This is a genomic window from Paraburkholderia silviterrae, from assembly GCF_004353915.1.
Classification (GTDB): Bacteria; Pseudomonadota; Gammaproteobacteria; order Burkholderiales; family Burkholderiaceae; genus Paraburkholderia; species Paraburkholderia silviterrae.
In genome coordinates, this window is record NZ_SMRP01000006.1 from 58,270 (window position 1) to 115,100 (window position 56,831).

57 protein-coding genes and 2 pseudogenes (2 of these 59 only partly in view) are annotated in these 56,831 nt (G+C 61.2%); 19 read left to right on the forward strand and 40 right to left on the reverse strand.

What is annotated here, in order from left to right:
- The 5 genes and pseudogenes from EYW47_RS14345 to EYW47_RS14365 all read right to left on the reverse strand — a co-directional run.
- A protein-coding gene (locus tag EYW47_RS14345) for an LPS-assembly protein LptD (RefSeq protein WP_240763687.1) crosses the window boundary here: on the reverse strand, positions 1–1,502 show its 5' portion. It extends 841 nt beyond the left edge of the window; 1,502 of the gene's 2,343 nt are visible here — the first part of the coding sequence; its start codon is at positions 1,500–1,502; its stop codon lies beyond the left edge, outside the window.
- A 76-nt stretch (positions 1,503–1,578) separates the two neighbouring features.
- Positions 1,579–3,792 (reverse strand): annotated as a pseudogene (bamA, locus tag EYW47_RS14350) (outer membrane protein assembly factor BamA); the annotation flags it as partial.
- 624 nt (positions 3,793–4,416) lie between these two features.
- On the reverse strand, positions 4,417–4,791 hold the full coding sequence (locus tag EYW47_RS14355; protein WP_240763688.1) for a hypothetical protein: 375 nt from the start codon (positions 4,789–4,791) through the stop codon (positions 4,417–4,419).
- Positions 4,792–4,996: 205 nt separating this feature from the next.
- A complete protein-coding gene (locus EYW47_RS14360; RefSeq protein WP_133195495.1) occupies positions 4,997–6,166 on the reverse strand; it encodes a porin in 1,170 nt (389 codons plus the stop codon).
- Positions 6,167–6,194: 28 nt separating this feature from the next.
- A complete protein-coding gene (locus EYW47_RS14365) occupies positions 6,195–6,554 on the reverse strand; it encodes a hypothetical protein (RefSeq protein WP_133195496.1) in 360 nt (119 codons plus the stop codon).
- A gap of 74 nt (positions 6,555–6,628) precedes the next feature.
- Between EYW47_RS14365 and EYW47_RS14370 the strand changes: the two genes are divergently transcribed.
- The 14 genes and pseudogenes from EYW47_RS14370 to EYW47_RS14435 all read left to right on the forward strand — a co-directional run bounded on the left by EYW47_RS14370 (position 6,629) and on the right by EYW47_RS14435 (position 17,847).
- Complete coding sequence (locus EYW47_RS14370) at positions 6,629–7,255, forward strand: GNAT family N-acetyltransferase (protein WP_133195497.1); 627 nt, start codon at positions 6,629–6,631, stop codon at positions 7,253–7,255.
- Positions 7,256–7,278: 23 nt separating this feature from the next.
- The gene (locus tag EYW47_RS40875; RefSeq protein ID WP_165976562.1) at positions 7,279–7,515 is read left to right on the forward strand and encodes a hypothetical protein; all 237 of its coding nucleotides are present in this window, start codon (positions 7,279–7,281) and stop codon (positions 7,513–7,515) included.
- 188 nt (positions 7,516–7,703) lie between these two features.
- Complete coding sequence (locus tag EYW47_RS14375) at positions 7,704–9,872, forward strand: FUSC family protein (protein WP_240763689.1); 2,169 nt, start codon at positions 7,704–7,706, stop codon at positions 9,870–9,872.
- 47 nt (positions 9,873–9,919) lie between these two features.
- Complete coding sequence (locus EYW47_RS14380; protein ID WP_133195499.1) at positions 9,920–11,383, forward strand: efflux transporter outer membrane subunit; 1,464 nt, start codon at positions 9,920–9,922, stop codon at positions 11,381–11,383.
- Complete coding sequence (locus EYW47_RS14385) at positions 11,373–11,573, forward strand: DUF1656 domain-containing protein (RefSeq protein ID WP_133195500.1); 201 nt, start codon at positions 11,373–11,375, stop codon at positions 11,571–11,573. Before EYW47_RS14380 ends, EYW47_RS14385 begins: the two co-directional genes overlap by 11 nt.
- Before the next feature lie 32 nt (positions 11,574–11,605).
- Positions 11,606–12,511: an efflux RND transporter periplasmic adaptor subunit gene (locus tag EYW47_RS14390; protein WP_133195501.1), complete on the forward strand. Its 906-nt coding sequence runs from the start codon at positions 11,606–11,608 to the stop codon at positions 12,509–12,511.
- Positions 12,512–12,585: 74 nt separating this feature from the next.
- A pseudogene (locus EYW47_RS41795) lies at positions 12,586–12,681 on the forward strand (cytochrome ubiquinol oxidase subunit I); the annotation flags it as partial.
- 251 nt (positions 12,682–12,932) lie between these two features.
- Positions 12,933–13,613: a hydrolase gene (locus tag EYW47_RS14400; protein WP_133195503.1), complete on the forward strand. Its 681-nt coding sequence runs from the start codon at positions 12,933–12,935 to the stop codon at positions 13,611–13,613.
- Positions 13,614–13,925: 312 nt separating this feature from the next.
- Complete coding sequence (locus EYW47_RS14410) at positions 13,926–14,141, forward strand: copper chaperone (protein ID WP_240763690.1); 216 nt, start codon at positions 13,926–13,928, stop codon at positions 14,139–14,141.
- Between the two features lie 219 nt (positions 14,142–14,360).
- Positions 14,361–14,510, forward strand: a complete 150-nt coding sequence (locus tag EYW47_RS14415) for an acyloxyacyl hydrolase (protein WP_240763691.1) — start codon at positions 14,361–14,363, stop codon at positions 14,508–14,510.
- 306 nt (positions 14,511–14,816) lie between these two features.
- Positions 14,817–15,455 carry a hydrolase gene (locus EYW47_RS14420; RefSeq protein ID WP_133195505.1) on the forward strand — a complete coding sequence of 213 codons (639 nt, stop codon included), beginning with the start codon at positions 14,817–14,819 and terminating at the stop codon, positions 15,453–15,455.
- Positions 15,456–15,548: 93 nt separating this feature from the next.
- The gene (locus tag EYW47_RS14425) at positions 15,549–15,935 is read left to right on the forward strand and encodes a DoxX family protein (RefSeq protein ID WP_133195506.1); all 387 of its coding nucleotides are present in this window, start codon (positions 15,549–15,551) and stop codon (positions 15,933–15,935) included.
- A 52-nt stretch (positions 15,936–15,987) separates the two neighbouring features.
- Complete coding sequence (locus tag EYW47_RS14430; RefSeq protein WP_133195507.1) at positions 15,988–16,281, forward strand: putative quinol monooxygenase; 294 nt, start codon at positions 15,988–15,990, stop codon at positions 16,279–16,281.
- A 456-nt stretch (positions 16,282–16,737) separates the two neighbouring features.
- Complete coding sequence (locus tag EYW47_RS14435; protein WP_133195508.1) at positions 16,738–17,847, forward strand: acyltransferase family protein; 1,110 nt, start codon at positions 16,738–16,740, stop codon at positions 17,845–17,847.
- 90 nt (positions 17,848–17,937) lie between these two features.
- On the opposite strand, the gene EYW47_RS14440 is transcribed toward EYW47_RS14435, so the two are convergent.
- On the reverse strand, positions 17,938–18,135 hold the full coding sequence (locus tag EYW47_RS14440; RefSeq protein ID WP_133195509.1) for a hypothetical protein: 198 nt from the start codon (positions 18,133–18,135) through the stop codon (positions 17,938–17,940).
- Between the two features lie 350 nt (positions 18,136–18,485).
- Between EYW47_RS14440 and EYW47_RS14445 the strand changes: the two genes are divergently transcribed.
- On the forward strand, positions 18,486–19,409 hold the full coding sequence (locus EYW47_RS14445; RefSeq protein ID WP_205710072.1) for a LexA family transcriptional regulator: 924 nt from the start codon (positions 18,486–18,488) through the stop codon (positions 19,407–19,409).
- A gap of 3 nt (positions 19,410–19,412) precedes the next feature.
- The gene (locus EYW47_RS14450) at positions 19,413–20,741 is read left to right on the forward strand and encodes a glycosyltransferase (RefSeq protein ID WP_133195511.1); all 1,329 of its coding nucleotides are present in this window, start codon (positions 19,413–19,415) and stop codon (positions 20,739–20,741) included.
- A 679-nt stretch (positions 20,742–21,420) separates the two neighbouring features.
- Here EYW47_RS14450 and EYW47_RS14455 read toward each other — a convergent pair.
- The gene (locus EYW47_RS14455; RefSeq protein ID WP_133195512.1) at positions 21,421–22,215 is read right to left on the reverse strand and encodes an SDR family NAD(P)-dependent oxidoreductase; all 795 of its coding nucleotides are present in this window, start codon (positions 22,213–22,215) and stop codon (positions 21,421–21,423) included.
- 2 nt (positions 22,216–22,217) lie between these two features.
- The gene (locus EYW47_RS14460; protein WP_133195513.1) at positions 22,218–23,129 is read right to left on the reverse strand and encodes an AMP-binding protein; all 912 of its coding nucleotides are present in this window, start codon (positions 23,127–23,129) and stop codon (positions 22,218–22,220) included.
- A gap of 443 nt (positions 23,130–23,572) precedes the next feature.
- Between EYW47_RS14460 and EYW47_RS14465 the strand changes: the two genes are divergently transcribed.
- On the forward strand, positions 23,573–24,802 hold the full coding sequence (locus EYW47_RS14465; protein WP_133195514.1) for an acyltransferase family protein: 1,230 nt from the start codon (positions 23,573–23,575) through the stop codon (positions 24,800–24,802).
- Positions 24,803–24,809: 7 nt separating this feature from the next.
- Here EYW47_RS14465 and EYW47_RS14470 read toward each other — a convergent pair whose 3' ends face one another.
- From EYW47_RS14470 to EYW47_RS14485, 4 genes are all read right to left on the reverse strand, one after another.
- The gene (locus tag EYW47_RS14470) at positions 24,810–25,109 is read right to left on the reverse strand and encodes a tail fiber assembly protein (RefSeq protein WP_165976563.1); all 300 of its coding nucleotides are present in this window, start codon (positions 25,107–25,109) and stop codon (positions 24,810–24,812) included.
- Positions 25,110–25,235: 126 nt separating this feature from the next.
- Positions 25,236–25,535, reverse strand: a complete 300-nt coding sequence (locus EYW47_RS14475) for a hypothetical protein (RefSeq protein WP_133195516.1) — start codon at positions 25,533–25,535, stop codon at positions 25,236–25,238.
- A complete protein-coding gene (locus EYW47_RS14480; protein ID WP_133195517.1) occupies positions 25,532–26,233 on the reverse strand; it encodes a hypothetical protein in 702 nt (233 codons plus the stop codon). Before EYW47_RS14480 ends, EYW47_RS14475 begins: the two co-directional genes overlap by 4 nt.
- A complete protein-coding gene (locus EYW47_RS14485; RefSeq protein ID WP_165976564.1) occupies positions 26,205–26,948 on the reverse strand; it encodes a hypothetical protein in 744 nt (247 codons plus the stop codon). Before EYW47_RS14485 ends, EYW47_RS14480 begins: the two co-directional genes overlap by 29 nt.
- Before the next feature lie 48 nt (positions 26,949–26,996).
- Here EYW47_RS14485 and EYW47_RS14490 point away from each other — a divergent pair, with 48 nt between their 5' ends.
- Positions 26,997–27,686, forward strand: a complete 690-nt coding sequence (locus tag EYW47_RS14490) for a site-specific integrase (protein WP_240763693.1) — start codon at positions 26,997–26,999, stop codon at positions 27,684–27,686.
- 539 nt (positions 27,687–28,225) lie between these two features.
- Here the strand turns inward: EYW47_RS14490 and EYW47_RS14495 are convergent.
- The gene (locus EYW47_RS14495) at positions 28,226–28,510 is read right to left on the reverse strand and encodes a hypothetical protein (protein ID WP_133195519.1); all 285 of its coding nucleotides are present in this window, start codon (positions 28,508–28,510) and stop codon (positions 28,226–28,228) included.
- A 58-nt stretch (positions 28,511–28,568) separates the two neighbouring features.
- The gene (locus EYW47_RS14500) at positions 28,569–29,876 is read right to left on the reverse strand and encodes an extracellular solute-binding protein (protein WP_165976565.1); all 1,308 of its coding nucleotides are present in this window, start codon (positions 29,874–29,876) and stop codon (positions 28,569–28,571) included.
- Positions 29,877–30,039: 163 nt separating this feature from the next.
- Here EYW47_RS14500 and EYW47_RS14505 point away from each other — a divergent pair, with 163 nt between their 5' ends.
- Positions 30,040–30,594: a hypothetical protein gene (locus EYW47_RS14505; RefSeq protein ID WP_133195521.1), complete on the forward strand. Its 555-nt coding sequence runs from the start codon at positions 30,040–30,042 to the stop codon at positions 30,592–30,594.
- A 98-nt stretch (positions 30,595–30,692) separates the two neighbouring features.
- Here the strand turns inward: EYW47_RS14505 and EYW47_RS14510 are convergent, their stop codons facing one another.
- From EYW47_RS14510 to EYW47_RS14635, 26 genes are all read right to left on the reverse strand, one after another.
- Complete coding sequence (locus tag EYW47_RS14510; protein ID WP_133195522.1) at positions 30,693–31,130, reverse strand: Lrp/AsnC family transcriptional regulator; 438 nt, start codon at positions 31,128–31,130, stop codon at positions 30,693–30,695.
- A complete protein-coding gene (locus EYW47_RS14515) occupies positions 31,120–32,082 on the reverse strand; it encodes a homocysteine S-methyltransferase family protein (RefSeq protein ID WP_338117824.1) in 963 nt (320 codons plus the stop codon). Before EYW47_RS14515 ends, EYW47_RS14510 begins: the two co-directional genes overlap by 11 nt.
- Positions 32,070–32,999 carry a 4-hydroxy-tetrahydrodipicolinate synthase gene (gene dapA, locus EYW47_RS14520; protein ID WP_133195524.1) on the reverse strand — a complete coding sequence of 310 codons (930 nt, stop codon included), beginning with the start codon at positions 32,997–32,999 and terminating at the stop codon, positions 32,070–32,072. Before dapA ends, EYW47_RS14515 begins: the two co-directional genes overlap by 13 nt.
- Before the next feature lie 25 nt (positions 33,000–33,024).
- Positions 33,025–34,194: a trans-sulfuration enzyme family protein gene (locus EYW47_RS14525; protein ID WP_133195525.1), complete on the reverse strand. Its 1,170-nt coding sequence runs from the start codon at positions 34,192–34,194 to the stop codon at positions 33,025–33,027.
- A gap of 45 nt (positions 34,195–34,239) precedes the next feature.
- Positions 34,240–34,935 (reverse strand): ABC transporter permease, encoded by a 696-nt coding sequence (locus tag EYW47_RS14530; RefSeq protein WP_133195526.1) that lies wholly within the window; start codon positions 34,933–34,935, stop codon positions 34,240–34,242.
- Positions 34,936–34,947: 12 nt separating this feature from the next.
- Positions 34,948–35,625, reverse strand: a complete 678-nt coding sequence (locus tag EYW47_RS14535) for an ABC transporter permease (RefSeq protein ID WP_133195527.1) — start codon at positions 35,623–35,625, stop codon at positions 34,948–34,950.
- 74 nt (positions 35,626–35,699) lie between these two features.
- Entirely contained in the window at positions 35,700–36,572 is an 873-nt protein-coding gene (locus tag EYW47_RS14540; protein WP_240763694.1) for a transporter substrate-binding domain-containing protein, read from the reverse strand.
- Positions 36,511–37,308, reverse strand: a complete 798-nt coding sequence (locus tag EYW47_RS14545; protein WP_133195528.1) for an ABC transporter ATP-binding protein — start codon at positions 37,306–37,308, stop codon at positions 36,511–36,513. Before EYW47_RS14545 ends, EYW47_RS14540 begins: the two co-directional genes overlap by 62 nt.
- 77 nt (positions 37,309–37,385) lie before the next feature.
- A complete protein-coding gene (locus tag EYW47_RS14550) occupies positions 37,386–38,816 on the reverse strand; it encodes an aldehyde dehydrogenase family protein (RefSeq protein WP_133195529.1) in 1,431 nt (476 codons plus the stop codon).
- Entirely contained in the window at positions 38,813–39,892 is a 1,080-nt protein-coding gene (locus EYW47_RS14555) for a homoserine dehydrogenase (RefSeq protein ID WP_133195530.1), read from the reverse strand. The genes EYW47_RS14550 and EYW47_RS14555 overlap by 4 nt, the downstream gene beginning before the upstream one ends.
- Positions 39,893–40,041: 149 nt before the next feature.
- Positions 40,042–40,539 (reverse strand): Lrp/AsnC family transcriptional regulator, encoded by a 498-nt coding sequence (locus tag EYW47_RS14560; RefSeq protein WP_133195531.1) that lies wholly within the window; start codon positions 40,537–40,539, stop codon positions 40,042–40,044.
- 30 nt (positions 40,540–40,569) lie between these two features.
- Complete coding sequence (locus tag EYW47_RS14565; protein ID WP_133195532.1) at positions 40,570–41,250, reverse strand: hypothetical protein; 681 nt, start codon at positions 41,248–41,250, stop codon at positions 40,570–40,572.
- A 260-nt stretch (positions 41,251–41,510) separates the two neighbouring features.
- Complete coding sequence (locus tag EYW47_RS14570) at positions 41,511–42,758, reverse strand: DUF1479 domain-containing protein (RefSeq protein ID WP_133195533.1); 1,248 nt, start codon at positions 42,756–42,758, stop codon at positions 41,511–41,513.
- Between the two features lie 88 nt (positions 42,759–42,846).
- Positions 42,847–44,178, reverse strand: coding sequence for an MFS transporter (locus EYW47_RS14575; protein ID WP_133195534.1), 1,332 nt, complete (start codon positions 44,176–44,178; stop codon positions 42,847–42,849).
- Positions 44,175–44,720, reverse strand: coding sequence for a heme-degrading domain-containing protein (locus EYW47_RS14580; protein WP_133195535.1), 546 nt, complete (start codon positions 44,718–44,720; stop codon positions 44,175–44,177). The genes EYW47_RS14575 and EYW47_RS14580 overlap by 4 nt, the downstream gene beginning before the upstream one ends.
- Positions 44,721–44,767: 47 nt before the next feature.
- Positions 44,768–45,940 carry a dihydrodipicolinate synthase family protein gene (locus EYW47_RS14585; RefSeq protein WP_133195795.1) on the reverse strand — a complete coding sequence of 391 codons (1,173 nt, stop codon included), beginning with the start codon at positions 45,938–45,940 and terminating at the stop codon, positions 44,768–44,770.
- An 8-nt stretch (positions 45,941–45,948) separates the two neighbouring features.
- Entirely contained in the window at positions 45,949–47,631 is a 1,683-nt protein-coding gene (locus tag EYW47_RS14590; protein WP_133195536.1) for a GMC family oxidoreductase, read from the reverse strand.
- A gap of 10 nt (positions 47,632–47,641) precedes the next feature.
- Positions 47,642–48,418 (reverse strand): 3-ketoacyl-ACP reductase, encoded by a 777-nt coding sequence (locus tag EYW47_RS14595; RefSeq protein WP_133195537.1) that lies wholly within the window; start codon positions 48,416–48,418, stop codon positions 47,642–47,644.
- Between the two features lie 30 nt (positions 48,419–48,448).
- The gene (locus EYW47_RS14600; RefSeq protein ID WP_133195538.1) at positions 48,449–49,555 is read right to left on the reverse strand and encodes an ABC transporter ATP-binding protein; all 1,107 of its coding nucleotides are present in this window, start codon (positions 49,553–49,555) and stop codon (positions 48,449–48,451) included.
- Positions 49,556–49,567: 12 nt separating this feature from the next.
- The gene (locus EYW47_RS14605) at positions 49,568–50,461 is read right to left on the reverse strand and encodes a carbohydrate ABC transporter permease (protein ID WP_133195539.1); all 894 of its coding nucleotides are present in this window, start codon (positions 50,459–50,461) and stop codon (positions 49,568–49,570) included.
- An 18-nt stretch (positions 50,462–50,479) separates the two neighbouring features.
- Positions 50,480–51,448: a carbohydrate ABC transporter permease gene (locus tag EYW47_RS14610; protein ID WP_133195540.1), complete on the reverse strand. Its 969-nt coding sequence runs from the start codon at positions 51,446–51,448 to the stop codon at positions 50,480–50,482.
- 83 nt (positions 51,449–51,531) lie between these two features.
- A complete protein-coding gene (locus EYW47_RS14615) occupies positions 51,532–52,785 on the reverse strand; it encodes an ABC transporter substrate-binding protein (RefSeq protein WP_133195541.1) in 1,254 nt (417 codons plus the stop codon).
- A gap of 84 nt (positions 52,786–52,869) precedes the next feature.
- Positions 52,870–54,411: an aldehyde dehydrogenase family protein gene (locus EYW47_RS14620; RefSeq protein WP_133195542.1), complete on the reverse strand. Its 1,542-nt coding sequence runs from the start codon at positions 54,409–54,411 to the stop codon at positions 52,870–52,872.
- Position 54,412: 1 nt separating this feature from the next.
- The gene (locus EYW47_RS14625; RefSeq protein WP_133195543.1) at positions 54,413–55,195 is read right to left on the reverse strand and encodes an enoyl-CoA hydratase/isomerase family protein; all 783 of its coding nucleotides are present in this window, start codon (positions 55,193–55,195) and stop codon (positions 54,413–54,415) included.
- A complete protein-coding gene (locus EYW47_RS14630; RefSeq protein ID WP_133195544.1) occupies positions 55,188–56,780 on the reverse strand; it encodes an acyl CoA:acetate/3-ketoacid CoA transferase in 1,593 nt (530 codons plus the stop codon). The genes EYW47_RS14625 and EYW47_RS14630 overlap by 8 nt, the downstream gene beginning before the upstream one ends.
- 21 nt (positions 56,781–56,801) lie before the next feature.
- Positions 56,802–56,831, reverse strand: the 3' portion of a protein-coding gene (locus EYW47_RS14635; protein ID WP_133195545.1) for a Gfo/Idh/MocA family protein. 990 nt of this gene lie beyond the right edge of the window; 30 of the gene's 1,020 nt are visible here — the last part of the coding sequence; the start codon falls outside the window, past its right edge; it ends in the stop codon at positions 56,802–56,804.

A 56,831-nucleotide genomic window follows, 5' to 3' on the forward strand; every position in this document is an offset into this window, starting at 1 on the left:
AACAGCTTGACCGCCCGCTCGAATACCGCGCCTGTATCGAGGCTCAGCGTCGGCACGTTGTAGTTGAACGTACGCGGCTGCCCTGCCGGTGCGTCGCTGCCGATTGAAGACAAGTCATACGATGCGGCATGCCATTGCACTTTGGGCGTCACAAACCAACCGGGCGCCACGATCGGATAAGCCAGGTAGGTATCGAACGTGACGCGCTGCCCTTCAGTCGAATCGGCGATGGGGATCGTGAAACGCGTGGCATTCACGTCGGCGCCGAAATCGAATCCGTCCACGTTGTAGCGTGTGTATTTCACATCGATCTCGGGCTCGCGATTGTAGGGCGGCGCGCTCGTGAACGACTGCCAGTTCTGCACGCGCGTGAGCACGGACCACGGCCCGTGGTTGAAGGTCACGCCGGCTTCCTGCTGGAACAGCGTCTGCGAACCGTTCACGAAGGCGGTGGCGTCGGAGAGATCCGTGCTCACCGAGGCGTCCGAGACGCGATTGTAGATTGCGTAGGCCGCGAATCCGTCGCCCAGAGTCTCCCGGTGCTGGAACGAAATCGAGTACCGGTTGGTATGGGTCAACGCGTCATCCGGCAGGAAGGCCACCGAAAACGAACCCGCATAGGTCGGACTCAGGTAGCGATACGCGGTCGTCAGCATGGCGCCGCGTTTGCTGAGGAGCCGAGGCGTGAGCGTCAGATCGTAGTTGGGCGCGATGTTGAAATAGACCGGGACGGCAAGGTCATAGCCGTTCGTCGAGCTGATGGAGAAAGTCGGCGGCAGCACGCCGCTACGCCGGTCTCCGTTCATGGGAAACGACAGCCACGGCGAAGCGAAGATCGGCACGCCGCCGAAGAACAGCACGCCATCATGCGCGACACCCTCGTTGGCGCCGCTATCCAGATCCAGCCGCGATGCTTTCAGATACCACGCAGGCGAGGTGCTGCAGGAACACGTCGTGTAGGTCCCGTCGTATATCGTTTCCCGTTGGTCGCCGAGCAGCTCGGCCCGCATGCCGCTCCCGGATCCGTTCGTCACGGTGAAATGCCAGCGCGGCAATGTCATCGTGCCCGTGCCGCTATCGAGCTGGTAGTGGGCCTCTGGACCAATGAACGTATTCCCGTCGTTGGTCAGCTCGACGTGCCCGTAGGCGTCGGCCATGTCGGTATCGGCGTCGTAATGAATCGCATCGGCCTTCACGACCGATTGTGCCCGACGCAGTTGCGCCGCGCCCTTTAGCGCGAGATCCTGGTTCGCCGTGCCCGTTGCCGAGTTGCCTTCGCCAAACACCGCTGGCGCGTGGCCGTCGGTGATCGGATGCTCGTCAAGCTGAGGGGCAAGTTGCAGCGCCCAAGCGTCGTCGGCCTGCGAAGGCGGCTCCGCTGCCCCCTGCTCCTGCGCCTGGGCATAGCCGCGCCCGCCTGGGGGCAGCGAGAGTATCAGATAAAGCGTCAACGTGATCGTCCGCGCCTTGAGCCGGCCGAATCGTGCGGTCGTGGGTTGCAAAGTGAAATGCGCGGGTGCGGGTTGATAAGGCGAAGCAGGCGGGAAGCGCCAGCGTCTTCCCGAATCGCTCTGGGGATCAGAACGATGTCCCGATCTGGAACTGGAACTTCTGGTACTGGTCGCCGGCGTGCCTGACGATCGGCAGCGCGAAGTCGAGCTTGAGCGGGCCGATTGGCGAGATCCATTCGAGCCCGGTGCCGTAGCTGTATCGCAATCCGTTCGCACCGACGCTGTTGCCCTCCGTTCCCCAGACGTTGCCGCCGTCGATGAACGTAAATACGCGCAGCGTCTTGTCGTAGCCCGTACCCGGCAGAGGCATCGTCAATTCGATGTTGCCGACCACCATCTTCGATCCGCCGATCGGATCACCCGTCGTCACGTCGCGAGGCCCGAGCGAACCCGGCTCGTACCCGCGCACAGTGCCTATGCCGCCCGCGAAGTAATTCTTGAAGATCGGATACGCACTGCCGATGCCATTGCCATAGCCACCCTGGAAATTGAGGCCCAGAACAAAGCCGCGTGAAAACGAGTAGTAGTACTGAGCCTGAATATCGGTCTTGTAGTACTGAACGCCGCCCGCAGGCGTGCCGTATTCCGCATTCGCCTGCGCAAAATACCCGCGGCTTGGCACCAGTGCGCTGTCGCGCGCGTCGCGGGACCACCCGATCGTCAACGGCACGATGTTCGAGACCCGGCCGAACGTGTTCACATAGTCGATATAGCTCTGCGGCGTGGAGGCGTCGACGTCCAGGCGGTCCTGCTCGATCCCCAGACCGAAGTACACCATGTCCGCTTCCGAAAACGGAATGCCGAACTTCATGTCCGCGCCGTACGAAATGATCCGGAAGCTGGTATCGGTCGTGCTCGAATAATAGAGCGGCTCGTTCGTGCGGTAGTAAACGTCGGTAATGCGTTTGATGCCGTCGATCGTGAAGTACGGGTCGATCTGCGTCACGCTCAGGGTGCGTGCCGTGGTCGAAGTATTCGCATTGAGCGAAAGTGTGTTGCCGGTGCCGAACACGTTGTCCTGCGAGATGCCCGCGGAGATGATGGGGCCCTCCCCCGAGCCGTAGCCGAGCCCGAGCGAGATCGTCCCGGTGGGCTTCTCCGTGACCTTCACGTCGATGTCCACCTCGTCGTTGGTGCCTTCGACAGCAACCGTCGAGACTTCAACGTCGGTAAAGTAGCCGAGCCGGTTGATGCGGTCCTTCGAAAGCGCGAGCTTTTGCGAATCGAACCACGCGCTCTCCATCTGACGCATCTCGCGGCGGACCACCTCGTCACGCGTACGCGTGTTGCCGATGACGTTGATACGTCTCACATACACGCGACGGCCCGGGTCGACGCGCAGTGTCAGCTTGACCGTGTGGTGCACCTGATCGATTTGCGGCTCCGCGTTGACCGTCGCGAACGCGTAGCCGTATTCGCCCAGTCTGTCGACAAGCGCCTGGGTGGTCGACTTCAGTTTCGCCGCGGAAAAAAGCTCGCCCGCGTGGATGCCGACCAGCTTCTGGAGCCCAACCTCGCGGCCCAGCAGATCACCCGTCAAGCCCACCCCCGTAATGGTGTACTGCGCACCTTCGTGTACGGTGAGCGTCAGATACATATCCTTGCGGTCGGGCGAAAGCGATACCTGAGTCGATTCGATGTTGAACTCCAGGTAACCGCGATCCAGATAGTACGAGCGCAAGTGCTCGAGATCGACAGTGAGCTTGTCCTTCGAGTAAATATCGTCCTTCGTGTACCACGAGAACCAGTTCGGCGTGGACAACTGCATTTCCTCGTGTAACGTGGCGTCGTCGAACAGGTGATTGCCGATAAAGTTGACCTGGCGAATCTTTGCGCTCGGCCCTTCCACAACCGAAAAGAGCAGCCCAACGCGGCTGCGGTCGACCGGCGACACCGTCACGTTGACCTCGGCGGCGTAATAGCCGCGTGTCAGGTACTGCCGCTTCAACTCCTGCTCGGCCCTGCTGACCAGCGATTTGTCGTAGTAGCGTCCAATCGACAACCCTACCGAGTTCAACGCCTTCGTCAGGTTATCCTTGTCGAATTCGTGGATGCCCGCAAAGTCAATTGATCCGACCGCGAGCCGCTCATCCACGTTGACCACGACCACGTCGCCCTCGATCGAGACGCGCACGTCGTTGAAAAAGCCGGTCGCATAGAGCGCGCGGATCGCCTCGGAGGCCTTGTCGTCGTTGAACGTGTCACCGGGCTTGAATGGGAGATTCGCGAACACCGTGCCGGGCTCGATATGACGCAGTCCATCGACGCGGATGTCGCGAATCACCACGCCTGCGGACGTCTGTGCGATTGCGATGACAGGTGCGTTGAGCGAAAGCATCACCGGCGCCGCCAGGCTGAGCCTGGCAAACCAGCGCAGCCTCAACGTGCGCATGCGCGAACCCAATGCACGATCGGCCCAAATGCCGCGGAATTTGGCCATGCTTGCCCGCACGAAGCCACCGCTGGCATGCTCAGGACCGCGCAGACATGTGAAGCCGCGATCTGATGAACCGAAGCATAGCCACCCACTGGAAACGAAGCAGGCGGGAAAGCTGCCGCGTAATGGCCGTGGGAGGAGACGGAGAATCTCGTCCGATACCGCAGTGCGGTCCATTGCGATCGCGTCAGCGAGCGCGCGACCGGCCGCTGTCCAGAGTCGTCATCGACAAGCAGCAGACCGGCTGAGCGAAACTCCTCGTCAGTCGTTTCGGGTGACGAGTTGCTCCACGCACTGGTGGTGTCCAGATAAGTATTTTCCATTGCTCAGGTTCTCCTGAATCAGGCATTGAGAGTTAAATCGGCCAGCCGGAACGGCGCATGCGTTTTTATATTTTTAGTAATACGTATTATTAGGCGTAGAGGAAGCGCATTGCAGGAACAGAAAGACGTGCAACCGGGCCGTGCGTTAGTTGAGCATGGTCCGCTCCCCGGCGGGCGTCGCATGGGGCAGCGAGGAAAGCGCTTCAAACAGGCTGGCGAGGCTGGATGCCGGCAGGGCGAAGGCGGTCCATCCCTTTCCGACGTGACGCAGCGACAATACCGCACCGTCAAAGTCTCTCAGGCGGTCCACGCGCCAGCAAGGGTCGAGTTCCATCGGATACGTGCCTGAGGGAGGGGTCAGCGGACGCGCGGGCTGCATCGCCGCGCGAATATTGGCCAGTTGCTCGATCATCGCTTCAATATCTTGCGCGCCGAGTAGCGACGATTCACCGGCAATCGTGAACCTGACTACGGTTGTTCCGGTTTCGCTAGTGACATCCAGTTGCAGCGCGTGATACATGAGCAAACCTTTCTTCGTTTGACAGCTGAAATTCCAGCCGCATTATGGCGTTCAGACACATACCGTATCGACAGGTTAGTTCATACTGATCGGCGCCAAATTTCATGTTTATTTCCACGCGTTAAAAATCGATGTTTACACAACTACACTCTCAAGCGAGACAGACCGGCCGTGGCCCCGAGGCGACGGCCGGCGGACGAGTCAATCAGAACTTGTGCCGGATGCCCAGACTGACGATATCCTGACTGCTCGTTCCTGCAACGCCATAAGATCCGATCGATGCCTCGGCGCTCGAAACCGTGCCATCGGCGTTGAGTTGCGAGCCGCTCGCATGCTGCCACGCGCCAACGAGATAGACGTCCGTGCGCTTGGAAAGGCTGTAATCGGCACCCAGCGAGATCTGGTTATAGGACGCGTTGGTGTCGCCGCTCGCGTGCGTATAGCTGTAGCCGAGACCGAGCAGCAGCGCCGGATTGACCTGGTAGTTGAAGAAGCCTTGTCCCGTGTTGAAGATCTCCGTCGAGAGGAACGCCGACTGCGCATCGGCCTTGTAGGCCGAATTGCTGTACGACAGCCCGAAGGTGTAAGGTCCGGTCCTGAAGTTCGCAGCAACTCGCGCGATGTTGATCGACTTCGCCGTCTCGTATCCCGAGTTGACGGGGCCGTCGAAGGTGCCATCCGACGTCGACGACCAGCCGGTCCGTACGGCTGCCGTGGTGCTGGTGTTGTCGGCCACGTAATAACCCGCGGCAATGGAGAACGGGCCATTGTTATACGAAGCCGCTGCCGACCACGTCTGCCCGGAACCCGTCTGGCCGGCTACTCCGCCAAACGCGTACATGGCCTCGACCTGCAGCCCCGCATAGTTCTGGGAGACATATTTCACGGCGTTATTGGTGCGCGAACTGTTGTCGTAGTTGTCCACGTCACCCGCCGTGGCAAACGAGCTGCCGAAATAGGCGTCGTCGGTAAGCCCCTGCACCTGATCGACGAGCGGGTCGTACTGCCGCCCGAGTGTGACGGTGCCATACCGATCGCTTTCAAGGCCGACATAGGCCTGCCGCCCGAACAGAGACGACGTGCCGTTGTACGTGCCCATCTGGCCGTTGTTGAGGTTGAAACCGTCTTCGAGCTGGAAGATCGCTTTCAGGCCGCCACCGAGATCTTCAGAACCCTTCAGGCCCCAACGGCTACCCGAAAGATTGCCGGAATAGAGCCCAATCTGGTTGCTGCCCGTAGGCGTGGCGTTGTGCGTGTATTGAATCGATTCGTCGATGATGCCATACAGCGTGATGCTGCTCTGCGCTCGCGCGGCCGCACTGAACATGCCGAGCAATGCCATTGCCGCGAGCGTTTTACCGACCAGTTTTTTCATCTGAATTCTCCACAGATATCGCTCAAATTTAAGTTATCCCGTCGTCCAATTTCTTGTCGCGATCGGGATTCGCCATTAAGGCACGGCGCAATATCTGCTCAGTTGGTAATATGCAACGGCTGTGTTTACCGGCTATTTCGGCAAGGTGTACTCGTAATAATAACGTTGCCTGCGCAGCGAATTTACAAATTGCTTCTGCGAACTGAGAACCCTTGACCTGTTTGCTTCCACCTGATTTGAAATCCTGTTGATGCAAGCGTGATGTGCAAGGGCGCGGGCATCTTGCGAAACGAATGTCAAACACGGTAATGATTACGGATGCCTTGCGCGCTGTTGTGCGCTGGTTAGCGTTATTTTTTTCGGCAGCGATCTCAAGCAAGATCGGCAAGTAGTCGCTGGCTAGCGCCCTATAGCCAGCGACTACTTGAAGAGGAACAACAATCCGCGAAGGAAGGTTGAATCATGTGTGCATCTGCTTCGCGCCGCTCGAAATCTCTCGACCCGGCTGATTCCGCATCCGTTTGCCTCGCTCTTGCACAAGCCTTCCTTGACGACCCATTTTATCGGGCCGTCACGATCGAATCGGCGATCGACGAGGTCCGGCGGCAATGGGTTCTCGCCCGATACTTCGAGCTGGCGATAGCGGAAGGAAGCGTTATTGGCGAGGTTCGGTACGCTGGGACAGACGGCGCCGCCATCTGGATAACCAGCAAGGCCAGCGACGCTGAGGTCGCATTGCAAGGCGCCGCGAGGAATAAAGCCCTCGCGGCACTGCTCGGAGCCAACGGCTATGCAAACTACACCCGAATCTGTGATGCGATGGCGGCGCGTGTTCCCGCTCGTCTAGCCAACGCCTGGCATTTGTCGATTTTAGGAGTGCGACCTGCCGCAAGGGGGCGGCGGCTCGCCCACAATCTGCTCGAATTGACGTTAAACCGTGCCGATCAACATGGCGCCACCTGCTTCCTGGAGACGTTCGATCGATTAAGCCTGCCGTTCTATCATCGACTTGGCTTCGTGGAAGAGAGGCATTACATTGAAGAGATCACTGCCAGGCCGTATTGGATACTCGCTCGCCATGTCGCCTGAAGCAGCAGCTGGAGCTCGACGACGTGGCGCAGCACAGGTGCCTGTGCTACAGCAACGCCCCGGCGTCCCAGACCTGGTCCTTTCGCGCGGCGACGCCGCGGGGCCAACCACGCACCGCGTTCACCTCCCGCAAGTTGCGCGCACTCATCGAGCACATGCAGCTTTCCCTGCTCGTCGGTCCGTGGGACGGCCTCGCGGCCGGCACCAGCACCAGCACCAGCACCAGCACAAACACCGACTTCAATCCCAAAGCGGCCTGAGAGCGCCCGCGCTTTTCTGTGGCGGCGACCGTCCGTTCGGGAAAATCGAACGAAACGTTTCCGTTTCCGGCGCTACCGGATTGCGCATGGTTTTCGTACAGTTGACCATTCAGGACCCAGTCGCGTGAGCGCTGCCGCCGCGCGCGACGGGTCGCCGTACCCGGACGTGCATGCGGGAAGAGAGAGCCATGAGCACACCCTCAGCCACCAGCCTGCACTGGTACACCGCCATCGTTGCCGCGTTGCGCCAATATGTTCAGGAAGACAGAGCACGGCTGCTCCATGTCCTGAAGACCGTGCTCGCCGTGCTCCTGTCCACCGGGATCTCCATGCGCCTCGAACTCTCGGCGCCGCGCACGGCGATGGTGAGCGTCGTCATCCTGATGATGCACCAGCACTCCGGCATGGTCATCGCGCGCGGCTTCTATCGTGGCCTCGGCATGGTCGTGGGCAATCTCGCCGCACTCGTGCTGTTCGCGCTGTTCCCCCAGCAACGTGTGCTGTTCCTCACAGCGCTCGCCGTCTGGATCGGGCTCTGCGTCTGGGGCGCCGCGTCGTACCGCAATTACCAGTCCTATGGCTTCGTGCTCGCCGGCTACGCCACCTGCATCGCAGCGCTGCCCGCCATCGATCACCCCTACGGCATCCTCGACAACGTCGTGACCGGTCTCAGTGAAGTTTCCATCGGTATTCTCTGCGCGAGCCTTGTCAGTGCGATGGTTTTTCCGCAGCATGTGCGCGACATGCTGCTTCGCCTCGGCGTCAGTCACTTTTCGGGCTTTCTCGGATTCGTGCGCACGACACTGACCGGCAGACTCGACCCGCTCGAACTCGGACGGACCCAACTGGCCCTGATCGCGGAACGCGCGCAGCTGGAGAACCTGCGCAGCGCGGCGGTGTTCGAGGACCCGGATCTGCGGATTCACAACGACATCATGACCCGTCTGGCCAGCGAGTTTCTCGATGCCAACACCCGGTTTCATCTGCTTTATCAGTTCCGCCGGCAGCTGCGCGCCAACATGCGCAGCGACCTGGCGGACACGGTGGATGCGCTTTTCGCCCAGCTCGCCGCGCTGCTGCCGGAGCGCATCGATCCCGCACAGCCCGACCTGGAGCGCCTTCGCCAGTTCGACGCCGCGCTCACCGCCCTGCTGGAGCGGCTGCCGGGCCTGCAGGCGGATCAACGCCAGGCCCTCATGCATGAAGATGCGGCCACACAGCAACTCGCCGAAAGCGCGGTCCCCCACCTGGAAAACGCGGCCGCGTCCCTGCGTGCGTATCTGCGCGACTTCATCTCGCTGCGCTGCTCGACTTTTTCGCAGGATTCGGTCCGTGTCCAACGCCCGGTGCGGATCGTGACCACGGCCAACCGGATGGTATCGATGGCCGCGGGATTGCGCGCCACCTGTGCGATCGGCGCCGTCTCGCTGTTCTGGATCGCCACGGGGTGGACAGGCGCCTCGGGTGCGGTCATTTCCGCCGCCATTGCGAGCGCGCTCTATTCGATCATGCCCGCGCCGGCCGCCGCAACTCGCCAGATGGTGGTGGGGTGCGGCGCCGCGTGGCTCGCGAGCCTGTTCTTCAATTTCGCCGTGCTGCCCCGGCTCGACAGCTTCGTGCTGCTCGCGGCGGCCATCGCGCCGTTCATCATGATCGGCAGCTACCTGAACACCTGGCCGAAGACGGCCACCTTCGGCCTCGGGTTCAATATCTACTTCTGCTTTCTCAGCAATCTGACCAACCCGAGCGTCTACTCGCCAACCAGCACGCTGGACGCCGGCTTCTCGGCCATGCTCGGCATCGCCGCGGCCTCGCTGGCCTATTCGGTCGTCGCGCCTTACGCCGGCGATTGGGTGACCGGCCTCTACCTGCGCCAGCTTCGCAAGCTGGTCGCCCATGCGGCATGCGGCGGCCCGCTCGATGGTCTGCGGTTGAGCTTCGACTGCGGCGTGCGCGACTTCGTCCAGCAGATCGGCGCGCGCCCCGCCACGGGGCGCTATAACCAGGCAGTCCTGCATGCATGGTCGTTCGCGTCCATCGAAATCGGCCGGGGCGTCATCGACCTGCGTGAATTGGCGCCCGCTGCCCCGCTCCCGGCGTCATGGCGCGCTTTCGAATCCAGCATTCGCGAGGCCGTCGCGCAAGCGTTCACGTCGCCCGCCCATGACGCCTGCCTGTCCGCGCTGAGCGCCGTCGAAGCGGCATTGTCGGCGCTGCCGTCGCCCGCAGGCGAGGCGGCAGCGAACTCGCCGGCCGAGATCGCCCTGGTCAGGCTGCGTTCGACGCTGAACGCCATCCGGCTATCGCTCCAGGACAACCTCGTGCCGCTGGGCGGCATGACTGGGAACACCCGGTGATTTCGCGCAGCCACACGCCACCATTCCCTATTGAATGCAACGCTCCGATGCCGAAGTCTCCCTGTCTATCGCTGACGCTCGCCTGCACGCTGCTGCTATCGGCATGTGCGAACACCGACGGGATCGCGTCGCGCTCGACCGTGCTCGACGCCAGGACGGTTGCCGCCGGCGGCGCGATACAGGCAGCGCTGGCCGATGCGAGCTGGCCGCAGGAGCGCTGGTGGACGCGTTGGTCCGATCCTCAACTCGACCAACTGATCTCGCTTGCGGTGGCCGGAAGCCCGCAAATGGGCCTCGCCCAGGCGCGAATCGACCAGGCCGAAGCGCTTGCACGCATCGCCGGCGCCGTGCGCGATCCGACCATTTCCGCCGGCGGCGAGTTCTCGCGCCGGCGCTTTTCCGCCTACGCGAACCCCAACCCGCCTGGCGGCTCCACCGTATGGAACAACGCCGTCGACGTCGGCCTGCTCTATGAGCTCGACCTGTGGGGCAAGAACCGCGCGACGCACGAAGGCGCACTCGATACCGTTCAGGCCGCCACCGCCGACGCCCGCGAGGCGCAACTGCTGCTCGAGGCATCGGTGGTGCGCATGTATGTGACGCTTTCGTTGCAGTACGACCTGCGCGACGTCGAAGTCCAAACGCTCGAGCGGGAGCTGCGCATCGTCGACATTCTGGAGCGGCGCGGCAAGGCTGGCCTCGCCGGCCGCCTCGAAATCAGCGAGGCACATACCCCCGTCGCGGCCACCCGCGCGCAGATCGCCCAGTACGAGCGGCAGATCGCACTGGGGCGTAATCAGTTGGCAGTGCTGACCGGGCAGGGGCCCGGTGCAGGCGAGCGCCTCGCGCGCCCCAGCCTTCGCCTCGATGTGCCCATCGCGTTGCCCGCCACCTTGCCCGCGGAACTCGTCGGCCACCGCCCCGACGTGGTCGCCCAGCGCTGGCGCGTCGAAGCCGCGGCGAAGGCGATCAAGGTCGCGCATGCCGACTTCTACCCGAACATCGACCTTATCGCCACGGCAAGTCTCGCATCAGCGGCGTTCGGCGGCTTCTTCACCTTCGTCAACAGCAGCGCCGCCGATCACAGCTTTGGCGTCGCGATTTCGCTGCCGATCTTCGACGGTGGCCTGCGCAAGGGTCGCTACGGCGTTGCCGTGGCAGACTACGACCAGGCGGTCGACCTCTATAACCAAACCGTGCTCGCCGCCTTCCAGGGCGTAGCCGACCAGGTGGTTTCGCTGCGCTCGCTCGAAACCCAGCAGCGCGACGTGGAAAATTCGTTGCAGTCCGCAAGAGAGGCGTTCGACTACGCCGAAAAGGGCTATCGGATCGGCATGACCGACTATCTGAACGTTCTTGCCACGCAAACCGAGCTGCTGCGCGCCCAGCAGAGTCTCGCCCTCACCCGCGCCGCGCGGCTCGACGCCTGGGCACAGCTCATGACGGCGCTGGGGGGCGGCATGCAAACGGCCTCCGCCCCACCGGAAGGAGTGACCCGCCATGCCCCGTGAGATCGCGTTCGCCTCGCTCCTTATCCCGACCTTGTTGCCGGTCTTTCTCGGCTGTGCGGCCGGCTACTGGCTGATCGACCGGATGCTCGCCCGCATCGGCCTGTTCCGTCATGTCTGGCATCCGGCGCTGTTCCGGGCCGCGCTTTTCGTGTGCCTGTTCAGCGGCGTGAGCCTGCTGCTCGGAACGTAGACCTCACCGCGCCGTTCACACCTTCTCTCATCATGAATCTTCAGTCGCTGATTCGCGTGATCGTCACGCTTGCCCTGCTGGGAACGGCAATCGTCATGGGCTACGCCCTCTGGAACCACTACATGTACGCGCCGTGGACGCGCGACGGCCGAGTGAGGGCCAAGGTCATCAACATCGCCCCGGACGTCTCGGGCATCGTCACGGACGTGCGCGTCGCCGACAACCAGCTCGTGCACCGCGGCGATGTCCTGTTCGATATCGACCGGGAACGTTTTCGCCTGGCACTCGAACAGTCCGAAGCGGAACTCGCCCTGAGCAAGTCCGAACTCGACATGCGCAAGCAACAGGCCGCGCGGCGCGCGCAACTCGACGGATCGGTCATCTCCACCGAAGTTCGCGAGGACTCCGGCGCCCAGGCGCGTCAGGCGTTCGCGAGCTATCAGGCCGCGCTCGCCGCGCGCGACGTCGCACGGCTCAATCTCGAACGCAGCGAGGTCCGCTCGCCCGTGGACGGCTACGTCACGAACCTCAACCTGTATCCCGGCGATTACGCGAGCGCAGGCGCGGCGCGGCTCGCCGTCATCGATCGCAACTCATACTGGGTGTACGGATACTTTGAGGAAACCAAACTTCCCCACGTGCACATCGGCGACAAGGCGGAAATACGCCTGCTGTCCGGCGGCCCGGTCATCGAGGGTCATGTGGAGAGCGTCGCGCGCGGGGTCAGCGATCGCGACAATCCATCCGGCCCCACGCTGCTCGCCGACGTCAACCCGGTCTTCACATGGGTGAGGCTCGCGCAACGCATCCCCGTGCGCATCCATCTCGACGACGTGCCCGACGACGTGCCCCTCGCCGCGGGCACCACCTGCACCGTCACGGTCCTGCCTGCGCAAGCGCCGCGCAAGAAAGTCGCGCCGGGTGCGAGCCGTCGATGAAGGAGGCGCCGTTCGATGGACGGAAACGGACTGTTTCATGGTTGCCTGCTACCCCCCGTTGTTCCCCGCCTCCAGGCATGAACCGCGTCGGTCCGAGAATTCACTTCTTTGCCACGCTGATGGTCGCGCTCGGCACCACCATTTCGGCGTCCTGGATTCTCGCGGCCAACCAGCGTGTGCATGCTGGCCCTGAGCAGCAAATCAAAGCGCCGCCAGGTCGCATGGGCCGTGCGAACCTGGTTCCTTCTCCGTGCTGTTCTTTGCCGCCGCGTGCGCCGTGCTTCATGAGCTGATGACATTGATTTTCAGGCGATAACAACCCCACGTTTCACTTGACTGCGCACTTGCGCAAACCCTCGGCCCTGTGCACCGCCATGCCGGTGTGCGCGAAGGCCCCTGATCACCCACAAGGAGTATCGAGATGACAGCCCCTGCGAATTTCAACGGACAGCGCCCGGTGATCGACCCGAACGACGCCGCCATGCTGCTGATCGACCACCAGAGCGGACTATTCCAGACGGTCAAGGACATGGAAATGACGGTCCTGCGCAATCACGCGATTGCGCTCGCGAAGATGGCGACGCTGTGCAAGATCCCCGTCATCACGACGGCCTCGGTGCCGCAAGGGCCGAACGGCCCGCTGATCCCGGAGATCCACGAGAGCGCCCCGCACGCGACCTACGTCGCCCGCAAAGGCCAGATCAATGCGTGGGACAACCCGGATTTCGTCGCCGCGGTCAAGGCGACCGGCCGCAAGACGCTGATCATTGCCGGCACGATCACGAGCGTCTGCATGGCGTTTCCCGCCATTTCCGCCGTGCAGGAGGGCTATAAGGTGTTCGCCGTGGTCGATGCTTCGGGCACCTACTCGAAGATGGCGCAGGAAATCACGCTCGCGCGCGTGGTGCAGGCCGGGGTCGTGCCGATGGATACCGCCGCGGTCGCCTCGGAGTTGCAGCAGACATGGCATCGTCCCGATGCGCAGCAATGGGCCGAGGTTTACGGGATGATCTTCCCCCCGTACCGTCTGCTCATCGAGAGCTATATAAAGGCACAGGACGTCCTGAAGAACAATGAAAAGCTGGACTCCGAACGCGCCTGAGGAATCCGGACGGGTGCGGTGGGTCAAACGCGCAGAGTGTCATTACGGCGAACGGTAGTGACGCCTCGGAACGGCAAGGCAATCCGGCTATTGCGCGAGATCGGGCCGCCGGATCGCGCGCGGCGAACTCGCCTGGCGGCCCACCGGCCGCCAGTCGCCCGCCAACAGCGCTTCTATGACAATGCCCGCTGCCGTTTCGCAGCTCCTGCACGACCGGCATCCTGACCTTCCCGCGAGGAGCGGTCCTGCCAGGCCTGGATGTCCTGCTTCACCCAATCCGGAATGGCCGCATAAATAGCAACGAGAGAATCAATGGAACAAGCAAACATGGAGTTCAAGCTGAGCAATCTGACCGGCAACGATGATGCGAACATCATCATTCGTGGCGTCCGGTCGGTCGATCCGGACGCCCGGGTCGGAGTGGACCTGCCCGCCATGACCGTCCAGGTCGATTCATGGCTGATGCCCGAGGAATTCCTGATCGCATTCAACGAGGCGGGGTACGACGTCCGGATCAGCCGGGCCTGAGCACCAGTCAGTCGAAGCAGACGCTTCGACTGACGCGCGGCGGACGCGACCGCGCCCAATGTCCCACGCGTTTGCCGGCGGCCGATGGGTATCCGGCCAGCCCGGCAACGCCTATCGGCCGCATCCCTTCAGCACCACTTCGTTGAACTGATCTCCTCGTAACGCCAGCTGAGCCCCGGTGGCTTGTTGAACTGGCGTATTACACCAGCCAGGCGTTCTGTGAGAGATAGGGTCGGCGTCGGCACCCAGTCCGGTGCGCATCAAAGCGACCTGGCAAGCCTGCGTTTTCAGCATCTGTTGAATGACGGACTCGGGCATCCGAATCCCGGCGTCAACTTCAGCGAAATCTACTTCCAGTACAACGTCTGACGAGTGGCCCGCAACCCGGATGGCACGCGCGCCGCCGTGACGTTCGACCACGCCGAACACTGTGTTCGAAAGATAGGACTCACGCTGTTGAGGGCCATTCGCATATGCTTGAAAAACTCAACCGGCACTCTGCCTGGGCACGATCGCAGCCGGGTTCCGTCTCCCCGCGGTCTCGGCCCGCCCGCCGCCGGCATCCCAGCGCACGCGGGGCGGGCCGCCGGAAGAGCCGCGATGTCGTTGCTGTAATTCGTCGCATCAATATGCGTCGAAAACCGAGTCACTCTATTTTCCGGAAAGGAGAAACTTATGGCTAGCGAACCGATTCGCGATCCCGCTAACGACCACCTGCTGACCCCGCAGAACGCCGCATTTGTGATCATCGACTACCAGCCGGTACAGGTGAACTCGATTGCCTCGATGGACCGGCAATTGCTGGTCAACAATATCGTCGGCGCGTCGAGAGCAGCGGTGGCCTACAAGCTGCCCATCGTTCATTCGACCGTCAACGTCAAAACCGGCCTGAACAAGCCGCCGATCCCGCAGTTGCGTGAGGTGCTCGGCGATTATCCGACTTACGACCGCACCTCGATCAACTCGTGGGAAGACGTCGAATTCCGCGCGGCAGTCAAGGCCACGGGCCGCAAGAAGCTGATCATGACGGCGCTCTGGACGGAGGCGTGCCTGACCTTCCCCGCGCTCGATGCGCTCAAGGAAGGCTATGAAGTCTACGTGGTGGTCGATGCGGTAGGTGGAACCTCGGTGGCCGCCCATGAAGCCGCGCTTCGCCGGATAGAGCAGGCGGGGGGCAAGATGATCAGCGTCCCGCAACTGTTCTGCGAACTGCAGCGCGACTGGGCGCGCAGCGAGACCGTCCCCGCGTTCATCAACCTGTTCATCGAGACCGGCGGAACGGCCGGCATTCAGTTCTCCTACGATCGCACCTGAGCGAACCGGGCGCGGGCACCGTGCTCGCGCCCGGATCTTCCGGGCGCACCGTCTACGTCCCGCGGCGCTCGAACCTTCATTGCCGGATGCACCATGCTCGACTACTACCTTCTCGCCGGACGTCTATTCATTGCGTTGATGTACGTTCTTAGCGGCTTCAACAAGCTGCTGTTTTTCCGCCATGGTCTCGCAGAGGTTCAGGCGAAGAACCTGCCCTTTCCCCGCCTCGCGCTCAGTGGCACGATCGTCGTTCAGCTCGTTTGCGGCGCTGCGATCATGGCAGGTTGGCAAACCCCGATTGCGTCGGTCCTGCTCGCGATCTTCACGCTCGCGACGGCCGTGGTCTTTTACGACTTCTGGAATCAGCAAGGCACGCAACGAACGCTGTTCTTCACGGGGTTTCTCGAGCACATCAGCATTATTGGCGGGTTCGTCATCCTCATCGCATCCGGACCTGGCCGGTTCGTGCTGCCCTCGTGATACCGACCTGACCTGCGATTCCCGAATCTTGCCTAACCGTACCAGGACGATCGTGAAAGAGCTACATATCATTGCTGTCGTTTACGCTAAAGCCGGCCGCGAGGAGGAGTTGTGCGCCCACCTGAGCGCCGTGGTCGCTCCTTCCCAGAACGAGGAAGGCAATCTGCGATATGAGCTGCTCCGGGACCAGGATAATCCGCTGCGCTTCGTGTTCGTTGAGCAGTGGTCCGACGCAGCATTGCAACAGAAGCATCACGTCGAGGGAAAGCACATTCAGGAGTTTCAGGCGCATGCCGCCGATGCGGTTGAAAAGGTCGAGGTCTATCGGCTTGACCGAATCGCATGAACGCCAGCTCGCATGAAGACCATTGCACGCATTCGCCTTCTTGACACGCGCGATCATGCCGTAGACACGGCGACCTCCGTACTCGCTCTGCCAAACGACGCCGATTCGGTCACGTAGGCTGCCGAAATCACAGGCGCGGCTTGGGTCGAGCTGCTTTTGCCGGCATTTACCGATGGGTGCACATATAGCCAGGCTTGTCCTGAACGCCGAGCGCCAGCGTTTTGGCCTTGCCTGCGAACCGATAGTTCATCCGCCGATATTTCGCGCTGAATCCTCTATGGAAGTACCGCCAGGAGTTAGTCGAGACGGGCCACTGGGGTGGCGTGAAGGACTCGCTCTTCTACATGACCTGCGAAGAAGCGACGAAATGGTGGGACTACAGCAAGGAGGGACGCGGCGGGAGGCAGATCGCCCGGTGTTAGAATCTTGTAATTCGTCGTAATAGAAGGCAAGAAAATGGGAGACACATCGGGCGCGCGACGCCTGCTGCATTTGGACGGCATACGAGGACTGCTCGCACTCTCTGTCGCGGCAAGCCACATCTACGGCTCGATCTACCATTGGGGGCCGACATGGCCCTTCATTGGCTCCTATCTGGCGGTGGACTTCTTTTTCATCCTCTCGGGCTACGTGCTCTCATACACGCTCTCGAAGGGTGATACGTCGTCGTGGGGCAAGTTCATCGCCAAGCGAGCCTTTCGCCTCTGGCCTCTACACGTGGTGTGCCTCGTGGCGTTCATCGCCGTAGTGAACAACAACGTACTCACGCAACAGTACGTGCCTGACTGGTGGGACGCTCTCACAGAGCGCCAACTACTGGCCAATATCCTGTTCCTCCAGAACGTGGGCCTGGGCAACATACCGGTGATGAACGATCCATCCTGGTCGATTTCCATCGAGTTCTGGATCTCCTCGATGCTGCTTTTCCCGGTCGCGCGCCAGAAGTCGTTGTGGGTGCCTCTAATACTTGCCATCGGGGCATGGGTGTTCATCTTCGCGTTGCACGGGCCGAACTTGCGCGTGCAGTTGAACTTCGTGCACTACGTAAATTTTGGCGTTATGCGAGGCGTTGGCGGAATGATGCTCGGGAACGTCCTATTTCGCCTGCACGCGCTTGGCCTGCCCAGTCGCCTGCGCTTTCCAGGGAGCGCACCTGCGCAAGCTGTCTTCATCGCCATCGTGGCGTGGGCGGTCTTCTACCAGGACGGGCGCGCGTGGCTCGACTTGCCTATCACTCTGGCATTTTGCTGCGTCGTGCTATTCATGGATGGCGCTCGCGCGTTGGGGCGCCTTTTCTCGCTCGGGCCGCTCGTGTGGCTTGGCGAGATCAGCTTCGCGGTGTACTTGTGCCACTCAGCGGTGATTATCCTCGCGCCACCGCTCTACTACGACAAGGAGTTTGGAATCTACGCGCCAGCAGTGCTTATGGGCGCAATCGTCGTGGCGTCCTACATGCTGCACGTCTCTGTCGAACACCCGTCTCGGCGCTTCCTGTACGGCCTCGTGAAGGCCAAAGAGACGTCGCCCGCGCACCCGGCGGCGAACGACACTCACTGGTACTCGTAGACGATGATTTGTCCAGGTGGCGCCAGCCGCGCACGTTGATGCGTCTGCCGCGGGAGGGGTGCGGTAGCCCGACGGTGCCTACCGGAAACGTCAGACAGTTGCAGGTTGAGTCGAAACGATCTTCTCGCACCGCGCCTGCACGAGATCAATGCTGTGATCGCCGAAGCCACCCATGCCGGGCCATTGGCCAGCAGGAATCACGGCATAGCCGACATCCTTGAGCCAGATGTGGTCCTGGTGCGGGCGAGCCTGCCAGCGCGCAGATCGACCCAAGGCCAGGCGCACCAACTATCCCGGCCGTTTAGCACGCAAACCATGTCGGCGAACTCGCGCGTGCGTCGCATAGAACTGCGCGTCGGCGAACTTGGGCGCCTCGAACGAGTGCAGTGCGCCGATCTGCGCCTCCGGGATGAAGAGCGGCGTCAGGTGCGTGCGCGAGGGTGCACTTCTGATGACCCGGCACGAAGACGTGAGCGGGTTTATGTGCGCAGTTGCGATAGCCGATCTCAATTGGGTGTTTGCTCATGCGGAGGTTCGCTAAATAGTCGCGCTCCCAACACGTATAGATTTGTTAGACTAAAGGTGAAGAAAAACAATACCCGCATCGTTTAGATTTCCTATACCCTCCGCGCATGGAAATGAAACTCTGGATCCACTCCGCCCGAAAGAAAGCCGGCCTAACACAGGAACAGCTTGGTGAAAGGCTCGGAGTAACGAAAGGAAACATGTCCGCTTGGGAGAATGACCGACACGAGCCAAGCTATGCTCAGATCCAAGAGATGGCCGCGTTGGTGAATCTGCCGCTTCCCGATACCGGGGGAGCCCCAGCTGCATCGGCACCAGTGCTTGGCAAGCCGATCCGGGAACGCCTCGAGGAAATGCGTCAAGAGAATGGCTTGGACACCCGCGCTTTTGCTGATCGGCTCAAGATCCCCGCTGCGCGTGTGGAAGCGTGGCTCCAAAACGGAGCCGCTAGCGTAGAAGACGCTGTGTCCATCCAGAGCGAATTCGGTTACAGCGTGGCCTGGACTCTCGCCGGCATTGGCGAGAAGAAAGTCCTCGCGCAACCGCCTGAAGAACCGAGCCCGCCGCCCGAGGGCGATCCGCGAACGCTTTCGGCATATAGCCACGAATATCGGCCCAAAGCGGTAAGTAAGTGCCGACGACTGGCTGTGGTCGGCATGGCGCAACTAGGTGACAACGGAATCTGGGCGGACATCGAGTACGCCGTGGGCCATGGAGACGGGTATGTCGATTGGCCAACTGCCGACACGGACGCATACGCACTGCAATGCGAGGGCGAATCGATGTTGCCGCGCATTCGTCCGGGCGAGTTTGTCATCGTCGAACCCAATCAGCCGATCCAACCTGGCGATGAAGTATTGGTCAGGTCAGTCGACGGGCGCGTCATGGTCAAAGAATTCCTCTACAAGGCCGCCGGGCGCTGTCATCTTGCATCCGTCAATGTGTCCCATGGACGAATATCGATCAGCGTCGAAGAAACTGAAAAGATGCACTATGTCGGTGGAATCGCAAAACCGTCCAAATGGCGCCCCGACTAAAACATGGAAGAAGTTGCGTTCTTTATGAACGCGTTCTCCACCGCCCCCCACAACGTTACATTCGAATTCCTGGACTCCCGGCTTCCCGCGAAGCAGGCAATGAGTCACCTAAGAATCTCAAGAAAAATCAGCATGAACAGCGTTCTTACACTGCTTAAATTCCTCTCATATCCGATCCGCAGGCCAGTGAAACGGGCGTCGCGTATCTCTGCGATTCATACGATAACCCACCGCGTCTTCTCGCCGGAAGGCGGGAAGGGAGGCGGTTCCGCCGTTCAGTCGTGTCAGCAAATACTTTTGAAAGATCGCCACGGTGACTTGGCGCTGAAGTACTCGTACTTCGAAAACAATAGATATTGGGAGAACTGGGATCCTCGCCTTGCAGACCTTTGGGCGGGTGCATTCTTTGCTATCAGCAAAACAAAAGACGAGTCAGATGCAGCTTACATTACGCATGACTACGCCACTGCATTCGGCCTTGCAATATTGGGCAAGAAATTCGTGTACGTCTCTCACTTACAGGGGCCACGCGTCGAAGAGAAATATAATTACAATGAAAAATTTACGCGCCTCGATCGAAGAATAGTCAACTTCTGCGAGAGATTCGTCTTCAAGAGAGCGCACTACGTGTGCTTTCCGAGCGTCGGCGCGAAGGACTATTATTTCGCGAGTCCCTATCGAAGCCTTGAGCAAAAGCACGTACGGATTGGGCCCGTCCTTTATAACACGCTATATGCCGACCCAATTCCGGAGCGCGTCTCGTCAATCAGCGAAGATCGTGAAAGTCTCACCTTTATATCGGTAGGCGCCCTGACATCAGCAAAGGGAATCGATCAGCTTCCGGCATTCTTCGATGAATTTTTGAAGATGCATACGGGCAATGTTCGGTGGATAGTGGTTGGGAACGGGCCACTCAAAGAGCAGTTCCTCCACGTGACCGCCGAGCTCGCGAAGCGCCATGACCGCCTCGCCATTCATCTTGTGGAGTCATGCGCCTACAGTCAAGTTCGTTATCTGATGAGCATTTCAGACGTCTACATTATGTTCCATCGAATCTCGATCTTCGATTTGGCAACTCTGGAAGCGATGAAAGATGGTAAATGCATTGTGCTTTCGAACGTTGGCGGCAATCCAGAATTCAACAAGACCGGGAATATTATTTTCCATGAATCTGACAACCGAGATACCGCAACCAGGCTAACAAATGCAAACATCCTCGACCTTAAGTCGCGGAACAAGTCTGCATACGAAAGGTATTTCTCGAATACGGTATTTGTCGAGTCCTACCACGGAGTGATTGATGACTTGCGACGTTCTGCGAACGGGGAGTGATCGCGTAGTAGGCAACGCAAACGGAAGCGCGCTTGGTGACGGGATTCCGCTTATCGGGAGCAAATGAGAGCTTCCCACAGGGGCGCTAGCACCGGGCTCGCTCGCACAGCAGGAGCTAGCCTCTGCCAACCAGGAGCGCTGCGGAAGTGGGGCCTCCGGCACCCAATCGAACTACGGGGGGCGCAGGAGCTCAATTCGGGCATGCTGCGGCATTCCGGACGGACCCTGCCGGGAAAGGGAGCGTGGCTCCCTTTTTTTAGCGGGCATGTATCGCTTTTCTTGACTTTTGCGTATGGCTTTTCTATGCGTCTTCTCAAGCGCTCCCTACGAGCGCCTGGCGTCAGCAGTGGGCTAAGCGGAGAGCATTGCCGCGCAGTGCTCTGTACTTAGCCCACCTCTCACCACATCCCGCTTGATCGCCGGAGTGAGAGATGAATGCTCGAAAAGCCCTTCGTCGTGCAGCTGCCAAGTCCCTCGATGGGCATTGCCGCTCCGTCGTGCACGTCGGACATTCTGTAGTTATCCTTATTCTCGGAGATCTCGCCATGTGCCCTCGGGCACGGATATACGCGGCTTTCGCAGGCGGCAAGCTCATTGAGCCGCGTTAAGCGCCGCGATACCTAACGGAGCTCACGCCGCCGCGCGAGTTGGATGCCCACGCATGCCGAACGCCATTTGATCAGCGCATGCCGCAATCGATATCGATCGTCATGGCATTCAGATGCGCGTTTTCAACGATATGCCGCACGAGGCCCGCGAACTCCTGAGGTTTGCCCATACGGCGTGGAAACAGCATCTTCTCGAGCAGGCCGTCCGAGACCTTCTGCGGCATGCCGGCAGACATGCCCGACTCGAACAGCCCCGGCGCGACCGACACCACGCGAATGCCGTGCTCGGCCAGGTCGCGCGCGATCGGCAGCGTCATGCCGATCACGCCCGCCTTGCTCGCGCTGTATGCCGCCTGCCCCATTTGCCCCTGGCGCGCCGCGCCGGAAGACGTATTGATGATGACGCCGCGCTCTCCGGTCTCGTCGGGCTCGTTGGCCGTCATCGCGAGCGCTGAGTGGCGGATCATGTTGAACGTGCCCGTGAGGTTCACGCCCAGCACCCGATTCCAGAGTTCGGTCGGAAACAGTAGTCCTTTGGAAATCGTTTTGCTGGGTCCGAGTATGCCCGCACAGTTGACCGCGACATGCACGCCGCCGTGCGTCGTCACCACCCGGTCCACGCCGGCCTTCACGCTCGCTTCGTTCGCAACGTCTTCGGCAATCCTGCATTCGACGCCAGGCATCGCCTGGCCCGAATAGCCGAGCCTCACGAGACCTGGGCGGCTGTAGTGCGAATAGGAGAAGTTCTCCGTCATGCCATACACGTCCAGCAGTTCGAGCCCGAGCGAGCGATACCAGTTCGTGATTTCCTCCGGCAGCGGCGCGGAGCCCGTGAAGGCAATCCGCGTCGCGTCGAGCCTGAGCATCGTCAGAATTTTCTGCTTGAGCGCACCGGCCTCGGGGCGGACGTATGCAGCAAGGCCTGCTGGTCTTCCGGCAGTTTCGCGCAGACGCTCTGATAGAACTTCGTCCACAGCCTCGGCATGGAGATGAAGACCGTCGGGCGCGCGCGCTGCAGGTCCTGGGCGAACGTGGCGAGGCTATCGTTGAAGAACACCCGGAAACCGTGGCGCAGCGAATTCGCCTCGACGAACGAACGCTCGGCCGTGTGGGCCAGCGGCAGGTACGACAGCACGCGGTCTTCGGGCGTGAATCCGCAGAAGATACCCGACTGCGTGGCGTAGGCGAAGATCGTGCCGAAGCTGTGCATGACGCCCTTGGGCTGGCCGGTGCTGCCCGAGGTGTAGATGATGGTGGCCAGATCGTTGGGGGACGGCAGATACACGTCCTGAAGGGGCGCAACATCGGCGACGATGTCGCTCCATGGCAACGCCCGCAAAACCGGCGGCGACATCGGCAGGCCAACCAGCCGGGCATGCGGCGGCAGCACCTTGCTGATCTCGCTCCAGCCGTCGGTCTTGCCATCGAGCTTGCCGACGAAGACCACGCGCACGTCGCAGTGCTCAAAAACATACTTCGCGGTGTCGGCGCTGATGGTCGGATAAATCGGCACAGAAACGTGTCCGGCGAGCCAGATCGCCAGGTCCGCGGTGATCCAGTGCGCGCCGTTCTTTCCGACGATAGAGATCGCGCTGCGCGGCGGCAGCTGCAATGACCGCAGCCACGCAGCCATGCGCCGGGCCTCGTCCCCGACTTCCTTCCAGGTATGGTTCACGACGCGGCCGTCCGGCGTCGGCTCGGGCAGATAGACTGCATCGGGTTGCGTACGCTCCCAGTGCAGGAAGCGATGAATCAGGGTTCCGGAATCGGTGCCGCTCATCAATGTCTCCACTTTTTTTGCCGGTGCTGCCGTGTGCAGGCCGTACGAGCCCTCGAACCTTTGCGACCGCGATACGCCGCCAGGCGTGGCGCAGGTTGATCGCCTCGCGTAGCAGCCCAGTGCCGCTTGCGGCGTGCCGCATTTGAATGCAAGGTAGTCAACGATACGCCGATGCGGGGCTGCGTTCTCCCACCCGTTTATAGGGGGTGACTTCGGGGCGCGTCGAGCGCCAGGATAACCCGTCAAGTCGATGTGCCGCGCTCCACGATCGATTGCAATCGCCTCATCCTGCTTGTCGATGCGCGTGACCACCGCGCGCCGAAACTAGGGTTCGGGCATATCCATCATTTCGTCGGCTTCCATGTATCCCCGGAAATGAAAAAGCCGCCTTCAGAAGGCGGCTCTTGAACGTAATCTAAGGCGTTTCTTGCCCAGGCGGTCCGATGGACAGCCTCGCAAATCGAGAGGCGAACGGACGGTCAATCGGCAAGCGTATAATTCCAGCCGCCCCTCAGACCGCAACCAGTATGAGAATCCATCCTGCATCCAGGCCGACTGGCCGCACAGAATCACTCGACGTTATCCGCGGCATTGCTGCCATGGTCGTGATGCTGTCTCATTGCAGCATCGGCGTATCGACCGCGATGCCCGCTGCCTGGGCAGCGTTGGCATGGACGCCGCTCAGATTCTTCTGGGCTGGCCACCAGTCTGTGATCATGTTCTTCGTGCTGAGCGGATTTGCGCTTACCCACATGATCGAAAGCATGAAGCCGTATGGCTACTGGAAATATTTGGGCGCCAGAGTTGCTCGCCTTTACCCGCCTTATATCCTTTCCGTCCTTTTCGCCCTGGCAGTATTCGGCACGATCTCTGCCTTTGGCATCCATTGGGAGCGGGGATGGATGACGGTCAGCAAGCCGTATCTGACGTTGCCGCTTGCACTCGGCCACCTGATGATGGTCGGTGTGTTCCAAATGGGAGATATCACTCCAGTCATCTGGTCGCTGGTCTACGAGATGAGGATATCGATCCTTTTCCCATTGGTGCTCTGGGCTGTTTCGCGGTACAACTTTAAAGCCGTTTTTGCCTTTGTAGGACTGTCCCTGCTCTATTGGCTTCGCTATCGAGGCTTGACATGGAATTGGCCCGCCACAGCAACATCGAATCTGCTTGAGACGTTCCATTACACGACGTTCTTCGCGATCGGGTCATGGATTGCACTCAATCAGACGTCCATACGAGCAAAGTTCGCCGCGTTAAGCAAAGTTGCCACTGGCGTGATGTGGTTGCTCGGACTGACGCTCTTCACCTATTCCTTTAATGGATCTTTTCATCTCGGGCAGCGAGCGCTTGCCGATGTTTTCATTGGAATAGGCTCCGCGATCGTGATTGCTCTCTCACTTGATCTCGCCCATGGAGCTTTATTCAATATCGGCAAATGGTTCGGCAAGATCTCCTATAGTCTGTATCTGACCCACACACCCATCCTGCATGCCTGCCTTATTCTCTTGTTCCCTCGAATCGGTGGCATTGCAACTCCTCTGATCACGATTGTGTTGGCGGTCGGTTTCGCGGCACTCTTCAATCGCTATATCGAGCAGCCATCCATTCGTCTCGCTAGAGCAATTGCAAGGCGAAATAGGGCTGCGCATCCGGCGAACTATCCGGCCTGAACGGAAATCACTGGCTGCGTGGCCAGGAGGGACTCACCGTTGTCAGGTCGACTTTCGATAGCGCGAGCTTGTATGCCGCCCACGCTTTGAAGGTCTGCCTGTCCGCAGTATCGAGAAGGCCTGCGGCGTAGGTATCAGTCATGCCGAACGTTGCATTGTTCGCCACCTGCATCAGGCTGTCGCGCATTGCGGTGTTGGTGGCCGCAACCTGCTCAGCTGACGGTGTCGGAGGAACTGGCGCGGCAAAGGACTTACCGCCGTCGGTCGTCACCCATCCCTGTTGCGGTTGCGGGTTGATGCTGGTCACATCGATCAGATTCGCGGCAAATGCAGCCGTGAAACGCTGCGCTACTGGAATCTCGTCGCGTTTCTTGAAATTTCCGCACGGATTGAAGCCGAAAATAGATCTTTTCGTCGGATCGCCAAAACTGCGTCAATTGCCCCACACCGAATAGGCATAAGTATGCCCCGCCGTCGCGGTGCCGATCGTGATTCCAGTCTTGCTGATCGTGTACGGCGGAGTACTGCCGCCAGCCGTGTCCACAACGACGCCGCGGGCCTGCGTTGGGAATCCGGAACCGGGGAATGTCAACGTGCAGGCCGCGCCACTCGTGCCTACCGTGACGGCCCCCGACTGCAGTGTCGAACCCGCCGCGACTGTCTGACTCGTTCCGCAACTTGATGCCTGCGGCGCGTAGTTGAAGCCCGATGGCGTAGGCAGGATCGTCATCATCGAATGCGGGTCGTTAGGCGCGGTCGAATAGACCGAGCTATCGCTCTGGTACGCCTGCCAGACATAATCCCCACGCGAACAACATACGAGCCAACGGCCGATGTCTCGCGATCGAAGATGTAGAAGTTGCTGATACCGGTCAGGCCGTTCCCCGACGTCACCTGAGAGCCATCGTTCAGGCCGTGCAGATTCAAAACCCCAATATCGAACATCGTCTCGTTATAGAGGCTCGATACATTGGCAGTTTGGTTGGTTGAGTCCCACAGCCGCGCGACGTACCATCCACTTGTCTTGATCGGCGTGTAGTAGACGCTCAATGCTCCAATGCGATCGCTAGAATTTCGCCAATCGATGAGGCCGGCGAAATTGCTGCGCAGCGTGATCTGCTCGATATGGACCGCGCCGATATTCGCCCCCGCCACACCGCAGAAGCGAATAGCGTTCGCGACTGTTGCCCATTCGACGTTGAGCTGGTTGATTGAAATTTCGGAGATGTCGGTATTCGATACCGTGCCCGAACTTGAGCACTGCCCGAACTCGGCACCAGCATCAGCACTGGATGTGAAGAGATTCGATCCGTTATTGTTATTGATGTAGATGTTTTCGAAAACCGAACCAGTCTGAAGTGGACCGGCAATATCCACACCGCGGTAAGAGTACCCCTGAATCTCAAGGTTCATGACCTGGGCCGAAAACATGCTCGTATTCCCAGAGGTGACTGGGTCGTAAAGCCCGGTTCCAGTATAGGTGATTGCAACATTCTCGAGTGCGATAGCACCCATACGGCAACCAGGCTGCGCCATATGTGTTCACGGCAGCCTGAATTACAGACGTCACATCTTGAGTCAGCGTGCACGCCTGCACATCCGAAATCTGCGCCGCCGTCATCGAGTTGAAGACGTTGTCATAGCTGGTCGAGTTGCCCCACACCGGATCCGCACCCGCCCCCTGCGACTGAAAGAATTGACCCGACGTGCCGGCCCCCGGTGACGACGAAACAGCGCTCGTGCCATCTCCGATTAGAGGAGCATGTGCAGTTTGAGTAGACGCACCCACGCCGCCTGGTGGCACCGACAGCGAAGTGGTGAGGCCGGTCAGGGAAGTGATGTTGCTATTGGCTCCCGACATTGCCACGGTACCGCAGTTGAAGCCGCTCCCGGCCGTCCATTGCGGGGCGCTCGAGGACGAACTGCAGCTCGGCATCGTGAACGCAGCTGGCGATGCAGAGGATGACGTCGCATTCGCGAGCACAGTATTGGCAGCTTGCGCGGCAAGGTCCGCCGTCGTCACGAGACCAGTCGCGGTCAAGCCGCCAGTAACCGTCAGGCCCGGCACCGTCAGCGAGCCGGTAAGTGTTCCACCGGCGAGCCGCACATAAAGTGCAAACTGGTTATTCAGTTGCGCGGCCGTCAACACCAGCCCGGGCGTGAACTGGGCGAAAGCCGGAAATGCAGCGAGCGAGTGCAAAAAAGATCACACGCAGGAGTGATTGCAGCTGCGCGCGATCCGCAAATCGCCAACCTTTGGCAGTTCATGTTCTGGACGGGCATGAGAACGAGTGAGGTCATCGCGCTCGATTGGGGCGACGTTGACTGGCAGCGCGAAACGATACGCGTGCGCAAAGCGATGACGCGAGCCGCGAAAGGCGTCGCGGAAGACACGAAGACGGTTGCAGGGACCCGCGATGTGAAGCTGCTCGCACCAGCCATGGCCGCGCTGCTCGCGCAAAAAGCGCATACGTTCCTCGAAGGCAACGCGATTTTCCATAGTCCTGGGTGGCGCGGCCGCGGCGCCGGCCACTGGAAAGACGACCATCAGATCTGGGATGCGTGGAAATCGACGCTCAAGAAAGCGAAGGTGCGCTACCGCAATCCGTATCAGACGAGACACACATACGCGTCGATGATGCTATCGGCGGGCGAACGGGAGATATGGGTTGCGAAGCAGATGGGGCACTCGGACACGACGTCGATCATGCGTAACTACGGTCGCTGGATTCCGAGCTCGGACCCGAATGCTGGAGGGAAGGCCGTGGCTTTGTTTGCCTCAAAAATGCTGGCAATTCGACTCGTAAACTGGCAAAAAAAAGCTAAATTTTTACCATCGTCGATTGGGATTGGCTTTGATTTTAAAGCCTTTTTTGGTGCATAGCGGGACTCGAAAAAATTCCGCTATCACCCGTCTGTGGCCAGTTCATTGCTTTTCGTTTGACCGTATACCACCAAAAATACCACCATATCGCGGTTCCACCGTTTCTTCAGGTAGGCGCGAGAGCGCCAACTCCTTCACCGTAGAGCGTGCTTTTCGCACTGACGCTCTGGCTCGCGATACCCTACGCCACGATATGCCCCAACAGGACCTACTGCAAATGACTCGCGTTAAACGGCCACAGCTCTCAAGGGAGATTTATCAGGAAGTTCGGACAACGGCACGTCGGCCATTCTTCGAAGCGGCATAGCGAGCGTGCGATCCACGAGCTCCTCATCGGACATGGGATCAAGACATTCGACTATCAACCGCATGGCTTTCACCGGGCCGGGACAGCCAGCACAAAAGGTGAGAAGTACATCATCATTTCCCTTTCCCAAGATTCCATAAGCACTACACCTGTCATGCTCCTTGTCGAATAGGAGCCTGAAGGTCACTCCGCCAACGCAGACCCATCCCATGAAGGCCTGCCGGCATCCGCCTCAACGCCTGCGTCGCGATGCACGGGCCAAGGCACCCTGCAGCTTCCCAAGGCCCTTACGGATGTCCCCGCCGTCATCGAACACCAACGGTCCGAGGTGATCGCTCAGGATTCTGGTCACGTGCTGATAACCGGAGATGGCGGGTGCCGGGAACGCAGCGATCTGCCGATCCCTTGCGAGTTGGTCGATGATGGCGATGACGTGATTGCGTTGCCGCACATAGGTGTCCTCGGCCACGGAGTAGCGAGCGCTGCCGGCAGCGCCGTGCAGCACGAAGTATTTCATCAACTCAGGCGAAATCAGTTTCTCGATGGCGCGCCATGCCCAGCGTGCGGCCGCTTCGCTACTGCTTGATGGTATCGCGAGCAGAACGCCCCCTAGCGGCGATAGCGGTGACGTGCCAGGCTCGCGGGTCGGGTGCAGTTGCAGCCCTATCCGGCCGCCCTTTTTGCAGAAGCGCATGACTGTCGAGCATGCCGTAGCGATTGGACCAGTGGTGGCCCATGGCAGCTTTGCCCGCACCGAAAAGCTGCGCGTTGCGTGCCCAGTTCACGTCGCACCACTGTGCCGGTGCATATGCACGCAGTGCACGCAGGTACTCGATGACTGGCGTGCCGGCGTCCGCATCGACCTGCAGCATGCCGTCATCGACACCCACCCCGCGTTGCGCGCCTAGCATTTGCAGGAACGATTCGGCCAGTGGCAGACCCGGCGCCGAACTCCAGCTGATGCCAGTTCGCCCTATACGCGGCCGGTGCAAGCGGGCAGCGCATCGAATCACCTCGTCGAGGCTGCGCGGAGGCGTCAGCCCTTCCGCGTCGAACAGGTCCTGCCGATACCAGAGAAACTCCACCGTCGGCTGCAGCGGCATGCCATAGCACTGCCCGCCCACCCAGCCGGCCCGCCACACGGCATCGTAGAAGTCGTCGCCGCAGCAGGCGCTTTCGGCGAGCAATGCCCGCAGATCGAGCAGACGGCCGTTGGCGCTCACATCCGCCACCCATAGCAGCGGTATCGCCACCAGCAACGGCGCTGCTGCCTGGATCGTCGATCGCTCCGCGAGCACCCGGCCAAGCGCGGCAGGATAGCCATTCTGGGCAAAGGTCAGCACACGCACACGATGGCCCATGAACCGGTCGATATCGGCGCGATGGCGCTTGAGAATGTCGAACACCGGATCCTCGTAGGCAACGAGGGTGAGTACGACGGTATCGTCGAAGCCCTCCTCGGCTGGAAGTGGCCACGGTATGCCCTTGTCGCGGTCCAGGTTGGCGCAAGCAAAGCGATCCAGTCCACAAGGATCCCGGCTACCTGCCATCAGTTTGACGGTTTGTTCGGTGATGCGATCGAGGCTGTCGACCAACGCGGCCGATGGAACCACCACGGTCCGCTTCCCCGATGCCGACACCGCACGCAAGGCAAGCCAGCCCTGAGCCTTCAGGGCGAACACGACGCGCCGCGCACTGGTACGCGGCATCCCGGAGCTATCCGCCAATGCGGTGACGGTCACGGACTGACCCTGCTGATGCTGCCGCAACAGCGCGGCCAGTATCGGCCAGATGTCCAGTGCCCGATCTGCGAATTCGTCGCGCAGGATGTCAGACACGCGATCAATCACGGCAAGGGTCGCGAGCCTGTCGTCCGCACGCATGGCACCTCCCTGTTCCACGTGACCCATTCAACTATAGGAGAAGGAGAAAAACTCAAGTAACCAGATTGGACACTATGTTTCGCTGCGCATTGGCCAACTCGACCTAGCATGTCAGCAGAGTCGACGAAGTGATGGTCGAAATGCGGCTTCTCAGGAGACACCGATGAAAGCAGTGACATCCCTCATCATCCCGCTGACGATGGTCGTGTGCAGTGCAAGTGCCCTGGCCGGCACACGCTTTGCGGTGGTATCCCATGCCCCGGACAACGATCCATTCTGGAACGTCGTGAAAAACGGCATTGCCGACGCGCAGAAGGACTTCGGCGTCACGGTCGACTACCGCAGCCCCCGTTACTTGTTTCCCAATCGAAATCAACGGATATCTATCGGACAGGTGATGACCGCTTTCTATGCCATCAGTTCAGCTTCGATTCGATCCCGTCCTCCGAGCCGGCTAAAGCTTTGTGATCGGTGCCGAGGAAGCCATGCGGCGACTGAACTCAACATTGCCGCCCTCAGTGAGAAGACGGACATCGTTGCGGTCGGCGAGTTGCTTGGCCCCGTAATATGCTGCGACGATGCAGACATCATGTTCGTTCTACCGAATCATGGTCTTGTCGCGATGCGGCAACCAGGGAACGGCACCTCGCTTCGAGCTCTCCGCCCGCGACCGCAGACGTTCTGTCGTCGCGGGTCAAACCACCACATCTACTTGTAGCACGCCAGGCGAGCGCCCGAACTACTTTGCTCTTTCCGTTTGATACTGTTCGTATCCGCGTTTCCTCCGAAATGCGACACCGCATCTCAGGCAAGTGTCTACCGCTTGTGTATCACCGAATCGAGCACGAAGCAGGTCGTCATGTTCTGTACACCGTCCATTGCGCTAATCGCCCCCCAGATTTCGGTGATACGGTCGTGGCACGTCGCCTCGATTTGCACGAGCAAATCGACCTCACCGCTGAGTACAGCGCAATCTCGTACCTCCGGGATTCGCTCGAGTGCCGCGAGCACATTCGCGCCGCGCATCCGGTCCTTCCGATAGACGAGCATCACAGCGCGTACCGGCACCACATCATCCGGCAACGCGAGCCGCACCGTATATCCCGCTATAATCTTCAAAGCTTCCAGCCGGTCGACGCGGTGTCGAACAGCCTGTCTCGACAGGCCTATCCTGTCGGCTAATACAGCGAGTGGTATCCGGGCGTCGACGCACAAAGCATCGATGATCTTCTGGTCGATACCGTCAACCTTCATTGCGCACCCCGATCTGTCCAGCTTCGCGAGCCTTGACCGCACCACGCAGTGCCGCGATGTGGGCAGGCCCGATCCCGCAACACCCACCGACAATCTCCGCGCCAAGCGCAATCCACTGCTCCGCCCATTTTAGATAGCCCGGAGGGTCAAGATCGCCTCGCAGTTCGTCGAGTTCAGCGTTTGCCTGCGCATCGTCGCGTTGCGGCGGAAACGCGTTTGCGTAGATACCGATCGGTAAAGTCGCGCCCGCGCATTCGAGTAGCGATTGGACGGCTTTCACGGCGGCGCTCATCACTTCGGGCTGGCTGCAGTTGAACAGCACTGCGGCCGCGCGCGCCGACAAGGCGGCGTCGACCGCCTTCTCTATCGTCTGTCCGGATCGCAGCAAAGGCTGCTTGCTCTCATTGATCTCATCGCGCAGCGTGAACGACACCCACAGTGGTTTCGGATTCGCACCCAGCGCACGCCGCACCGCGCCAATCTCGTCGGTCAGGCTTTGCGTTTCGGCAAGCCAAAGGTCAACGTACGGATCGAGCCCGCGAACAAGCGTCGCGAGAATCATATCGGCACGTCGATTGTCGAACAGGTCGGGCCTGTATGAGCCGCCTGTCGGCGGTAGCGAGCCCGCTACGCGCACGTGCCGTGACGCTCGCTCGGCGGCCTGTCGCGCGAGTTGCCCGGCGTGCGCTGCGAGCGTGGCACCATCGCAGCGAAACCGGTCCGCGCCGATATGGAACGGGACGATTGCATAGCTGTTCGCGGTGATGACGTCGGCGCCCGCTGCGATAAATGCATCATGGGCGAGCCCAACGTAGTGCGGCGCTTCCATCAATGCGAGCGCCGACCATTCCGGCTGCCTGAATGGTGCACCCATTCGTGCCAGTTCGCGCCCCATGCCGCCGTCAAGTATCGTGATACGGTTCACTGTCCAAGTCCTTTTTAGCTTATCCACCCCTGTTTCAACACGATTGCTTCACACGCGGCTTCTGCGCGATCAAACGCGTCCATCAGCGTTGAATGAAAGCGCGTGTCGTGCGGAGTCAACGGCAGCCGGATGCCATCTTGCATCTTGCCCCTGCGCGCGAGCAGCCACTTCACCGGGATCGGGTTCGCTTCAGCAAACAACGCGTGATGCAGTTCAACCAACTCGAGTTGCATCGCGCGCACCATCTTTGCGTCGCCGGCAAGCGCAGCGTCGCACAGCGCGGCCATCACGCGCGGCATCACGTTCGCCGTCACCGATATGTTGCCCCTGCCACCCATCAACATCAGCAATGGTGCTGTCGCATCATCGCCGCTATAGACCCCAAAGCTGGTCGGCGCAGCGCGCAGCAGGCGCATCCCACGTTCCAGGTCACCCGTCGCGTCCTTGATGCCGACTATCCCCGGCACTTGCGCAAGGCGCAGCACGGTGTCGTTCTGGAGATCTGCGCCGGTTCGACCCGGGACGTTGTAGAGGATGACCGGCAGATCGACCTCCTCAGCGATCCGCCGGAAATGCCGGTACAGGCCTTCCTGAGTCGGCTTGTTGTAGTACGGCACGACTTGCAGCGAAGCGCTCGCGCCAAGCGCTCCTGCACGCTTCGTCAGCTCTATCGCCTCGGCCGTTGAGTTGGCACCGCTGCCGGCAATCACCGGGATGCGGCCACCCGCGTGCTCGACACAGACTTCGATCACCCGCAGATGCTCTTCGACGGAAACCGTCGGCGATTCGCCGGTCGTGCCGACCGCGACGAGCGCCGCGGTGCCGCTGGCGACGTGCCAGTCGACTAACTCACGCAATGCGGGAAGATCGAGACTGCCGTCGTTGTGCATCGGGGTCACGAGCGCAACGATACTGCCTCGAATCGGATGGGCCTTTTGATTCATGTTTCGCTTTACGCAGGCTGGGAGTTCAGATGCGTTCAAGGGCTTGCACGACGTCTGCCTTCAGGTCGTCGATGTGCTCGACACCTACCGCGTAGCGGATGAAGTTCATCGGTATATCCGCCGCGCGCATCTGCTCTGCAGACATCGTCCCGGCCCACATCGCCGCTGTATGTATCACGAGTGAATCGACGCCGCCGAGATTGCCTGCGTTGAGCGGCACGCGCAGTGCCTCAACGAAGCATTGCGCTTCGTCGTAGCCTCCCCGCACGCCGAACGCGACCACGCCGCCAAAGCCGCGCATCTGTCGGCGTGCGAGTGCATGTTGTGGATGGCTGGGCAAGCCCGGGTAAAACACGCGCTCGATTTTCGGATGGACTTCGAGGAACTCGGCGAGCGCCAGTGCGTTCGCGTTGATTCGCTCGATGCGCAAGGGTAATGTGCGCAGGCCGCGCAGCAGCAGCCACGCGTCCATCGGCGATAGAACCGAACCGAGCGTGATGTGCGTATGCCAGATCTGCTCGGCAAGCACACGGCTTGTGCAGATTACCCCGCCGGTAAGATCGTGATGTCCACCCAGATACTTGGTCGCGCTGTGCACGACGATGTCGACGCCAAGACGACCAGGCTGCTGATTAACTGGCGAAGCAAACGTGTTATCCGCGAGCGTGAGAATGCCGCGCGCCCGCGCAATCTCGGTCACCGCGGATATGTCGGTCACGAGCAGCAACGGATTGACCGGGGTCTCGATAACGATCAGCCGGGTGTTCGGACGAATAGCCCGGTCAAACGCGGCGATATCTGTCTGGTCGACAAACGTCACCTCGACGCCGAATTTGCGCAACATGTCGTCGAGCATTTTGGTCGTGCTCATGTAGTGACGAGACTGACCGATAACGTGGTCACCCGCCTTCACGACGCTGAGGATCGCCGTCGCGATTGCGCCCATCCCGGAGGCAGTGACGAGCGCCGTCTCGGTGCCCTCGAGCTCAGCCATGATTGCCTTGACGCGCTCGTGAACGGGATTGCCGTAGCGTGTGTAATTGCGAGGATGCTGAGGAACGCTCGACATCTCAGTGAATTCCTCACTGCCTGCCGCCTTGAATACGGCAGAATAGTGGATGGCCGGCGCAACTGTCTTCTCGTCGGTCACATCGCGGTCAGCCGCGAGCGCCAACGTTTCAAGCTTGTATCCCATGTCTTCCTCGGAATGGTCGATATGCTTTGTCAATTCGTTGCTGCGCTATACGCGCACGTTTCCCAGATGCCGGTTCAAGATGCCTTCCACGCGCTTCAATACGGTCGATAAAATCGCCGTTATGCCGACGTACACGACGCCAGCGAGCATCAGGGCATCAGTCGTGTAAGTTTCGACGGAGATTCGCCGTGCCACACCGGTAAGATCGAGCACAGTAATCGTGCTCGCGAGCGCGGTCGACTTGAGTTGCAGCACGATCTCGTTCCCGAGTGTCGGCGCGACGATGCCGATCGCACGTGGCACGACAACAAACCAGGTCAACATGAAACGACTCATCCCGAAGGCAAGCGCCGCTTCCTTCTCGCCCGCCAGGACCCCCGCGATCCCGCCACGAATGTCTTCGGCCATGTAGGCAGAAAGATTTAACGTCAGCGCACACAATGCGCACGAAAACGAGCCTCCGAAAAGCAGCCACAGCGGCGACGCGCGGACAAACGCGAATTGCGCGAGTCCGTAATACATCACGAAGATTTGTACGAGCAGCGGCGTTCCGCGGAACACGGACATGAAGAGACGGCTGGGTGTGGACAACCAGCGGCTCTCAGATGCGCGCGCGACCGCGAGCGGCACCGCAAGCGCAAAAGCAAGTGCGCATGACAGGACCAGAAGTTGAACCGTAACCCACACACCGCGCACGATGTCCGAGCCGGACTGGGTCATCAGGGAGAGAACTTCGTTCATGGCAGAGCCTGTTCAGGTTCGTTTCGCATAGCCCCGTCCCGCGATGCGTTCGAGCCACACAAATGCGGGATTGGAAACTGCGAGAAAGCCGAAGTAGACAACACCAACCGTCAAGTAAAAGATGAACGGCTGTTTGGTAAATTGCGCCGCGATGTTGGCCTTTCTGAGCATGTCTTCGAGTCCGACGATCGAGACGAGCGACGTGTCCTTTAGCAGGTTCTGCCACATGTTGTTCAGACTCGGCAAACAGATCCGCCACGCCTGCGGCAAACGTACGAACCACAGCGTCTGCAGCCGAGTCATCCCGTACGCGCGCGCCGCCTCAATCTGCCCGGCTGATACAGCGAGGAAAGCCCCACGAAACATCTCCGACGAATACGCCCCGAAGACTACTGCGAGCGCGAGCACGCCTGCGGAGAACGGGCTTACCGTAATCGCACCGTCGAACTGCGTATTGAGCAAACGCGACAACCCGAAGTAGCAGATCAGCAGGATCAGGAACTCGGGGATCCCACGCAGGAAGTTGGTGACCGCATAGCTCGCGGCGCTCAGCCAGCGGACGCTCGACAGCTTCGCCGACGCGCCGGCGATACCGAGAAGCATGCCGAGCCCGAGCGCGGCGACTGCGAGTTCCAGCGTGACGAGTGCGCCCGCCGCAATCTGGGCGCCGTAATTAAGCAACATGTCCATCGTGGTGGAGTTCCGTGAAATGCACGCCTTGTGCGCGCGCCGCAGGACTGCAGCCGCGCGTGCCGGATGCGAGCTTATTGCGGTGCGATGCTGAACGGGAAATAGCGCTTGCTTACCGTCGAGAATGTCCCGTCGGCCTGTACCTGCGCGATGCCCTTGTCGAACTTGGCCTTCAGCGGTGCGTCACCCTTGCGCACGGCTATCGCCGTGCCTTCGCCGAAGATTTCCGCATCGGCGATCGGCTTGCCGACGAAATTGAAGCCTTCCTTTTTCCCGGTCTTTGTTAGCCAGTCATAAGCCACAGTGTTGTCCGCAAGCACCGCGTCAATGCGCCCGGCTTCGAGATCGAGCCATGCTTCGTCAAGCGTCTGATACACCTTGACGTTGATGCCCGACTGACTCGCAGGCAATCGGCGGCGCAGCCAGGATTCGTGAGTCGAGGCGGTCTGCACACCAATCGTCTTGCCTCTGAGCATGGCTGGACTGTCCGTGATACCTGAACCTTGCTTCGCGACGAACTGCACGGGTGCCGTCGTGAAGATACGGGTGAAATCGACCGACTGCTCGCGCTCAGGAGTCTTTGACATCTGCGCAAGCACCGCGTCGATCTGCTTGGCCTTGAGTGCCGGAATCAGCGCGTCGAAATCCATCGTTACCCACTGGCACTTGACCTTCATGTCTTCGCACATCTTCTTGCCGATGTCGATCTCCATGCCCTGTAGCGTGCCGGACGCGTCCTTGTATTCAAACGGTGCATAGTCGGCGAGCGTGCCGACGCGCACCACCTGCTCGGCATGTGCGACGGGCCCCAGCAACGCCGCGCCCGCACACAACGATTGAAGCAGCTTCTTCATGATTTCTCCTCCGGTTGGCAATGGTTTTGCATCAGATGATGCTGGACAGAAACTTTTGGAATCGCGGCGATTTCTGGGTAGCGAAGACTTCATCGGGACTGCCGTCCTCTTCGATCCGCCCCTGATGGACAAATACGACGCGATTGGCAACTTCGCGCGCAAAGCCCATCTCGTGCGTAACGACCAACATCGTGCGACCCTCATCAGCGAGCGAGCGCATGACCTTCAGCACCTCACCAACAAGCTCCGGATCAAGCGCAGATGTTGGCTCGTCGAAGAGCATGACCTCCGGGTCCGTCGCCAGAGCGCGCGCAATCGCAACACGTTGTTGCTGGCCGCCTGACAACTGGTTCGGGTAGTGCTCGCACTTGCCCGCGAGGCCGACACGTTCCAGCATCGCTATGGCTTTGTCACGCGCCTCGCGCTTTGGCACACCAAGCACTCGCACCGGCGCGAACATCACGTTTTGCATAACCGTCATGTGTGCCCACAGGTTGAACTGCTGGAAGACCATCGCGAGCTTGCGACGTACACGCATTACCTGCTTCGGATCGGCGGCGGCGAGCACACCGCTCTTGCCCATGGGTTTCAGTGTGAGCGTCTCGCCATTCACACAGATCCGACCACGGTCGGGCGTCTCCAGCAGGTTGATGCATCTGAGGAACGTGCTCTTGCCTGATCCACTGCTTCCAAGGATCGACACGACCTCGTGATTGCGGGCGGTCAACGAGATACCCTTCAACACCTCAACCCCACCAAATGACTTATGAATATCCTCGACAACCAGCACATCAGCCGCTGGTTTGCATGCAGGGATTGCTGCTGCCATTCCCGACTCCCTCTTCGATACGTTACTCATTGCCCAGGGGCGTGCGGTGCCGGCGCATCGAGCGCCGGCACCTCGCGTCAACTCGACAGCGCCCGGTTACGCCTGAAGCAGACCACCTTCGGCTGCGTCATTTCTGTCATCGCGAACCGCACGCCTTCGCGTCCCAGCGACCCATACTTGAACCCGCCAAACGGCATGCCGTCGAAGCGGTAGTCCGAGGAATCGTTGATCATCACGCCACCCGCCTGCAGGCGCTCGGCCGCGCCAAGTGCAATCTCGAGCCGGCTTGTGAAGACCCCGGCGTGAAGACTGCTTTCAGGCGCGTTCGCGGCATCGAGCGCCTGCTGCAAGTCGGAGAATTTCGTGATCGACACTACGGGCGCAAACACTTCGTCTGCCCACACGCGGACATCACACGGGACGTCCACCAGCACAGTGGGCTCGTACAGCGCGCCGCGCCTGCGATGGCCAGTCAATACCTTTGCGCCGTTGGAGATCGCGTCGTCAACCCAGCGTTCGATCCTGGCCGCCTGCTCCTCGGCGATCATCGGGCCCATATCCGTCGCCTCGTCTAGCGGATCGCCGACAACCATCTTGCGGGTCAGTTCAACGACGTAACGAACGAAAGGCTCATACGCCGCCTCAGCCACGAAGATGCGCTGGGTACCGATGCAATTCTGGCCGGCGGCCCAAAACGCGCCCGAAACGCACGATTGCGCAGCGTCCTTCAGGTCGCAGTCGGCCATAACGATCACCGGAGCGTTACCGCCGAGGTCCATCGCGATCTTCTTCAGGCCAGCCTCACGCGTGATCGCCTCGCCGGTCACCGGGCCACCTGTGAACGTCACCATTCGGATCCGCTTGTCGCGCACCAATGCAGACGCGATCTCGGCGCCACCGTGCACGATCTGTAGCGCGTCCCGAGACGCACCCGCCTCCCACAGAATCTCGACGAGCGCCTGAGCAGACAGCGGGGCCAGCAACGAAGGTTTCAGGATCACGCTATTACCGGTAGCGATTGCCGGCCCGAGCTTGTGCGCGACAAGGTTGAGCGGATCGTTGAACGGCGTAATAGCCAGAATCACGCCGAGCGGCTCCAGCGTGTAGTAGCCGCTGCGATCTTCTGAGCCTGGATAGGAATCGAACGGGATCGTTTCGCCAACCAGGCGCTTGGCTTCTTCTCCTGACAGGCGCAGCGTATTCACACAGCGTGCGACCTCCTTGCGGGCCTGCCGGAGCGGTTTGCCAGCTTCGAGCGAAATCGTGCGGGCAAGCTCTTGAGCACGCGCTTCGACGAGCGCGGCTGCGCGGAACAAGATGTCGGACCGACGGCTTCTCGCAAGAGCACCAGCCATGCTCGCGCCCAACAGAGCGCGCTCCACAATCGCAGGTGCCGACTCGACCGGTGACAGATTGACTGTCCCGACGACGGTCCCGTCATAGGGCGACAGGACGTCGCTCACGCCACCCAGCTCGAGATCCGTGGTCACTGCATCGCGCGCGGTCATGCAATCACCTCTTGCCCGGTTGCGTTGATGAGGTCTCCCAGTTCGATAAGGTCCGACAGGATCGCGAACGCGGTCTCCTCGCGGCCGGCTCCGGGACCGCTGATCGTCACACTGCCGAGTACGTCGGTGTCGAAAGTGATGGCGTTAGTCACACCACTCGCGGCGCGCAGCGGATGGCCAGCCGGCAGCTTGCGTGGCTCGACGGTTGCAACCAACGTACCGTCCGGTTGGCGAGTCGCCGAACCAATCAGCCGCCAGGACAGGCCTTCAGCCGCCGCGGCACGCACCTCATCCTCGGTCAGCTCGACGATACCTCGACAGGTCACGTCGGCTCGCGTCAGGCCCACACTCCACAGCGTGTTCGCGAGAATCACGACCTTCAACTGCACGTCCGAGCCGCTCACGTCGGCCGCCGGATTCGCTTCCGCGTAACCGCGTTGCTGTGCCTCTTTGATCGCTTCATCGAAGCTCGCGCCCGCCTCGACCTCTCCGAGCACGAAGTTCGACGTGCCGTTCAGAATGCCCGTAAAGCCACCAACATCGCAGCCACGAAGCGTTGTCGAGATCTGGCGTAAAACCGGAGTGCCGCTCATTACCGTGCCTTCGTATTTAAGGCACGCGCCCGACTTTGCCGCGGTCCGGGCCAGGTCCAGTTGCGCGAGTGCGATCGGGCCCTTGTTGGTCGTGATTACGTGCTTGCCGCATTCGAGCGCGGTGCGGCAATGTGACAGCGCTGGCTCGCCGGTATTCGGGTCGGTGTAGGTTGCCTCGACGACGACATCGACGTGCTCCGACGCGATTGCCTTGAGCACTGCGCCGAGGTTCACCTCGGGCGACACCAGTGTGCCGGGATCGCGGCGCAACGCGTCGGCATCGACACCGTTCCGGGCAGTTTCGTCGAGAACATCCAGAGCGATACCTCGTGGATTCGTCGCAATGCCGAGCCGCAGGTCCGCGACCATCGTCACGGAGAGATCGATACCCTCGGCCGACAGCATCGCGCGCTTTTTCCTGAGCAGCTCGACCAATCCTTGATTGACTCCGCCGAAGCCGACCAGTGCCAATTTGAGTTCCATTTCTTTCATCTCCTGTCAGTGAAATCAGGAAATAGTTTAGTTATGCGAAGCGTTCGACAAATTATGCGTTTCGGCAAAGATTGAGCATGCTCTTTTGCGGTTCGTTATGCTGGACGGCCGAATCGGCCGTCTCTCATGACACGCGGTCGTTAGCTTGAGGGTGGATCCTCGTCAACCTCCCTCTCAACCGGGACAAATAGCCCAATCTTGATCGAACTCAGCACGACGTTTGTATTGATACGACGGATCATTGGATTGCTTTGCATGATCCTCGCTGTCAGCCGGTCGTATGCCTCGACGTCGGACGCCGTGATAATTGCGATCAAATCGACGGCACCCGTCACGTAGTAAATCTGCTGGACCTCATCTTGTGACCTTGCCCATTCGCGGAACTTCGCAACTGTCTCGTAGTTTTCTCGTTCGATTTCCATTGCGGCGATGAAGGTCATCGGGCGACCGACAGCCGCTCGATCGACTACCGCGATTTCCGCGGAAATGATCCTGTCAGTGCGCATCCGCTTCAGACGTTTCTGCACAGCAGACGTGGATAAGCCGATACGGTCAGCGATGGCGTCCGCAGTCGCAGTACAGTCCCGCTGGACGATGTTCAGGATCTTGCGGTCAAAGGCGTCGAGTGCATCGGTCATAGCGTGGCCCGCAGGTCAGATACGCAGAATTCAGAGGTAGAACGGGCGTGTCGACTTGAGGCCGACAAGATGCCGGATGCGGTCGAACGCGGCGATGAGCGCTCCGCGCCACCGTACCATCGGCCCGCCAATGCACACCGGCGAGAAATGGACCGTATCCACGCCTCCGGGAATACGAAATGGGCGTTCGATGCCGTTGTCCGATTCCGTCACGAGCGCAGTGCCGTCGATCGCGGTCAGGCTCATCAGCAGATACGCCGATCCAGTCTTGTCGCCCAGGCCGAGCAGCGGTGCCACAATCGCGGGTAGTTGCTCGAGCAGCGGCAGTTCGTATGCGCCGGGCCACCACGTGTCGCGCTCGTCCAGCCACGGGCCGACACCCGGCATCCCCACCATCTCGAGCGTCCGATCCACCCCGAGATGGGCGTAGGCCCGGCACCGGCCTGCCTCGTCGCGTGCCGAGGAGGCGAGCCAGCCGCCTTCGTGCTCCACGCAATTCGTCAAAGAGACGTTCGCGGGCTTTAGACTGCCGAACGTTGCCGCCATCCGCGTGGACGATATTGCCCCGACATCGCTCTGCGTCTCATTACTGGGCACGATCTGGCACACCCACTTGGGTCCGTCCTGCAAGGACGTGGACACGTTGCCAAGCCGAACCTGCGCGGTTCTCCTGCGGGCACGTTCAACGATAATGAATGGCGTATCCGGCATACGACTCTCTCAATGCTTGCGCAATCGCGCCGCAGCCATGCTAGCGCGCTTCGATGGTTCCACCAAAAGGGCGGCAGATGAGAGAAATCATATCGCCCGACAGCGTCGAAAAAAATCTCAGTGTCGAGCATTTGATCCGAAAAACGTACATAATTTTCCCGGCCGCGACGAATTTCGTCAGCAAGATCGACTACCCGTCGGTTCGGGCACGGCATTCAGGGACTCAGGGAAACTGGGATGCTGCATACCGGATTGCCCGATCAGAGATCAAACCCGAGCTGCGTTTTGCCCAGTACCGACAAACTGCCTTCGGTGGCCCGGCCGACAAAATCGGTTTCGAAGTTGTCGGCAGGAAAGTCGGGCGGGCTCTCGCCTTTGAGGAACGCCGGCAGTTGCCGTTTCAGGTAGTCGTCATTTTTCGCGCAGCCGGGTGCCGCAGCGATGTACATGACGTTGCTGTATCCGGTTCCACGATGAGCGTCTTCGACCGCATGAATCACATCGCTGTGCCAGAAGACGGTGTCACCCGCCTGCATCAACGGAATCGACGAAAGCGCTTCGTGCAGCGGTGCATGCCACTTTGCATCGATCGACAGGGCCCGCCCTGGCATTGCGCCACACAGATCGTCGTCGGCGACGTCGTCCTGAAGCGCCCGCAACAGCACATACACCATGGCGTTCGCGATCGGCACCAGTTGCAAGGTGCCATCGCCCGGCCCCTGGGGAGTGAGCGCGGTCCACCCCTGGAATGTGCGGAACATCGAACATACAGTCGGGGAACGAATCTCTCGGGCTAGCGGCCGCCACGCCGCGTCGAAGGCGTCATACCGGCGCCATTCGCCGCTGAAGACATGACGATAGACACGCCGGAAGTTGTCATCGAGCCAGCGCTCCACCGACCCGCCATCACAATGCGCGGAGAGGCCCAACGATTCGGAACCCGGAGGACGCCGGCGCAGGCGGTCCGCGTAGACCGGAACCGTGTCCGGATCAAAGTGAATCCGACCTTCACTCTGCCACTTCCAGAGCCTGTTCAAAAAGACGCGTGTCTCGGTGAGTTCGGAAGACTGTCGGGCCTCCACTTGAGGTCCGGACCAGTAAATGCCGTAAATTTGCGGCTTGCTCGATGCGAGTGTGCCAAAAAACTTGTCCTCGGCCCGATGGGCGAGCTTGTCGTCCAGGCGATTACGCGCAACGTATTGCGCGATCTCGTCGTCCCATGCCCCGGCGCGTTCCCGGCTGAAGACGCCGCGCACGACACACGCTCCGCGCTCCTTGATCGCCGCGATTGCCTGCTCGCTCACGCATCGCGCGGCAATGTCCGCGAACCGGATCTCCGGGATCACCGATTCGCCGCGCCGGCGCTCCTGCGCAATCACATCGACCTTGCGCCTGATTTCGGCGTCGACCTGCTCGAACGTTTCCCTGTAGTTGGGAAGTCTCTGGCGCAGTTGCCTCTTCACCGAACGGATTGCCGCCGGCAGATCTTCAATGTGCAGGGATTCCATGATGCGTCTCCGTATGCGCTGTAGTGCCCAAAATTTGGCCGTCGATACGAACCGCTGCGCAACCGCCGCGTTCCATTGCCGTACAACGCTATGCATTCAGATCGATTCCGCGCGTTTCCGGCGCAAAGAAAGTCGCGATGAACGTTATGCCGGCGAGCACCACCACATACAACGCAATCGGCCACCAGGCGCCACCCGACCACCCGATCAGCGCTGTGGCGATGAACGGCGCGACGCCTCCAGAAGCCACTGCCGCAAACTCCTTGCTCACAGCGACGCCCGTATACCGGAAGCGCGCGCTGAACAACTCCGGGAAGTAGGCGCCCTGAATCCCATACATGCCAAACACGCCGACGCCAATGGCCATCGCCATGCTGAACACGATCCAGAACGGGTCTCGCGTATTAAACAACCAGAAGGCCGGAAACGCCCAGGCACAGGTAAAGAGCGCCGCGAGCCGGTACATCAGGCGCCGCCCGTAGCGGTCCGAGAGCCACCCCATCAACGGGATCGTCACCACGGCGAGCCCTGCCGCGATCGTAATGCCCACTGTCCCCACCGACTTGTCGACCAACAGGATCTTGGTCAGATAGCTGAGCGCGAACACCTGATACAGATACGATGACCCGTTCTCGCCCACGCGGAGTCCGAATGCCACCAGGAGACGGCCCGGCGATTCACTCAGCAGGTCCCTGACGGGACGCTCGCTCGCATGTCCCGTACGCCGGATCTCCTCGAACACGGGGCTCTCTTTCACGCGCATCCGGATGACGATGCCCGCAATCACAACGAGCGCACTGAAGAGAAACGGAACACGCCAGCCCCAGGCCAGGAATTCATCCTTTGGCAGACGCTGTACCAGCGTAAAGATGGCCCCGGCCAACAGGATGCCAATGATGCAGCCGGCAAACGGCAATGCTGCGTAGAAGCCCCGACGCTCAGCGGGCGCAAACTCCGAGACGATCAGCGACGCCCCTGCCTGCTCCGCTCCGGCACCGAAACCCTGCAGAAGACGTAGCGCAACAAGAAGCACAGTCGCCCCGACCCCAGCCGTCGCGTAGGTGGGCAACAGCCCGATGCAAAACGTTGAGCCGCCCATCAACAAAACCGTTGCAACCAGCACAACCTTGCGCCCCAGCCTGTCACCGATCCATCCAAAGAAGAGTCCGCCGAATGGGCGCGCAAAGAAACCCGCCGCGTACGCACCGAAGATGGCAAGGAGTCCGGCGGCCTTGCTCAGGCCGGGAAAGAAGAGATCGGCGAAGATCAACGCCGATGCCGTTCCGTAGATACTGAAGTCGTACCACTCCATCGCACTGCCTGCGGTACTCGCGGCAATTACGCGACCAAGATCGGCGGCGCAAACCTCGGGTCGCGCTCGTTTGCTGGCAGCGGCGCCTTCTATCGCGTACATCTTCATTGTCTCGTCTCCTCCATGCCCTGTCTTTTCGTCGTCGCGACTGGGCGGGAAAGCACCGCATCGACGTGCGGGATCCCGAGATGCCAGCACAGTGCTTCGATGACGAGTTCGTGATCGGCCACATCGTCGAGCCCCGACACCGACATCGCGCCGACGATGCCCGCGTTCGCCACACGCAGTGGCACGCCGCCACCGAAGAGTGTGAAGTCGCTCGTAGACAATCCGTGCGACGCCAGCAACCTGTCCTCACGCGCAAACATTGCGCCGACCTCAAGCGAGCTCTTTCCGAAATGGAACACGGTATTCTGCTTGCGGCGTATCCATTGCGCGTTGTCTGCGCTGCTCCCTTCGAGCGCGCAGAAGAAGATCGCGCCCTGTGGCTGCACGATACTCAATGCGACGGGCAGCCCCCGGCGCGACGCGATGTTCACTGCGATCTCGCCGAGCTTGCGCGCGATCTCCGCATTGAATGCCGGCAGCGTCGTACGAGCCGCCTGCTGATCGAACGTCTCGTCGATCACCTGCGCATGCCTGTGTCCCATCCCGACCTCCCTCGCCCCGCCAGGGGCGTCCCCTCGTTGAACAAGCCTCACTGACCGATTCCGGCGTGAACACTCAAAAAAGCGGCCATTCGCTGAACGGCGAGTTCAGGCCGGATCAGTACGCCACACGCGTCAGCCTTGCGAAAGACTTCGGCGTAGTGCAGCACCGAACGCGCCGACTCCATGCCCCCCGCCATCGAGAAGTGATCCTGGTGCCCGTTCAGCCAGGCGAGGAACACCACACCGGCCTTGTAGTACTGCGTGGGCGCACGGAAAAGCTCGCGCGACAATGCGACGGTCGGCGCCATCGTCCTGTGGTAGGCATCGATGTCGTTTCGCGCGAGATCGGCCAGCGCGCGGGCGGCCACAGGCGCGATCGGGTCGAAAATGCCGAGCAGGGCATGGGAGATGCCGGTGCTGTCGCCGGCAATCAGGTCGCCATAGTTGAAATCGTCCCCGGTGTACATCCGCACGCCTTCAGGAAGCTGCGCACGCAGTTCGCGTTCGTACTCGGCGTTGAGCAGGGAGATCTTGATGCCCTCGATCTTTCCTGGGTGGAGCCGGATCACTTCGAGCACCGTCGCCATGGCGGCGTGAATGTCGCTGCTGCCCCAGTACCTCGCAAGCGACGCATCGAATGCCTCGCCGAGCCAGTGCAGCACGACCTTGTTACGGCTTTCGGAAATGACGGCGTCGTAGACATTCAGATAGTCTTCGGGCGAGCGCGCCGCGGCACACAGTGCGCGGCTTGCCATCATGATGACCCGGCCTCCCGCCGACTCCACGACCTCGAATTGTTCACGGTATGCGTTGATGACATCGGAGAGTCCGTGACGTCGCCGGTCGTCGAGATGATCGGTGCCTGCTCCGCATGCGAGATCCGCACCGGGAACCGTGCGCGCGTGGGCGATGCTCCGCCGAATCAGCTCCGCAGCCGTTTGCCAGCCCACGCCCATGCCGCGCTGGGCCGTATCCATCGCCTCGGCCACCTTGAAGCCCAGGCCATAGAGATAGCTGCGGAATGCGAGCGTCCTGTCCCAGTCGATGGCTGGGGCACCCGACCAGGGTTCGTAGTTGCACGAAGGATCCGTCACGACGTGCGCGGCGGCGTACGCCACGCGATTGAAGCTGAAGTTTGCTTCCGGCGCAGCATTTGATTCGGTATGCTTGAGATTGTAGGGCGCCGTTGCGCCATCGGAATTAGGGAGAACGAGTTTCATGGTGTCTCTCAGTAGGACGTTGGCGCTGCGACATTGGGCATGCCGCGTTGCCGGCCATTCGCGGCGGGCGTATCGATGCGCCCGAGAATGTGATCTGCAGCCTTCTCGGCGATCATGATCGTCGGTGCATTGGTGTTGCACGAGGGAATGAATGGCATGACCGAGGCATCGACCACTCGAAGCCCGTCGAGCCCGATTACGCGCAAATCCGGCGTAACGACGCTGCGTGCGTCGTTCGCGGGTCCCATCCGGCAGGTGCCAACCGGATGGTGGTCCGTCTTCGCGTTCGCACACGCGTAGTCGAACAGTTCGGCATCGGTGCGAAGCTTCGCGCCCGGCAGCACTTCCTGCTGTACGTAGCGTTTGAGCGCGGGCTGGCTCATGATCTCGCGCGCAAGACGCAACCCCTGCAAAGCGAGGTCGCGGTCGCGCGGATCGCACCAGTAGTTCGGGTCGATGAGCGGCGCGGCCGCGGGGTCCCCAGTGGCGAGGCGCACGGTGCCGCGCGATTTCGGGCGCAGATAGGCGGTATTGAGCGTGACACCCGCATTACCCAGTTTGGCCATGCCCGCTTCGATGCCCGAACCCAGCCCCAGATGGAACTGGATGTCCGGCGAGCGGGCCGTCGACGCACCCTTGCCTTCTGCGTACCAGAAGCCACCGGTCTCGAAGAGGCTGGACGCGACCGGCCCCTTGCGCAAGAGCAGGTACTGCAGCCCTGCCCACGCTGCATGATGGAGCTTGTTGTACTTGTCGTAGGTGTGATCGCCCGTGCATTCCGCAATCACGAACAGATCGAGATGATCCTGCAGGTTCGAGCCGACGCCTTGCATGTCGTGCACGACGCGCACGCCCACAGCCTGCAAATGGTCGGCAGGGCCGATGCCCGACTGCATGAGCAGCTTCGGCGAGCCGATTGCTCCTGACGCCACGATGACCTCGCGCCGTGCGCGCACAATGACCGGCGTTCGATCTGTGCCGCTCACCAGCTCCAAGCCGACCGCGCGCCCTCCCTCCACCACCACCCGCAGGGCCTGCGCCTGCAGCAGCACCCGCAGGTTTGGCCGGTTGAGCACAGGCTGAAGAAACCCGACGGCCGCCGACGAGCGCCGTGCGTCGAGTTGCGTCAGCTGGTAGTAGCCCAGCCCTTCCTGCTCTGCACCATTGAAGTCGGGATTGAACGGCATGCCCATTTCCTGGCCAGCCTGGAAGAACGCTTCGCAGATCGGCAGCGGGCTGATGGGATTGGAAACGCCGAGCGGTCCGCCATAACCGTGGAACGCGTTCGCAAAGCGCTGATTGTTTTCCGAACGCCGGAAATACGGCAGCACGTCCCGATAGCCCCAGCCCGCAGCGCCGCCCAGCGTCTCCCACTCGTCGTAGTCGGCCGGCACGCCACGCGTGTAGATCTGGGCGTTGATCGAAGAGCCTCCGCCGATGACCTTCGCCTGGGTGAAGCGCAGCACGCGGTCCTTCATATGCTTCTGCGGCACCGTATGCCAGCCCCACGAGCCGATGCCTTTGGTCATCTTCGCGAACCCGGCAGGCATGTGAAAAAGCGGGTTGCGGTCCATGCCGCCGGCTTCGAGCAGCAGGACCTTGACCGACGGGTCCGCGCTCAGGCGGTTCGCCAGCACGCAGCCGGCCGAGCCGCCGCCTGTGATGATGTAGTCGTAGTCTTCGGTTTTCATGCTGCCACCTTCAAAATGCCGCGATGGAGAGGCCGCCGTCCACGTGCAGCACACTGCCGGTCGCGAACTGCAGCGCGCCGCCGGCCAGTTCGCCGACCGCTCTCGCCACGTCTTCTGCCTCGCCCCAACGATTCATGGGCACCAGACCCTCCTTGAAGCGCGCCTCGTATTTCTGCGCCACGCCCTGGGTCATGGGCGTTCGAATGATCCCGGGCCGCACCTCGAAAACGGGAATGCCCGCGGACGCGAGCCGCAGTGCGAACAGCTTCGTCATCATCGGCAGCGCGGATTTCGACAGGCAGTACTCGGCGCGCTCCGTCGAAGCCATCGTCGCGGACACCGAGGAAACCGTCACGATCGCGCGCGGGTAGCTCGAGCTCGTGTCCATCATGTGGCGCGCCACGACCTGGGTCATGAAGAACGTGCCACGCAGATTGACCCCGAGCACGGTGTCGAACGCGTCCGGCTTGACGTCGAGAAGATCGCCCCGCGACGGCGACCCCATGCCAGCGTTGTTCACGAGGCAATGCAGTTCGCCGCACCAGCTCAATACATTCACGAGGGTCTGCTCGTGCGTCGTGACATCCTGAAGATTCGACTGCACGAACAGCGCACGGCCACCGCGCGCCTCGATTTCGCGCAGCGTGATCGCGCTATCCGCGTCGTCTTCGAGGTCGGTGATTGCCACGTCGTAGCCGCGCGTAGCGAGTTCGATCGCAATGGCTCGTCCGATACCGCGGCGCCCGCCCGTTACCAGCGCCGCTGGACGTTTGACCTCTTCAGACATGGCCCGCTCCATATGAAGTCCCAGCGCACATCACGCAATCCTCTCTTCAGTTTGCGCGTCGAAGAGTACGAGCTTCGACAGATCGACACGCAGCTTGCAGCGCTCGCCCGGCGAGTGCGGAACGTCCGCACCAAGCCGCGCCGCAACCTCGACGCCGCCCAGTTCCATCACGGCGAACACGTCGGGTCCCGTGGGCTCCATCACGAGCATCTTCACCTCGACTTCGCGCAACGCGTCGGGCGTGCGTCCGCCCTCGACGCCGATGGCCTCCGGGCGCAGCCCGGCGATAACCGGCTTGCCGGCGTAGCTGGCCACCGCCGCGGATTGCGGCGGCAATTCGAAGCGTGCCGCCGCGCTGCCCTGGCCAACCGCGAGCATGAGCTTGCCGCCCTCCGCGCTGAGCATGGCGGGAATCAGGTTCATCGAAGGCGAGCCCATGAACGTCGCCACAAACGTGTTGGCCGGTGCGCTGTAAATTTCCGCGGGCGTGCCGAATTGCTGTATCACGCCGCCCTTCATCACTGCGATACGGGTCGCCAGTGTCATTGCCTCGATCTGGTCGTGCGTCACGTAGACGATGGTCGCGCCCAGCCGCTGATGCAACTTCTTGATCTCGGTGCGCATGTCCACGCGCAGCTTCGCGTCGAGGTTCGACAAGGGCTCGTCAAACAGGAAGATCTTCGGATTGCGAACGAGTGCCCGGCCCATCGCCACGCGCTGGCGCTGACCGCCCGAAAGCTGCCCGGGACGCCGGTTGATCAGGTGATCGATCTGCAGCAGCTTCGCCGCGTCGGAGACCGCCTTCTCGCGCTCCGCCTTCCCGACCTTGCGCATCTCCAGACCAAAGCTGATGTTCTGGCCGATCGTCATGTTCGGATAGAGCGCGTAGCTCTGGAACACCATGGCAATGTCGCGCTCGCTTGGATGAAGGTCATTCACGCGATCGCTGTCAATGCGGATTTCACCGTCCGAAATCGTGTCGAGGCCTGCGATCAGCGAAAGCAATGTGGACTTGCCGCAGCCCGAGGGCCCCACCAGCACCAGAAAGTCGCCGTCGCCGACATCGATATTGATGTTCTTCAGAATTTCCGTGGCGCCGTAGGCCTTGCGGACGTTCGAAATATGTAGAGAAGCCATTTTGCCTACTCCTTAACCCTTGACCGAGCCGGCCATCATGCCGCGCACGAAATAGCGACCACCAATCACATAGACCAGCAGCGTGGGCAGCGCGGTGATCACTGCGGCTGCCATCTGCACGTTGTATTCGCGCACGCCCGTCGACGTGTTGACGATGTTGTTGAGCGCCACCGTGATCGGCGCGGTGCTGCCCGTCGTGAACGAAGCGCCGAACAGGAAGTCGTTCCAGATATTGGTGAACTGCCAGATCACCGTGACGGTGATGATTGCGCCGGAGCACGGCAGCAGGATGCGCAGAAAGATCCGGAAAAAGCGCGCACCGTCGATCATGGCGGCCTTCACCAGTTCATCGGGAAACGCGATATAGAAGTTGCGGAAATAGAGCGTTGTGAAGCACAGGCCATACACCACGTGCACGAACACGAGTCCGGTGATCGACTGCGCGAGCCCCACCTTGCCGAGGAATGTCGCCATCGGGATCAGCACGACCTGGAACGGAATGAAGCAGCCGAACAGCACCAGACCGAAGAGGATGTTGTCGCCCTTGAAACGCCATTTGGTCAGCACGTAGCCGTTCAGTGCGCCGATGAAAGTCGAGATCGTGACCGCGGCCACCACCATGCGCGTCGAGTTCCAGAAGAACCCCTTCACGCCTGAGCAGTCGAGACCGACACACGCTTCACCCCAGGCCTTGAGCCACGGCTCGATAGTCCATACACGCGGCAACGCGAGAATATTCCCGCTATACACCTCGGAGAGCGGCTTGAACGACGTCAGCATCATGACCGCGAGCGGTACCAGATAGACGGCTGCGAACACAGCCAGCAATCCGTAGATCACGATCCGCGATAGATAGTTGTGCTTACCCATCACCATTTGCGGTGAGTCCCATGTCTTGTTCGACATGACTGTCTCCTGTGCGTATCAGTGGGACCCACCGCTGCGGCGGGGGCGAAGTTCGGAATAGAGGTACGGCACCATGATGGCCGCAACCGTGCAGAGCATCATGACCGCGCTCGCGGCGCCCATTCCGAGTTCGTTGCGGGTGAACGTGAACGAGTACATGAATGTGGAGGGCAGTTCGGTCGAATAGCCGGGGCCCGCGCCCGTCAGCGCGACGACGAGCTCATAGCTCTTCACCGCAAGGTGGACGAGAATCACGAACGCGGAGATAAACGCGGGCCGCAGTTGCGGAATGATGATGCGACGATAGATGGCGGGCATTTTCGCGCCGTCGATCGAAGCGGCCTTGACCATGTCCTGGTCGATGCCCCGCAGGCCGGCGAGGAACATGGCCATCACGAAGCCGGATGCCTGCCATACGGCGGCAATCACGACGGTGTAGATCGCCATGTGGTCGTCGATGATCCAGTTGAAGGTGAAGCTCGTCCAGCCCCAGTCGTGAAAGAGCTTGGTGAGCCCGAGCCCCGGATTCAGGATCCACTTCCACGCCGTACCGGTGACGATGAACGAGATCGCCATGGGATAGAGGAAGATGGCGCGCAGACCGCCTTCGGCGCGGATGCGCTGATCCAGCAGGATCGCGAGCATCAGCCCGATCGCCATGCAGAGCACGACGTAGAGCGAAGCATAGATGCCGAGGTTCATCACCGCGACATGCCAGCGCGGATGCTCCCACACACGCGCATATTGCGTGAACCCAGCCCAGTGCAGATTCGCGAAGGCCCGCGAACGTGTAAAGGACAGGACCGTGGTCCAGATGATGAAGCCGTAGACGAAGATGAGCGTCGCAATCAGCGTCGGCGACAGAACCAGCTTCGGCAGAACCTGTTCGAACCGGTTGCGCAGGCTCGAACGGCGCCGGTTTTGAACCGGCGAGGTAGACACGCCGCCGTGGGCCGTGGCGTGAGCAGTCCCATGTGTAGTGTGCATGACAGACACCTTCACTTCAGAAACTTCGGAGGATCATGCGGCAACCAGGTTGCCGCATGAACGCGATGGCACAGCCTGGTTGCTTACTTTGCGTTGTTGATGGCCTGGACCAGTTGCTTGACCGCATCCGCAGACGACTGGTTGGAGTTGAAGAAATGCGTAACCACGTCGTAGACCGCGTTCTTTGGGCCGTCCGGCATCGCGTGACCGTGGGCGAAGCTGCCCACCATGGTGCCGTTCTTCAGCGCGGTACGCAGATCCGCCATCGACTTCTGGCCGCATTCGTCGAGACCGTCCGCGGGCACGTCGAGGCGCGCGGGAATCGATCCCTTGATCTGATTGAATTTCGCCTGGTTGCCCTTGTCCATCACCGTCGACGCGAAGGCCAGTTCGCCCGGCGACGCCGCATCGCCCTTCTTGAACGTCGCAAACTGGTCGGTGTTGAAGATGAAGTCGCCCTGCGTACCCGGATACTGGAAACACAGGTAGTCGGTGCCCGCCTTCTTGCCGGCGTTCACGAATTCACCCTTGGCCCAGTCGCCCATGATCTGCATCGCGGCCTTGCCGTTGATCACCATCGAGGTGGCGAGATTCCAGTCCCGGCCCGGGAAGTTCGGATCGACCATGCCGCGCAGGGCGCGCATCTGGTCGAATGCCTTCTCCATCGTTTTGGATCCGAGCGCGGCCGGATCGAGATTCACAAGCGCCTGCGTGTAGAACTTCGGGCCGCCGGCCGACATCACCGCGCTGTCGAAGATCGTTGCTTCCTGCCAGGGCTGCCCGCCATGGGCAAGCGGGATATAGCCGGCCTTGCGGATCACCGCGGCATCCGCAACGAGCTGGTCGAACGACTGCGGCGGCGTGAGATGGAGCTGGTCAAAGATCTTCTTGTTGGCCCAGATCCAGTTGGTGCGGTGGATGTCGACCGGGACGGCCACCCAGTGCCCGTCGTGCTTCGAAAAACGCTGAATCGGTGCGGGCACAACCTTGTCCCACCCTTCCTTTGCGGCGAGCGGATCGAGATTGGCGAGGTAGTCCTGTTCGGCGTATTCGGCAATGGTGAAGCCGAGCATCTGGATCGCATCGGGCGGGTTGTCCGACGCCACGCGCGCCTTGAGCACGGTGCGCGCCGCCTCGCCTCCGCCGCCGGCGATTGGCGCATCTTTCCACGTATAGCCGCGCTGCTTGAGGCCATCCTTCAGCACGCCAAGTGCCTTGGCTTCACCGCCCGAGGTCCACCAGTGCATGACCTCCACCTGCTTCGTGTCCGCCAGTGCGGACACACCATGCAATGCCACTACGCCGACTACCAATGCGGCAATACGCTTCTTGAACATCGTTGTCTCCGTGATGACGCGCCCTCGAAGGGCTTTCTTGTCGGTGCCATGGCGAGCCATGGCGGCTTAAGGGGTAGCCCGGGCTCATGCCGCCGGGCGTGGCAACCACCAGTTCCTGCGCGCTCCGATATGGAGCTGAACCGTCTTGGTTTCCGTGTAGTCCTCGACCGCCTGCTTGCCGAGCTCACGGCCGACGCCGCTCGCCTTGAAGCCACCGAACGGCAATTCGGGGTAGCCATCGAGGAACGTGTTCACCCACACCGTTCCCGCATCGACACCGCGCGCGACCGTGAGGCACGTGTCGATGTTGCTGCTCCAGACTGCGGCAGACAGGCCGTAAGCGGTTTCGTTAGCGATATCGATCGCGTCCTGCGTATCGGCGAACGCGATGATGGCGAGCACGGGTCCAAAGATTTCGTCGCGTGCAATGCCCATCTCCGGCTTCACATCGCCGATGATCGTCGGTTCGAGAAAGAGGCCCTTTGCGTCGTAACGCTTGCCGCCGAGTCGAACACGCGCACCCGCCGCCACGCCCTTGTCGATGTTGCCGAGAATCTCGTTGAGCTGGTTCTCGCTCACGATCGCGCCGATCTTGCAGTCCGGGTGCAGCGGGTCGCCCACCGGCACCTGGCGTGCGCGCTCGACTACGGCCTGCGTGAAGCGCTCCGCAATCGATTCGTGCACGAGTACGCGGCTGCCACTGTTGCAGCATTCGCCGGCGTTGAAATAAACGCCGAACACCACTGCGTCGACCATGGCGTCCCAGTCGCAGTCGGGAAAAACGATCTGCGGGTTCTTGCCGCCCAGTTCGAGCGCCACCTTCTTCAGATGCTTCGAAGCCAGTCCGCCGAGCAGGCTGCCGACGCGCGTCGAACCCGTAAACGACAGCATGTCGATGGCCGGATGCTCAGCAAGCGGCTGGCCGACCGTCGGCCCCTTGCCCGTCACCACATTGACGACGCCGGCCGGCACGCCCGCCTGCTCGAGAATCTCCATCAGGATCACGGTCGTGCTCGACGTCAGCTCGCTCGGCTTCACGACACAGGTACAGCCGGCAGCCAGCGCGAACGGCAGCTTCTGCGAGAGAATCCAGATCGGGAAATTCCAGGGCGTGATGAGCCCCACCACGCCAATGGGCTGGCGCAGCACGATCCCAAGCATGTCCTCGCCGAGCGTGTCGTAGGCTTCGCCGCTGGTCGTACGCGCGAGGCTCGCCGCGTATTGCCACAGGTCGACGCAGCCAGTCACTTCGCCGCGCGCCTGTGAGAGCGGCTTGCCCGTTTCGAGCGACTCGAGCAGCGCCATCTCTTCCGCGCGCGCCTTGATGCCCTCTGCCACGGCGAGCAGCACGCGCGCGCGCTCGACACCCTTGAGCTTCGGCCAGGGGCCGCGGCGGAATGCAGCGTCGGCGGCGTTGATGGCGGCTTCCACGTCTGCCGAAGTCGCCTCGGGGAACGTGCTCACCACATGCCCGTGCGCGGGACTACGGCGCTCGAATCGCAGACCGTCCGCCGATTCGGTCCATGTGCCGCCGATGTACATGCGGCCGTTGAACGCCTCGCGCACTGGCGCGGTTTCGTGGGCCAGCAGTGGCGTGGCAGAAGGGATGGAAGTTGCGTTCGTCATTTCATTGACCCTCGTATTGAGCCGGACGGCGTTCGCGGAAGCTGGCCATGCCTTCGCGCGCATCGCGTGTCGTCGCGCAGAGCGCGCCGGCCATCGCCTCCAGCGTGGCGGCAGCCCCGCAACCCGCGGCGGCGTTGATCAGTTGTTTCGTGAGCTGCACCGAGACCGGCGCGAGCTCCGCCATCTTTTGCGCGATCGCCATTGCGGCGGCGAGCGATGCCTGCGGTTCTGAAATCTCATCGACGAGTCCGATCGCGTAGGCACGCTGCGCATCGATACGTCGCGCCGTGAGTGCGAGCGATTTGACGTGACTCGGGCCGATCAGCGAGACCAGGCGCTGCGTACCCGACCAACCGGGGCATGTCGCTATGCCCGCTTCGGGCAGCGCGAAGGTCGCGCCCGGATCGGCAACCCGAACGTCGGCGACCGCCGCCAGTTCGAGTCCGCCTCCGAATGCGGGACCGTTCAGCGCTGCGACGACAGGCAGGCGCAGCGCCGCCCAGCGATCGAAGATCCGGTGGCCGCGCGAGACCCATACGCGCCACATGTCGAGCGGCGCGAGTGCGGACCACTGGTTGATATCGGCGCCGACGCAGAAGGCGCGATCGCCCGCGCCGGTCAGCACCACGGCGCGCAGGTCCGCGTCCGCCTCGAGCTGGCCGGCGGCCTGCTCCAGTTGCCCTAGCATGTCGGGTGTGAGCGCGTTGAGCTTTTCCGGGCGATCGAGCGTCACGACGGCAACCGCGCCGCGCTTGTCGATCTGAATCAGTTGCGGCTCAGCCATGACGTGCCTCCTTGAGCTTCAGTCCGAACGGCGCGTCCGTGAAAATAGCCGCGTCCATGACCTTGAGCGAGGGCGACACGGCCAGCTCGAAATCGCAAAGGTCGAGCACGTCCCGTTGCAGATCGACGCCCGGCGCGATTTCAACGACTTCGAGCCCGGTATCCGTGAGACGAATCACACAGCGCTCTGTCACGTACAGCACCTCCTGATTGCGCTGCCGGCCCATGCGGCCGCTGAAGGTCACGTGATCCACGTCCGCGATGAACTTCTTCTTGCCTTCCTTGACGATGGTGAGGCGCCCGTCGCCCACCTCGATCTTCGCGCCCACCGTGAAATAGCCGCTGAACACGAGCCGCTTTGCGTGCGTCGTGATATCGATGAAGCCCCCGCATCCGGCGGTGAGGTAAGGTTTGCCTGGCAGCTTCGAGACGTTCACGTGGCCGTTGCGGTCGACCTGCAGGAGCGAGAGCAGCGAAACGTCGAAGCCGCCCCCCTGGAAGTACACGAATTGCGACGGCGACGGCATGATCGCGTCGGCGTTGCCCGAACAGCCGAACGCGAAGCCCAGCAGCGGCACGCCACCCACGGCGCCCTGCTCGATCGCCCACGTCACCTCGTCGCGATATCCCTCTTCCAGCAGAATGCGCGGCACGTTCGCCGAGATGCCGAAGCCGAGGTTCACCGCATCGTTCTGTGCGAGCTCCATCGCGGCGCGACGCGCGATAACCTTGTCGGCGTTCCATTCTGCGAATGCAAACGCACTGTCCGGCAGCTTCACTTCGCCGCTGATCTCCGGGTCATATTCGATCTGCGTCGTCTGTTTTTGCCCGGGATCGACGACCACGTAATCGACCAGGTTGCAGGGAATGTGAACCTGCTGGGTGTGGAGCGAGCCGGCCTTGACCACGCGCTTGACCTGGGCGATCACAATGCCGCCGTTGTTGCGCACGGCCAGCGCCTGATCGCGACCGCCGAGCAGCGCACCTTCGTGCTCGAACGACAGGTTGCCCCGCTCGTCGGCGGTTGTTGCTCGAACGATGGCCACGCGCGGGACAAAATTCTTGTAATGCAGCCATTCGTCGCCCGCAAACGCGACCTTTTCGACGATGGCATGCTCGGCAGCCAGGGCGTTCATCGCACCGCCCTGTCGAGATGGGTCGACGTACGTGTCGAGACCCACCTTCGTCAGCACACCTGGGCGCTTTGCGGCTGCTTCGCGATGCATATCGAACAGCACGCCGCTTGGCAGGTTGTACGCACGGATTTCGTTGTCGGTCACGAGGCGCCAGATGTCCGGCATCGGCAAGCTCGAAGGACCGCTCGGGAACGAGCCGGCAATGATCGTTTCGATCAGCCCTTTCTTCGCAATATGGTCGACGCCCTTGATGCCGTACATGTCACCGGCGGCGATGGGGTGCAGCATGGTCAGGTTACGCGGATGACCTTCTGCTTCGAAGCGCGCGCCGATGGCCGCGAGCATCGCATCGGGACAACCGAGGCCGCTCGACGAGCTCACCGTGACGACGTCGCCATCGTCGATCAGGCTTGCTGCCTGGGAGAACGAAATAACCTTGCTGGAACGCACAATCAATCTCCTGAAACGGGCTTATTTTGCGAACCGCGACGCGATCGTCAC

What these genes read in the sequence shown, in the direction of transcription:
- EYW47_RS14570 (WP_133195533.1), bottom strand. Translation starts at nt 42,758, where the DNA reads ATGGAATCCCTGCACATTGAAGATCTGCCGGCGGCAATCCGTTCGGTG.
- EYW47_RS14450 (WP_133195511.1), top strand. Translation starts at nt 19,413, where the DNA reads ATGGAAGAAGTTGCGTTCTTTATGAACGCGTTCTCCACCGCCCCCCAC.
- EYW47_RS14615 (WP_133195541.1), bottom strand. Translation starts at nt 52,785, where the DNA reads ATGTTCAAGAAGCGTATTGCCGCATTGGTAGTCGGCGTAGTGGCATTG.
- EYW47_RS14560 (WP_133195531.1), bottom strand. Translation starts at nt 40,539, where the DNA reads ATGACCGATGCACTCGACGCCTTTGACCGCAAGATCCTGAACATCGTC.
- EYW47_RS14460 (WP_133195513.1), bottom strand. Translation starts at nt 23,129, where the DNA reads ATGAGCGGCACCGATTCCGGAACCCTGATTCATCGCTTCCTGCACTGG.
- EYW47_RS14545 (WP_133195528.1), bottom strand. Translation starts at nt 37,308, where the DNA reads ATGGCAGCAGCAATCCCTGCATGCAAACCAGCGGCTGATGTGCTGGTT.
- EYW47_RS14580 (WP_133195535.1), bottom strand. Translation starts at nt 44,720, where the DNA reads ATGGGACACAGGCATGCGCAGGTGATCGACGAGACGTTCGATCAGCAG.
- EYW47_RS14355 (WP_240763688.1), bottom strand. Translation starts at nt 4,791, where the DNA reads ATGTATCACGCGCTGCAACTGGATGTCACTAGCGAAACCGGAACAACC.
- EYW47_RS14575 (WP_133195534.1), bottom strand. Translation starts at nt 44,178, where the DNA reads ATGAAGATGTACGCGATAGAAGGCGCCGCTGCCAGCAAACGAGCGCGA.
- EYW47_RS14480 (WP_133195517.1), bottom strand. Translation starts at nt 26,233, where the DNA reads ATGTTTTCGGCCCAGGTCATGAACCTTGAGATTCAGGGGTACTCTTAC.
- EYW47_RS14435 (WP_133195508.1), top strand. Translation starts at nt 16,738, where the DNA reads ATGGGAGACACATCGGGCGCGCGACGCCTGCTGCATTTGGACGGCATA.
- EYW47_RS14380 (WP_133195499.1), top strand. Translation starts at nt 9,920, where the DNA reads ATGCCGAAGTCTCCCTGTCTATCGCTGACGCTCGCCTGCACGCTGCTG.
- EYW47_RS14600 (WP_133195538.1), bottom strand. Translation starts at nt 49,555, where the DNA reads ATGGCTTCTCTACATATTTCGAACGTCCGCAAGGCCTACGGCGCCACG.
- EYW47_RS14500 (WP_165976565.1), bottom strand. Translation starts at nt 29,876, where the DNA reads ATGCGTGCGGACGACAGGCTCGCGACCCTTGCCGTGATTGATCGCGTG.
- EYW47_RS14455 (WP_133195512.1), bottom strand. Translation starts at nt 22,215, where the DNA reads ATGCTCAGGCTCGACGCGACGCGGATTGCCTTCACGGGCTCCGCGCCG.
- EYW47_RS14535 (WP_133195527.1), bottom strand. Translation starts at nt 35,625, where the DNA reads ATGGACATGTTGCTTAATTACGGCGCCCAGATTGCGGCGGGCGCACTC.
- EYW47_RS14370 (WP_133195497.1), top strand. Translation starts at nt 6,629, where the DNA reads ATGTGTGCATCTGCTTCGCGCCGCTCGAAATCTCTCGACCCGGCTGAT.
- EYW47_RS14585 (WP_133195795.1), bottom strand. Translation starts at nt 45,940, where the DNA reads ATGAAACTCGTTCTCCCTAATTCCGATGGCGCAACGGCGCCCTACAAT.
- EYW47_RS14400 (WP_133195503.1), top strand. Translation starts at nt 12,933, where the DNA reads ATGACAGCCCCTGCGAATTTCAACGGACAGCGCCCGGTGATCGACCCG.
- EYW47_RS14425 (WP_133195506.1), top strand. Translation starts at nt 15,549, where the DNA reads ATGCTCGACTACTACCTTCTCGCCGGACGTCTATTCATTGCGTTGATG.
- EYW47_RS14465 (WP_133195514.1), top strand. Translation starts at nt 23,573, where the DNA reads ATGGACAGCCTCGCAAATCGAGAGGCGAACGGACGGTCAATCGGCAAG.
- EYW47_RS14410 (WP_240763690.1), top strand. Translation starts at nt 13,926, where the DNA reads ATGGAACAAGCAAACATGGAGTTCAAGCTGAGCAATCTGACCGGCAAC.
- EYW47_RS14475 (WP_133195516.1), bottom strand. Translation starts at nt 25,535, where the DNA reads ATGATGACGATCCTGCCTACGCCATCGGGCTTCAACTACGCGCCGCAG.
- EYW47_RS14445 (WP_205710072.1), top strand. Translation starts at nt 18,486, where the DNA reads ATGAAACTCTGGATCCACTCCGCCCGAAAGAAAGCCGGCCTAACACAG.
- EYW47_RS14390 (WP_133195501.1), top strand. Translation starts at nt 11,606, where the DNA reads ATGAATCTTCAGTCGCTGATTCGCGTGATCGTCACGCTTGCCCTGCTG.
- EYW47_RS14620 (WP_133195542.1), bottom strand. Translation starts at nt 54,411, where the DNA reads ATGACGAACGCAACTTCCATCCCTTCTGCCACGCCACTGCTGGCCCAC.
- EYW47_RS14510 (WP_133195522.1), bottom strand. Translation starts at nt 31,130, where the DNA reads ATGAAGGTTGACGGTATCGACCAGAAGATCATCGATGCTTTGTGCGTC.
- EYW47_RS14420 (WP_133195505.1), top strand. Translation starts at nt 14,817, where the DNA reads ATGGCTAGCGAACCGATTCGCGATCCCGCTAACGACCACCTGCTGACC.
- EYW47_RS14525 (WP_133195525.1), bottom strand. Translation starts at nt 34,194, where the DNA reads ATGGGATACAAGCTTGAAACGTTGGCGCTCGCGGCTGACCGCGATGTG.
- EYW47_RS14360 (WP_133195495.1), bottom strand. Translation starts at nt 6,166, where the DNA reads ATGAAAAAACTGGTCGGTAAAACGCTCGCGGCAATGGCATTGCTCGGC.
- EYW47_RS14625 (WP_133195543.1), bottom strand. Translation starts at nt 55,195, where the DNA reads ATGGCTGAGCCGCAACTGATTCAGATCGACAAGCGCGGCGCGGTTGCC.
- EYW47_RS14540 (WP_240763694.1), bottom strand. Translation starts at nt 36,572, where the DNA reads ATGAAGTCTTCGCTACCCAGAAATCGCCGCGATTCCAAAAGTTTCTGT.
- EYW47_RS14495 (WP_133195519.1), bottom strand. Translation starts at nt 28,510, where the DNA reads ATGAAATACTTCGTGCTGCACGGCGCTGCCGGCAGCGCTCGCTACTCC.
- EYW47_RS14375 (WP_240763689.1), top strand. Translation starts at nt 7,704, where the DNA reads ATGAGCACACCCTCAGCCACCAGCCTGCACTGGTACACCGCCATCGTT.
- EYW47_RS14610 (WP_133195540.1), bottom strand. Translation starts at nt 51,448, where the DNA reads ATGCACACTACACATGGGACTGCTCACGCCACGGCCCACGGCGGCGTG.
- EYW47_RS14530 (WP_133195526.1), bottom strand. Translation starts at nt 34,935, where the DNA reads ATGAACGAAGTTCTCTCCCTGATGACCCAGTCCGGCTCGGACATCGTG.
- EYW47_RS14590 (WP_133195536.1), bottom strand. Translation starts at nt 47,631, where the DNA reads ATGAAAACCGAAGACTACGACTACATCATCACAGGCGGCGGCTCGGCC.
- dapA (WP_133195524.1), bottom strand. Translation starts at nt 32,999, where the DNA reads ATGAATCAAAAGGCCCATCCGATTCGAGGCAGTATCGTTGCGCTCGTG.
- EYW47_RS14605 (WP_133195539.1), bottom strand. Translation starts at nt 50,461, where the DNA reads ATGTCGAACAAGACATGGGACTCACCGCAAATGGTGATGGGTAAGCAC.
- EYW47_RS14385 (WP_133195500.1), top strand. Translation starts at nt 11,373, where the DNA reads ATGCCCCGTGAGATCGCGTTCGCCTCGCTCCTTATCCCGACCTTGTTG.
- EYW47_RS14555 (WP_133195530.1), bottom strand. Translation starts at nt 39,892, where the DNA reads ATGGAACTCAAATTGGCACTGGTCGGCTTCGGCGGAGTCAATCAAGGA.
- EYW47_RS14505 (WP_133195521.1), top strand. Translation starts at nt 30,040, where the DNA reads ATGAAAGCAGTGACATCCCTCATCATCCCGCTGACGATGGTCGTGTGC.
- EYW47_RS14595 (WP_133195537.1), bottom strand. Translation starts at nt 48,418, where the DNA reads ATGTCTGAAGAGGTCAAACGTCCAGCGGCGCTGGTAACGGGCGGGCGC.
- EYW47_RS14565 (WP_133195532.1), bottom strand. Translation starts at nt 41,250, where the DNA reads ATGCCGGATACGCCATTCATTATCGTTGAACGTGCCCGCAGGAGAACC.
- EYW47_RS14550 (WP_133195529.1), bottom strand. Translation starts at nt 38,816, where the DNA reads ATGACCGCGCGCGATGCAGTGACCACGGATCTCGAGCTGGGTGGCGTG.